Genomic DNA, 57,407 nt, shown 5'->3' on the forward strand with positions numbered 1-57,407 from the left:
AACGCATGAGAACAACCGATGGCTAATGATGCAACTAATGATGCAACTAATGAACTAAAGGTCCGGCTGGACAAATGGCTCTGGGCAGCGAGGTTAACCAAAACCCGTGCACTGGCAAGAGACCTGATTCAGGCCGGAAAAGTTCACTACAATGGGCAAAAAAGCAAACCCGGTAAAATTGTTGAGCCCGGCGCGGCTATTCGGGTGCCCGCCGGCTGGGATGTAAAAGAGCTCATAATTCAGGATGTTTCTGAAAAACGCCTGCCGGCGAAGGACGCTCAGCTATTATATGAAGAGACGCCAGAAAGTGTGGCCAAACGCGAAGAAAATCAGCAGGCGCGAAAAATGCAAAGCTTCCATAATCCGCGACCGGAAAGCCGGCCGGACAAAAAGCAGCGTCGCGAACTTATTAAATTTAAACATCAGTGATAACACTGGTGAAAGACAGGAAATACCATGAATCAGTTTGATCAGTTACATCGTTATTTATTCACTGACGCCAGCGTGCGCGGTGAATTGGTTAGATTGCAGGACACGTTAAAGCCAATCGTGCATAGCACCGACTATCCGTTGGCCATCCAGCAACTGCTGGCCGAGATGGCCGCAGCCACCAGTTTGTTAACCGCTACCCTCAAATTTGAAGGTGAAGTAGGGCTACAAATTCAAAGCCAGGGTAAAGTGCGTTATGCCGTAGTTAATGCGACCCACGAACAAACCCTTCGGGGCGTGGCCCGCTGGGATGAGGAAGCCGATTTATCGACTGCCAGCTTCGCCGAACTGGTGGCTAATGCTGTCCTGGTTATTACCATTACGCCTACCGAAGGAGAGCGTTATCAGGGCGTTGTGGCGCTCGATAAAGGCTCGCTGGCGGGCTGTATTGAAGATTACTTCGAGCGCTCAGAGCAATTGGCAACCCGCGTATTTATCCATACTGACTTAGCAGACAAGGACGCGCCTAAGGTAGCCGGGATGTTTTTACAGGTAGTACCAACCAGTAGTGAAGCCACTAATGTGACTGCCGACAGTGAATTTGAGCACCTGTGTACTTTAACTGAAACCATGACCGCTGAAGAGCTGTTTGCGTTACCTGCTCAGGATGTATTGTACCGCCTGTATCACGAGCAAACCGTGGAAGTGTATGCACCGGAAGCAGTGACCTTTGCCTGCACTTGTTCACGGGAACGCAGCGCCGAAGCATTGCGTAACATCGACAAAGCGGAACTGCTGGCGATTATTAAAGAAGAAGGCTCAATCAACATGAACTGTCAGTACTGCCACACAGAGTATCGCTTCGACGAAATTGACGTGGAGGCGTTAAAAAGTGGCTACAACAGCGCACCAGAAGCCTCTCAATAAGCGGTTTATTGATGGCTGATTTTCACATTAAAGCGCTTGAGCTGGCCAGAGCCGGTGACTGGGATGGCTCACACGATCTGGTTCAGGATTACAGTGATGAATTTTCCTGCCTGATCCATGGCTATCTGCACCGGGTTGAAGGTGATGAGTTTAATGCCCGCTACTGGTATACCCAGGCTGGCATTGCGATGCCGGTGAATTCACTGGAACAAGAGCTGGCGCGCCTGGAAAGTCTGGTGCGCGGCCACGGATAACCGAACGCAGTCAACCCTTTCCCCCGCTTACATCGACATGCAGCGGTGATTACCAGATTTGTTAAGTACATTAACGAAATCACGCGCTGCATACGAATTCTTATTGATGTCCCCACAGATTCGATGTTATTGCTAAGGTAGCCGGTTTGTATATGGGAGCCGGACCGACACGTCTGACGGAGAACCAATGAATCGAACCCTGGCCACCACCGTAATATTCAGCGGCTTTTTTCTGCTCGGCATCCTGTTGCTGATGTGGGGGATCCTGCTGCCTCGTATGGCGGCAGAGCTGACCATGAGCAGTTTTGTGAGCGGCGCGTTGTTTACGCTGTTTTCACTGGGCATGATGATGGGCGCGATTATTGGTGGCAAATATGCGTCTCGATTTGAGTTTTTGCCATTATTTGCCAGTTTGTCGCTGGTGAATGCCCTGTTCATCGTTATTGCCGGCTTAATGCCAAACTGGCCGGGATTGCTGGTTATCGTGTTCATTGTTGGGGTACTGAGCTCCTGTAAAATCACCATCGGCCATACGGTTATCGCCCAGCTCTACGTGGAAAAGCGCTTTGCCATGATGGGCATTATGGATTTTATGTTCAGCCTGGGCACGTTGGTGGCGTCTTTTTACGTGTCGCTGATCTTTTTGTGGCAGGCTAACTGGCGCTTGCCGCTGCACTTTCTGGCCGGTTTGTGGCTTATTCTGGCGCTCTTTACTTTCTTAAGTGTGCGCAATGCCAATGCAAAATTACCGGTTGAGAAACAGCAGGAATCAGCGCCTAAACAAACCCTGGCATTTGCCACTATCATGCGTCAACCGGTGTTTCTATTGCTGGCTGTCGCCAGTTTTGGTTATGGTGCGGTGGAATTTGGTACGGTTAACTGGTTTGTGAGTTATGCGCAGCAGGGACTGGGTTTCGATGGCGATGCCGCCCGTTTGTTATTGGCTGGCTTTACCGGCGGGATGGCGCTGAGTCGGTTAAGCTTTGCCTGGTTTTTACGCTGGTTCAGCGTACACCGGTTGATGATGGTGCTGGTCACCATGCTGCTGGCGGGTGCCATTATTGCCAAGCTGGGGGATACTTTTATGCTGATAATGCTCGGCAACTTCCTGCTTGGTCTGGGGCTCGGCGGGCTCTTCCCGCTAATCCTCTCTGCTGCTATGAATATCGACAGCGAAAAAGGTCCTTTGCTATCAGGAATAACCATTCTTGGTAATGCCATGGGGGTGCAGTTGGTGTCGCTTAGTACCGGCGCCTGGGCCGGGATAGCGTCTATTGGAGTGGCTTACTGGGCAGTACCAATGGCGGCGGTGCTACTCTGGAGTGCCACCTGGTTTTACAGTCGTATTATTAAGCAAGGCTAGGCCGCAGTTTTACAGCCCCTCGCTGGGCAGCCAGAACTCAGCAATCAGGCCTTCTTCGGGGTGATTACGCAGGTTAATCTGCCCGCCATGCATCTCGATAATACGCTTGGTGATGGCCAGTCCCAGCCCTGAACCGCCGGAGTTGCGGGCTGAGTCGCCCTGAGAGAAGGGACGGAAGACGTTTTCCAGACTATCCTCAGGAATGCCCTGACCAAAATCCCGTACTTTACAGACCACCCGGTTTTGCTTTTTGTCGAAATAGGTGGTGATTTCTATATGGTTACTACCGTAGCGGAAGGCGTTTTCAATCAGATTATCCAACACCCGTTTGAGGGCGACTTTACGCAATGGAATATTCGGCAGTGGGTTGAGCTCGAGGTGAATAGACTGACGGTCTTCCGCGGAAGGATTAAACTGCTGATTGGTATTACGGGCATCGGTTAATTCGGTAATTAACGGGTTCAGGTTGGCAATGGTCTGGCGTTCCTGTTGTTCCTGCCGGGCATACTCGATGAACTGATCGATAATTGCATTCATGTCTTCGATGTCGCTGACGATGCCTTCTTTCACCCAGTCCTGATCCTCGGGCAGCATTTCGGTGGCCAGGCGAATACGGGTAAGAGGGGTGCGCAGGTCGTGGGAAATCCCCGCCGTCATTACCATGCGATCATGCTCTAACTGCTTTATCCCCTGGTTCATGCGGTTAAACGCTTTGGTTACCTCAATCATTTCGCTGGTGCCATCTTCTTTCAGCGGTGGCGGAAACTGACCCCTGCCCACTTTGATTGCGGCGCGCTGCAGTGCGCTCAATGGCCGGTTAAGGCGAAATACAAACAGCCAGCCGCCACCCACACTTAAAATACCAATTAGCAACAGATACAGGGTTAATGGGAAGATATTGGCTTCACTTAAGCCGTACACCGGTACGCGGATCCAATTGTCTGGCAGGCTGGCGATTTTGATCCAGACATAATAAGGCGTGGATTGCTGATCAAGCTGGGGCGCACTAATGCGCACTTCGGCTTTTTCGTCCAACTGCTCGGTGACCTGGGCAGACATAAACTGATAAAAGGTAGCCTGCCCCAATCTGGCAGCCTTTGCTTCGGTATCAGTAAAAATGCGAATACCGGTTTGGGCTTTTAAGGTACGCAGGTATTCCGGGTCGTTGAGTTCGTCCACGTGAGTTTTGAGTGTGGCAGCCTGGGTGGCAATCAGGCTGTTGATTTGCTCGTAACTGGGCCGGATAAAATACATGGTGACCGACAGGTAAGAGACGACCTGGTTGATCAACAATAAAACGCCAATCAGCAGTACGGTTTGGCCAAAGGCGCTTTTAGGGAGTAATCGCACAGGTTATGTTACTGGGCAACCGCGCCATCCGGCACGAACACATAACCTAAACCCCATACCGTCTGGATGTAACGTGGATTGGCTGGATCTTCTTCCAGCATACGGCGCAGGCGGGATACCTGAACATCGATGCTGCGTTCCAGAGCGCTGTAGTCACGGCCTCTGGCCAGATTCATTAGTTTGTCACGGGACAACGGCTCACGTGGGTGAGTGACCAGTGATTTTAATACTGCAAATTCGCCGCTGGTAAGCGACAGGGATTTGCCGTCGTCGGTCATTTCGCGGGTGGCCAGGTTTAACCGGTAACTGCCAAACTCGACAATTTGCTCTTCCATGGATGGTGCGCCGGGGGCCTCGTGTGTCTGACGACGCAGTACTGCCTTAGCGCGGGCAAGCAGTTCCCGTGGATTAAAAGGCTTTGGCAGGTAGTCGTCGGCGCCCATTTCCAGGCCGATTATGCGATCGACCTCATCGCCCTTGGCGGTTAACATAATAATGGGCATCTTGCTTTCTGCCTGACGCATACGGCGGCAAATAGACAGGCCATCTTCACCGGGCAGCATCAGATCAAGGACCATCAAATGAAAGTTTTCACGTTCTAACAGGCGGTCCATCTGCTCGGCATTCGCCGCGCTTCTTACCTGAAAACCCTGCTCTACCAGGTAGCGCTCAAGCAAGCTACGTAACCGCATATCGTCATCGACGACTAATATTTTTGATGTTTCCTGACCCATTTCTGCCTCACTGACAACCGCGTTCCGGTATCACTATAACCCTAAGTGATACCGGACAAAAGTGCTCAGATGTTTCGAACCGGCACGGATTGTTACAAAGCGTGTCAGGCGTGTAATTCAGGCAACGCCGGGCATGATATACGTGGCTACTCCATAAACCAGTGCATAGCCAACGGAATAGGCAATAAGCAACAGCAGGAAGTACTTGCCATAACGGGCGAAGCTCAGGCCCTTTACTTTACTCATGGTCACAATCCCGGCTGCCGAGCCGATGATGAGCAGCGAGCCGCCTACGCCTACGGCATAGGTCAGTAACATCCATTCACTCACCGACATGCCGATATTGGCCTTAAGCAACGCCGCCGTTAGCGGTACGTTATCGATTAGTGCGGAGGTTGCACCCATCACATAATTGGCAATCAACGGCGGGAAGACCTGGTACAGGTAAAGCAGCGAGTGCAAGGCTTCGATATGCTCCAGCATACCCACTAACAGCAGCACTCCCAGGAAGAACAACAAGGTATCAAACTCTATGTAGCGGATGTAATCCATAATGGGGTCCTGATCGTCATCTTCGCCCATGTGGTTGGCTACCAGAAACATAATCGCCATACCCGCGAGAAAAGTCAGCATGGGCGGAATGGCATATAACACGTTAAGGATAAGCGTTGAGATAATGGTGGTTAAGAAAATACCGGCGATTACATAATCGATAGTATTGGTGGCATAGGTCGTTTTACGAATTTTTACCTTGCCGGTCATGCCGATGCTTAGTAATCCGGTGAGTACCATGACGGCCAGGAAGGAAGGCACCAACAGCCAGAACAGCTGGGTAATGGTGACTTTATTCTGCATAAAGATCATCAAAGTGGTGACATCACCGGTAATCAGCGACACGCCACCGGAATTAACCGCGAAGACCACCAGTACCGCAAAGCGCATGGTTTGATTAAACGGCAGTCCCAATGATAGCACCATGGCGATAGACACCAGCGTAGCGGTAATGTTATCTGCCAGCGAGGAAAAGCAAAAACTGAACAGTGCGGTTATCAACATCAGCTTTTTGAGTGAAATGTTGGTTGGCATCACCAGGTTCAGCATATTGGCAATCAGCCCCTTACGGTTGAGATAGGCCACAAAGGTCATGGCCGCCACCAGGAATAACCACAGGGTGGAGATTTCGGTAATGTTATGCAGTAAGCCTTCGTTAACCGCGTCGGTTGAGGCCGGGCTGTCGGCAGAGATAAAAAGAATCATCCAGGCCAGCGTGCCAAAAAACAGGGTGATCTTTGCCTTGTTGATATGCAGGACTTCTTCGAACATCACGCCAAGCAGGGCCAGGGCGGCCAGGGTAATAAGAATGGTATCTATCATGAGGGGGATTCCGCAATTTCAGTGGCCGTATTTTACGGCGAAGCCCTCGTCAGTAAAGGGCTAAGCGGTGAATAAGCGTTGTCAGGCGTTAATAGTTAGTATTCATTTTGGTTATTAAATACTTTGGTCTTACGACCTTAGCGCTAGACTTTTAAACCCGTTGAATTCGACGGGTTTAATAAAAGGGAGATTAAAAATTAAACAGGTTGAAAGGAGTGACTATACTAAATTTGTCTCCGAGCAGATATTCGCCGCGCTTGAGCTGTAGGGGTACAGCGATGCGGCGTCTTATTCGAAATTGGTTGTGAACCGCTAAATAATTATTATTTCAAAGTCATCGAATTCGATGACTTTGGTAAGCAACTGGTTTCAACATTTTTGTGCTACTGCACCCAATCCATTTGATAGCCCCGGCTTTTCTTGCGCTTCATCAAATCTTCAATCAGTGGCGTTAAGATTAACTCCATGGCCAGGCCCATCTTACCGCCCGGTACCACCAGTGTGTTGATGCGCGACATAAAGGAGCCGTCGATCATTTGCAGCAGGTAAGGGAAGTCGACGTTTTTCATTTCACGGCGGAAACGCACCACCACGAAGCTTTCATCCTGAGTGGGTATTTCTCGGGCGCTGAACGGGTTTGAGGTATCTACCGTGGGAACGCGTTGAAAGTTAATGTGGGTGCGGGAAAACTGTGGCGTAATATAATGGAAGTAATCGTCCAGACCACGCACAATGCTGCTCATCACCGCTTCCCGGGAATGGCCCCGATCGGTGGTATCGCGCACGATCTTTTGAATCCACTCCAGGTTAACAATAGGCACCATGCCGACCAGTAAATCTACATACTGAGACACGTCGATGTCTTCGGTTTTTACGCCGCCATGTAACCCTTCGTAAAACAATAAATCCGTATCGTTAGGTAATTCCTGCCAGGGTGTAAAGGTGCCTGGCATCTGATTAAATGGCACGGCATCATCGAAGGTATGCAAATACTGGCGAAACCGGCCAGTGCCATCTTCAGCGTATTGGCTGAATAAAGTTTCGAGCAACGAGAAATCATTGGCTTTTGGGCCAAAGTAGCTGATGTGACGCCCTTGTTCCTGCGCTTTACGTATTTCTACTTCCATTTCCGGACGGGTAAAACGGTGGAAGCTGTCGCCGCCAACATAAGCCGCATCAATTTTCAGGTTGCGAAATATATGCCGAATCGCATTGGTGGTGGTTGTGGTGCCGGAACCAGATGAACCGGTAATAGCAATAATGGGATGTTTTACCGACATGCGCGCTCTTTTTGGGCTGATGGTGATCCGAAATACCAGACTCTTAGTTGGCCTGTGTCAGATACTCAATAAGATAATCCCTATTTATAAGCCGGTGAGCGCCAATAATCAACCCTGATGCGAATCCGGTTCCTGCCGGACCGGTAGTGATTTGCCGCAGTGAGGGCAGTACGAATAAGGGGTTGAGCGCAGGTTTTGCTGACTATATTCCTGCGCAATATCAATTAATAAATTCGCCTGATCATCGTCCAATCCAAGGGTTTCCCGGAGCTGATTTAAGCGAGACAATTCATGCGGTGATAAGCTGCCATCGGCAATGACTTCCATCACATGCTTGCGAAAAGTATCACGACGCAAGCGTAACTGTTCTGATAAACGGGAGGCGAGAATACCTGCAGGTAGGGCGAATATGCCTACGCCTAAAATGGTGATCGCTCCGCTGAATATCTTACCCAGTGGCGTAATCGGCGTTACGTCGCCGTAGCCTACGGTGGTCAGCGTATTAATTGCCCACCAGAGTGCGGCCGGAATGCTGCCAAAGGCTTCTGGTTGGGCGCGTTGTTCTATGTAATACATGCCGGTGGCAGCGAGCACCATTACGATAACCAAAACCGATACCGCCGCCGCAAGCACGCGTAGCTCTTTACGAATAACGGTGTACAGCAGGTTGACTGAACGGGAGTAACGACCGAGTTTTATCAGCCTTGTAAGTCGCAATAACCGTAAAATACGCAAATCAAAGGCCATGAACATGCTCAGGTAAAAGGGCAGTATCGCAGCTAGATCCACCAGTGCCATGGGCGTAAACATGTAGCGTAAACGCTGTTGCCAGGATTTACTGTATGGCGCCTGGCGGTAGCTTGCGGTTTGCGGTGCACTGGTGGCGCTCCATACCCGGGCTAAATACTCCAGGGTAAACACCAAAACCGAAAAGATCTCAAATGCATAGAGTTGAGTGTGCCATTGCCGGTGCAGTGACTCTACCGTTGACGCCATAACCGCCACAGTATTGAGCAGGATAAGGACAATCAGGAACAGGTCGAATGCCCGGCTAAGGTGATCGCCTTTACGATGGGGCTCAAGAATATGATAAATACGGTTGCGAATTGGCTGGTCGCTCATTAAAACTCCTCAGTACTCCTGTTTTACTCTACCCGTTAGCACTCATGTTGAGCAAGTCTGGCCGGTGAGCAGGCTTGAGCTATCACAATTTTTTGGTATTTAGCGAAACAGTGTAATTTTTCTGCACCATGGAAGACTACCTGTATAACCCTCTTACTTACAGGATATAGGATAATGGAATTTTTAACGCAGCTTTTCGACAATACTTCACCGGCTCAGTTTGCCGTTGTGGGTGCATCGGTGCTATTTGTGTGGTTTTTACCGGCCATGGTGGCAATGATGTTTAACCGTAAACAGCTAAAGTTAATTGCCCTGGCGTGCATACCGGCCGGTTTTTCTTTGATCGCCTGGGGCGGCGTAATGGTATGGGCATTTACAGGTAACATGGTTAACCGCTTTAATAAGAAACCGGTGACCCAGAAATAAGGCCATGATTTCAGGCTTGCTGGTGACTCAGACAGAAAAAAGCCGCTCTGTGGAGCGGCTTGTTATTTTCTTACTTTATTTGGCTAATCCAGCCTGTTCCCGCGCCATTGCCCGGTAGGCAATATCATTGCGGAAGTAAACATCTTTCCAGTCAATGGCTTTGACTAGTTGATAGGCTTGTTGTTGAGCTTCGGTAACACTGTTACCCAGCGCCGTGGCACATAGCACGCGGCCACCGCTGGTGACGACTGCACCGTCTTTCAATGCAGTGCCTGCATGAAATACTTTGCCGTCCAGTTTCGCGGCTTCGTCTAAGCCTGAGATCACATCGCCTTTGGCATAATCGGCAGGATACCCACCGGCAGCCAGCACTACACCAACGGCAGCGCGGGAGTCGAAGTCGATCTCAATACCTTCCAGCTCACCGTCACAGGCTTTCAGGCAGAGCGCCACCAGATCTGACTGTAAACGTAGCATGATAGGCTGGGTTTCCGGGTCGCCGAAGCGGCAGTTATACTCAATCACTTTAGGCGTGCCGTCGGCCATAATCATCAGGCCGGCATACAAAAAGCCGGTGTACGGATACCCTTCTTCTGCCATGCCATTAACAGTGGGATAAATCACTTCGTCCATAATTCGCTGGTGGATGTCTGGCGTTACAACCGGTGCCGGTGAGTAAGCGCCCATACCGCCAGTGTTAGGGCCGGTATCACCGTCACCCATACGCTTGTGATCCTGGCTGGTGGCAAACGCCGAAACGTTTTTGCCATCGACCATGACAATGAAAGACGCTTCTTCACCGTCAAGGAATTCCTCGATAACCACACGGCTACCGGCTTCACCAAAGGCGTTGCCAGCCAGCATGTCTTTAATGGCGTCTTCGGCTTCTTGCAGGGTCATAGCAACAATCACCCCTTTACCCGCCGCCAGGCCGTCGGCCTTCACTACGATAGGCGCGCCTTTTTCACGCACATAAGCCAGCGCTGGCTCAATCTCGGTGAAGTTCTGGTAATCAGCGGTTGGGATTTTGTGGCGAGCCAGGAAATCCTTGGTAAAGGCTTTAGAGCCTTCCAGCTGCGCAGCGCCTTTGCTTGGCCCGAAGATCTTAAGACCTTCAGCCTCAAAAGCATCTACCACACCTATTACCAATGGCGCTTCCGGACCAACGATGGTGAGTCCGATAGCGTTTTCTTTGGCAAATGCCACCAATGCTTCTACGTTAGTCGCTGAAATATCAACATTAGTTAAGCCCGCTTCGGTGGCTGTGCCGGCATTACCCGGTGCAACAAAAACGTCGGTGACGCCAATCGATTGAGACGCTTTCCAGGCCAGCGCGTGTTCGCGGCCACCACCGCCAATTACAAGTACCTTCATTAAGAGTGTTCCGTAAAGTTATTCAGGTTTCATAAATTTTAGGGTCATTCGGTCACTTTCACCAATGGCCAGATAGTGAGCGCGTTTTTCGTCGCCAAGGCGCAGGCTTGGTGGCAGTGTCCAGACACCCCGTGGATGATCTGCAGTATCCATTGCGTTAGCGTTAATCTCGCTACTTGCGACCAGTTCAAAGCCCGCTTTTTCTGCCATCTCAATCACGTATGATTGTTTCATGTAGCCGGATGATTCCATTTTATCGTCGGCATCAGATTCCGGTAAACGGTGATCGACAACACCCAACATACCGCCTGGTTTCAGTGCTTTAAAAAAGGTTTTCATGGCGTTTGCCACGCCGTCCTTTTTATCGGCCATATACCAGTTGTGCACGTTACGGAATGTCAGTACGCGATCGGCACTGCCAGCTTTGGCAACATCGAGTTGCTCAAGCGGATCAAAAGCGGTTAGCTCGACTGCGTTAAACGGTCCATCACTGGCCATTTTTTCTTTAAAGCTGGCTAACAGGCGGTTGTAGTAACTGGGAGAGTCTGCTTTCACATTAAAGTGAGCGGCAACCAGTTTACCGTCTTCTTCCAATAATGGCGCGAGGATGTTTGAGTACCAGCCACCGCCTGGCAGAATTTCCACCACGGTCATGTCAGGCTGAACATCAAAAAAGCGCAGGGTTTGCTGAGGGTGACGGTATTCGTCACGCAGACGCTCCTGGCTCGAACGTGTATCGCTGGCTACTGCATCAGCAATGGCATCGGCATTGGCTGTAAAAGCCGGTGTCGCCAGTAAGCTGGCAAGTAATAGAACCGCAGATTTACGCATTGGTATTTCCCTTCTGTCATTAACAACGTGTGGTTTATACTGCATTGCTCATCAGATCGTTTAATGAGCAATCACTATTGCGGTAGCCTAACACAAAATTTTTACATTCGTGATGTCAGGCCAACGCAAAAACACGTTACACAGCGTATGCTGAATTAGTGACGGAAGTGACGCATGCCGGTAAACACCATGGTAATGCCGTGCTCGTCTGCCGCGGCGATAACTTCATCGTCACGCATAGAGCCACCCGGTTGGATAACGGCTTTAATGCCAGCCGCTGCGGCGGCATCAATGCCGTCGCGGAACGGGAAGAACGCGTCAGAAGCCATGACTGAGCCAGCCACTTCCAGATCTTCATCCGCCGCTTTAATGCCGGCAATCTTGGCTGAATACACGCGGCTCATCTGGCCAGCGCCCACACCAATGGTCATGCTGTCTTTACAGTAAACAATGGCGTTAGATTTAACGTACTTGGCCACTTTCCAGCAGAACATCAGGTCACGCAGTTGTGCTTCGGTGGGTTGTACCTTAGTCACTACTTTCAGGTCTTCCATATCAACCATGCCAAAGTCACGTTCCTGGATCAGCAGGCCGCCGTTAACCCGTTTAAAGTCGTACCCTTCAGTTAACTGGCCAGCCCAGTCACCGCAAACCAGCAGGCGTACGTTTTTCTTGGTGGCCACAATCTCAGTCGCAGCTTGCGATACCGATGGCGCGATGATCACTTCAACAAACTGACGGTCGATAATGGCCTGCGCGGTGGTAGCATCCAGCTCGCGGTTAAACGCGATAATGCCGCCAAACGCAGAGGTTGGGTCGGTTTTAAAAGCGCGGTCATAGGCTTCAAGAATATTTTCACCCAGTGCCACACCACACGGGTTAGCGTGTTTAACGATAACGCAGGCGGGTTCGTCGAACTCTTTCACACATTCTAAAGCGGCGTCGGTGTCGGCGATGTTGTTGAACGACAGCTCTTTACCATTTAATTGCGTAGCGGTAGCAACCGAGGCTTCCTGAATATCGTTTTCAACATAAAAGGCGGCAGACTGGTGGCTGTTTTCGCCGTAGCGCAGATCCTGCTTTTTGCTGACCTGAATATTGTAGGTCCGCGGGAATTCGCTGTGCTCGTGCTCGCAGTCATCAGCGCAGTCGGTAGAATCCAGACGTGCACCGAAGTAGTTAGCAATCATGCCGTCGTATTCGGCCGTGTGCTCGAATGCTTTGATAGCTAAATCGAAGCGGGTGTTATAGGTCAGCGACCCTTCGTTGCCCTGCATTTCGCTGAGTATGCGTGGGTAATCAGCCGCATTCACCACGATAGTGACATCTTTGTGGTTTTTCGCCGCAGCACGTACCATTGTTGGTCCGCCGATATCGATATTCTCGATAGCGTCTTCTAAGGTGCAGTCTTCTTTTGCCACAGTGGCCGCAAACGGATACAGGTTAACCGCCACTAAATCGATGGGGCCAATGTTATTTTCTGCCATCACCGCTTCGTCGGTACCGCGACGGGCTAAGATGCCACCATGAATTTTAGGGTGTAAGGTTTTCACCCGGCCGTCCATAATCTCTGGGTGTCCTGTGTAGTTTGACACTTCAATAACGGGCAGCCCCTTGTCAGCGAGTAGCTTGGCGGTGCCACCTGTCGACAGCAGCTCAACGCCTGCTTCGTGCAGTGCAGTCGCGAACTCAACAATGCCGGTTTTGTCTGAAACGCTTAACAGGGCTCGTTTGATAGGTTTTGGTGTTTCCATAGTGGTATTTTGCTTCGATGAGGTTAATAACAATGGTGTGGGTGTCCGGAGTGTCTCTATTTTATCCGCCGTTGCCTCCGGAACCAGACAGGGCGGTTAAAACAAAAAGAGCACCGAAAGGTGCTCTTATGTGGGCCAGGCCCGCAGGGCTTAGTTCATGCCATACTGCTTTAATTTCTTGCGCAGTGTGCCACGGTTGATGCCCATCATGATTGCTGCGCGGGTTTGGTTGCCGCGAGTGAAAGTCATAACTTCTTCCAGTAAAGGCGCTTCAACTTCGGCCAGTACCATTTCGTACAGGTTGTCGATGTTGGTGTTGTCCAGCTGCTTCAGGTACTTGTTGACTGCTTGTTTAACAGAGTCACGCAGTGGTTTTTGTGCCTGAGTTTGTGACGGAGTAGTTACAGTAGTTGTAAAAGGAGAAGTTACATTTTGATCGAACATAATACTTTCTTGCTCTTTTGTTAATCAGTCTTAAGCTGCCGGTGAGATCTGTCGGGCCTCACCATCAGGCAGCACGTTGTTAAAGTAGTGGTCAATGGCCTGCAGTTGCTCTTCGGCAGACTCCAGCGCATTAAACACTTTACGGAACTGACGATCCTTATCATGCTCCATCAAATACCAACCCACATGCTTGCGGGCAATACGAACACCGTTTTCCTCGCCATAAAAGGCGTGAACCGCTGTTACGTGTTCTTTAAGCACCGAATGTTGTTCCATTAATGATGGTGGGGCCAGCCGTTCGCCGGTATTCAGAAAGTGGGAGACTTCTCTGAATATCCACGGATTGCCCTGGGCACCGCGGCCAATCATTAATGCATCAGCTTCAGTATACTCAAGCACTTCCCTGGCTTTTTCTGGTGAAGTTATATCACCATTGGCAACTACCGGAATCGACACCGCCTGCTTAATACTGCGGATAGTGTCATACTCGGCAAAACCTTTGTACATACAGGCACGGGTTCGACCATGAACGGCCAGTGACTGTATGCCATTTTCCTGTGCAATGCGGGCAATCTCCACCCCATTGCGGTTGTCCGTGTCCCACCCTGTACGGATCTTCAGGGTAACGGGAACTGACACAGCGTCTACCACCGACCGAACAATGGATTCCACTAAATCCGGGTATTGCAGTAGTGCTGAACCTGCCAGCTTTTTATTTACTTTCTTGGCAGGGCAACCCATATTGATATCAATAATCTGGGCGCCGTTGGCAACATTAAATTTTGCTGCTTCTGCCATTAAGTCGGGATCGGCTCCGGCAATCTGCACAGAACGAATGCCTGACTCCCCGCTGTGATCCATGCGTTGCATGGATTTCGCTGTATTCCATACCCTTGGATTACTGCTCAGCATTTCCGATACAACCAAGCCTGCTCCCAGACGGCGACAGAGCTGTCTGAAGGGCCTGTCTGTTACACCTGCCATAGGTGCTAACATTAGGTTGTTATCAAGTGTGTAAGTTCCAATTCGCATAAAAAACAACCTAACTTTGCGTAGAAAATAACCACCTGTCTGAAACGGGGCGCTAAGTGTACGCGTTTTCTGCAATCTTGAAAAGGCTAAAAATTACACAAAATTTACGTGTTCACTATTGACAAAGAGATTTCGTTTTTATGTCAAAGTTGTGACATTGACATTTAGGACAGGTCAACCAGTATCGTCGATAATTAACCGTGCCGACGACCCGAAACTCGTGCCCACTCCTGATCAATAGCGCTGATATCGAGGGTGATATCACGGGCATAAGCCTGCTCAATTCGTTCTACTTGTTCGGCGAGAATACCGGAAAGCACCAGCAAGCCATCCGCTTTACAATAACCGGTAATCACATCCTGCAGTTCCAGTAACGGACCAGATAAAATATTAGCCATCACAATATCGGCTTGCAGTGAGGGTTGGTCTGCCGGTAAAAACACCTTTAAGCGGTCGGCCACCTGGTTGCGCTGGGCATTGTCCATGGATGCCTGCAAAGCCTGCGGATCGATATCGATTCCAATGACTTCTTTAGCGCCGAGTTTTAAGGCTGCAATAGCCAGGATCCCCGAACCGCAACCAAAGTCGACCACAGTTTTACCGGCTACCTCTATGCCGTCCAGCCAGCGTAAACACAGGGCGGTGGTAGGATGCGTGCCGGTACCAAATGCCAGACCCGGGTCGAGCATCACATTCACTGCGTCGGGCTCCGGCACATCGCGCCAGCTCGGGCATATCCACAAGCGCTCGCCAAACTTCATCGGGTGGAAGTTATCCATCCACTCCCGTTCCCAGTCTTTGTCTTCCAGCGGTTCCAGGCGATATTTAAAATCCTTCCCAAGCACTCTGGCTTTTTCGAGGCGTTTAATAATGGCTGGCATGTCGTCTGCGGCATCAAATAATCCAACTACCTGAGTATCCGGCCATAACATCACTTCACCTGGTTTGGGTTCGTACATCGGGGTGTCTTTAGCATCCACAAAGGTAACAGCCTGAGCGCCATTGGCACTCATCATGCCGCCTACTTGTTCAGCTAACTCGGCAGATGTATCGATTCGTAATTGTAACCAGGGCATGGGATCCTCAGCGGTAGTACAGAAAAACGCAATTTTAACAGGGATGCTAAGAATTGGTATCAGCGATTGCACAGCATAGCGATCGTGGCGCTTTTCATTTATGGTAAATAAAAACGTTTTAGTACTAATAACAAAGCGGAACAGTCCGCCCGGAGAGAAATATGAAACAAAGACTGCTTAGCATCCTGCTCGTCTGTTTCGTTGTATCCTGTGCCACGCAAACCCAGCCTGTAGTCGACAATAAATGGCTGGATGCACCGGTGGCTGAGCAGGTAGCGGCAATGAAGCGCGGTGAGTTAACTGCCGAAGCGCTGGTGACTGGCTATCTGGCTCGCATTGAGTCGATCGATAAAAGCGGTCCGACGATAAACAGTATTTTACTGGTAAACCCGAACGCGCTGGCCGAAGCCAAAGCAAAAGATGCAGCGCTCGCCAGCGGTGAGGCAACCGGCCCACTGCACGGCATCCCGGTATTACTTAAAGATAATATTGAAACCCGGGATATGCCTACCACGGCCGGCTCACTGGCATTACTTAATAATGATACCCGGCGTGACTCGCCGCTGGTAGCCAGTTTGCGTGATGCCGGGGCGATTATTCTGGGCAAAACCAATTTGTCGGAATGGGCCAACTTTCGTTCAGAGGATTCTATCAGTGGCTGGAGTGCGGTAGGCGGGCTGACTCGCAATCCTCACGTTCTTTCCCGCACGGCTTGTGGTTCTTCTTCAGGATCGGGCGCGGCCGTAGCGGCAGGACTGGCATCGCTTGCCGTCGGTACCGAAACTAACGGCTCAATTATTTGCCCGTCTTCAATGAACGGTATTGTAGGGTTTAAACCCACGGTGGGCCTGATCCCACGCACACATATTGTGCCGATTTCCGTGACCCAGGATACGGCCGGTCCTATGGCTCGCTCGGTTGCAGACGCCGCGCTGATGGCCTCTGTTATGGCCGGGCAGGACGATCAAGACGATGCCACAAAGGCCGAAGCTCGACCAGAAGCGAGTGCACTGGCGGCAGTAAACGGTGATATTCAGGGGCTGAAGATTGGCGTTATGCGTTATCGGCAGGGCAATAATCCAGCTATTATTGCGGCGGTCGATGCGGCCGTGGAAAAGCTAACTGATCTGGGCGCACAGGTAGTGGAAATCGAGAGCCTTGAACAGCCGGAGGATTTTTGAGCCAAATCTTATCTGGTATTGCTGGCTGAATTTAAAACCACAGTGAATGAGTATTTGTTGTCATCACCCGCTGATTTGCCGGTGGCCAATCTGGACGAACTGATTGGTTTTAATCGCACGTCAAAACGGGAAATGCAGTTATTTGATCAGTCAATCTTTGAGAAATCCGCGGCCACCGAAGGCATGGCCGGTGAAGACTACCAGCAGGCACTGGCACTTGTGCGCAGTGCAACCCGCGAGCAGGGGATCGACAAGTTATTAAACGAATACGATGTGGATGTGCTGGTTGGGCCGTCTAACAACCCGGCTTTCTTAATCGACGCCGTATACGGCGATAATGCGCCACAAGGTTATGTTGGGGTTGGCTATCTGGCAGCCATAGCCGGTTACCCGCATATTACTGTACCGCTAACTACAGTGAAGGAATTACCGGTGGGATTGAGTGTGATTGGCGGACAGTGGCAGGATGCACAGGTACTTAACACTGGTCTGGCATTTGAAAGAGCTAATCAGTTTATTGCGACGCCAGCGTTTTTACCTAACCGATTACAGGCTGAATCGGTTAACGGTATTCAGTCTCCTTACCAGAAGCCGGCTCAATAATGAAAAAAGGCGACGTCACCATGGGTAACGTCGCCTTGTTAAAACTTTTTTGTTCTGCGTTTAGCCAGGCTTTTTCACCCACGCACTACACCAGCCTTTGCTGTTAACCAGTTTGCCGGGGAAGATGGCGCAAGGACGCCATTCCTGACCCGCTTCGCCCTGAATGTACATACAATTTGAGCAACTTGAGCCTTCGGTTGTAGATTTGTGAACGTACTTAAGTGCTTTAGCGGTTGCGTCGTCTTCACTGAGCTGCTCCTGAGCATTCGCACGCAAGGCAACACCGCCTAAAGTCATGCCAATGAGCGTGGTTCCGGAAAGTTTCAGAAAGTCACGACGATTGACTGATTTCATAATATTACTCCAAAAAAGTTAACGAGAATGATTCTTTTTTACCTTGGTCCCAAAATGCAAAAACCTGCCGAAGCAGGTTTTTTGGAATCGCACATATTTATTAGTTTCTACTTATACAGGTTAAAAATGGATCTACCAACTGTAATTACCCATTCTATTGATCTGCATTAAAAAGCTGTAATGGTGTTGGCGGATTATCCGCTTTGGCATAAGCCATTTTGGCTATCGGGCTGGCCTGATGATAGGTATCCAGCCCGGTAATGGCAGCCAGGTCGAGCGAAGCTATCTCCACAGTGCCGTCCTCAGTAATAACAGCTGGGTCAACCTGCACCAGCTCGATTCGGCCAATGACCAACTCGGTATTGTTAGCCTGAATCGGCAGGATGTCTTCCAGTCTCAGGGCAATACGCAATGGACTCTCGGCCACAAACGGGGCTGCAAAGTCCTGTTCCCAGAGCGGCCTAAAACCTGCCTCATCGAATTCGCTGACATCAGGCGCGTACCGCGCTGAGGTCTGATGGCCATTAGCATAATGGCTAACCGGCAGCGCATTGATGGTAAATAAACCCGTTTGTTTAATGTTGCCCAGGGTATCACGGGTGACCGTGTGCGGACGCATAATCATGCCCATCAGGGGCGGGTTAGCACCAATATGAACCACTGAGCTGATGATTGCCAGATTGGTTTGCTGCTGCTCGTTACAGGTACCAACCAGATTGGCGCTTTTGTAACCTGACAGGCTGTTAATAAAATTAGCGCGATAACGCTGTGCCATGGCATCAATGCCGGCTGCATCAATGGTTTCCATACTTATTCGTTCTCCATTTCGGCGTGAATATCGAGTTCGCCATTGCTATCGTAAATGGATACCAGGATAGGCTGACAACAAATCTGGCAATCCACCACCTGGCTCTGGCCGATATCGTTAATTTCGTCGACTTCGATATCATTGATGGTCATGCAGTAGGGGCACTCAAAGGTGCTGGCCTTGGTTAAACTCATAGTGCTTTGCCTTGGTCGTTGTTCTTTCTTGTTAGGCTATACGTATAACCGGCAAAGCTGGATTGAACAGGAGAGCAGATAGTTGGCCAGGCGGAAAAACAAAGAGCGCTGTAGTTGTTGCCGGCGAATCCACTGGCTGACCTTTCATCATTTGATTCCGCGTAAAATGCACCGGCGTAACTACTTTAAAAAGCACTACAGCAAAACTGAGCTGGCCGAAGGTATTATGGTGTGCCGCCAGTGCCATAATGGTATTCATCGCTTTTATGATGAAATGACGCTGGCCAAAACTTTTTCAACGCTGGAGAGTCTTAAAGCCGATCCCCGGCTAAGCGAATATTTTGCCTGGGTGGCGCGGCAAAAAATTAAACCTGGCGGTTAGCTGTAACGGTAGTAATTCCCATTAAATGCTGTATATTTATACATGTTATGGGTTCAGGATCTGCAATGCGAAAAACTCTACCAGAACGGTACTACCTCGATCATTTTTATGAATTTTTGCAATTTTTCGAGGGCGCTAACCGACCTTTAGTTGATACTAAAACCGAGGCTTTTATTGAGGCTTTTCATGCACTGGATAAAGATGATCAGTGTTTGATAGTGCGTGCCGCCAACCGCAAATATCCGGTAGTGGTGACCAAAACGTTTGACTACGCAGAAATTAACGCGCCCTTAGAGCGACTAACCCGGTTGCGAGAGGCGGGCTGGTTTACCAGTATCTGCCAGGGCGACAGTTATTCGCTGGGCCAGGCAATGACTAAAGCCGATCTACTGATACTACTCAAAGACAATGGCTGTCAGGCAAGCTCAACCTTAGCCAAACAGAGGTTAATTGATGAACTCGCCGGCATCATGGCTCGTCAGCCACTGGCGGTAATGGATGAGCTTAATGAGCAGTATTTGCTGCGCGCTTATGATGCACCGCTCAGTTATTTATTGTTTTTGTACTTTGGTCATACCCGGGGCCGCCTCAATCAATTTTCCATGCGTGACCTTGGCGTTATGCGTACGCGGCAGGATGTCAGCCAACAGCTGGCACGATTTGAAGGGCAGGATGCTGCGCGTGGTGCATTTTATTACGCCCGCCAGTTAACCGCTTTTAAGCAACTGAACGAAGAAGAAAAAGCGCATTTTAGTCTGAATACTGACATAACCGTGCATTGCCCAATAGGCCAGGATTACCGCGACCGGGTGTTATTCCAGATGGGGAATTACTGGCTGGCTAAAGACGCGCCAAAAGCCCTGGCGCTTTTGCAGCAGGCCGGCAGCGATCAGGCGCAGGAAAAGTGGTTGCGCGAGAGTTATAAACTCGGCCATAAAGACGCGGTGCAACAAGCGCTCGAAGCCATTATTGATGACCCTGCATCGGATACGTTACTGGCCTTCGCGGAAGACTTTTATGCCCGTAAGTTTGATCGCAAAAGAACCTCTACCCTTACTGACATGCTACGCGATGCTACCCACGTAGTGCAACTGGATGACATCCATAACCAATCTGTAGAACAAGGGGTAATCAGTTACTACCGCCGTCAGGGACTAGCCGCCTACCGCGCCGAAAACCAACCGTGGCGGATGCTCTTCGGGTTATTGTTCTGGGATTGGTTATATGGTGAATGGGGGTTGGTGAGTGAGTTTGACCGGCGCCCGCAGGTCCTTCGCTACAATGATTTTTACGACCGTTTTGGCAGTGACATAGAGCAACATCTTAATAAGTATTGCGCTAGTGCCGATACGCTGCACCGTTATCTGCTTAAACAGGCCAGTGCTCACTATGGCAAAGTAAACAGCCTTTTTATGTGGCGGCAGGGCTTACCGGAGAGCCTCAAAATACTGCTTGAGTACACGTGCATGGACAACCTGTGCCAGTTTCTGTTGCTTATGTGTAAAGACTACGCCTGCCTGCGCGATGGCTTTCCGGATATTCTGGTAGTTGATAATAACACCCTGCGGTTTGAGGAAATAAAAGCGCCGGGCGATCAGTTGCGACGAAATCAGCTGATCACCATACAGCGTTTACGCCAGTGCGGGTTTGAAGTGGGGATCACCCAGGTAAACTGGTATCACGACCCTATGCAACCTTATGTTGTGGTGGATATCGAAACAACGGGCGGGCAATCTGCCTATCATCGGATAACCGAAGTGGGCATGGTCAAGCTGATTGGTGGTGAAGAAGTGGCCCGGTGGCAAAGTCTGATTAATCCGCAGCGCCATATTCCCTCCAGAATTACCCAGTTAACCGGTATCAGCGACGACATGGTGGCCGGGGCGCCAGTATTCGCCGAAGTAGCTGAAGACATCGAGGCTTTTACTAAAGACAGCGTGTTTGTTGCCCACAACGTCAATTTTGACTATGGCTTTATCAAACAAGAGTTTGCGCGTCTCGATCTGGACTTTAAACGGCCGAAATTTTGTACCTGTGCACGAATGCGAAAAGCCTTTCCGGGACTTAAGTCCTATGGGCTGGGAGCACTGTCTGCCCACTTCGATATCCACCTGGAAAACCACCACCGGGCGTTGGATGATGCGCAGGCTGCAGCTGAACTTTTACGTTTAATTCAAAGTAAAAACGATATGAACAATTAAGTCACGGAGAATAGGTTAAAATAAATATACTAAAGGCTTACATAAATTTTAGTAAAATTTTTGATCTGTTTTTAAACAAAGCCCATACTAGTAATTACACTTTCTAAGTGTGTATGCGTTCTTGCTGTTTAGCCCACTTTTTGTGGGCTTTTTTTTATGCTCGTACCACTAACTCACCTCTTTCAATTCACTCTTGTATTCACCATGCTAAATTTTGGTCAAATTAACCAAAATGTAGTTTTAGCTTTTTGTTTAAAAATGACCAAGCGCAGGGTTTTTGTTTAAGTTGTTGATAATAAATGAAATAAAAAGTTGGCATCGTCGTTGCTCTACCTTAAGCAACTCTCTCCCGTTAATGGTAAAAAGGAAATAACGATGAAAACTTTCACTAAAATAGTAATGGTTGCAGGCTTAACTTTCGGTGCAATGGCTACAGCTCAGGCAAATTCTCAATTTGTTGCTGCAGACGATGCGATTACCTCTGAAATCTGTGTAATAGCCGCAAAAGGTAACAAAATGAAGTTACACAAAGCGATTAAGGAAGCAGGCTTAACCCGCGGTTTCGTAGAAGACAATGTTACCTGTAACGAACTGCCAATTGTTGACTTTGTTGAGCAGTATGGTGATAACGTAGCGAAAATTAACCGTTACATCACCGCTGGTGATTACACTGGTACGCTGATCAGCCGCGCAAACTAATATGGTTTGTTGGCAAAAAAGCCCCTCGATAAATCGCGGGGCTTTTGTTTTTATCTCAGACAGGTTTATCTGACCTCACTGGCAGGCACGCCGCCAATCCCCCAGTTTGCCTTGGGAACTTCTGTGATGATCACTCTTACCCTTTCTTTTGGGGCATCGATAGAACGTGAGATCGCATCCGTCACTTCGCTTATCAGTTTTGCTCGCTGCTCTGCAGTGCGGCCTTCCAGGATTTCAAGATGGGCAATAGGCATAGTGCTCCCTTAAACAAACTTCGCTGAGACTGAACCCAGATCCTGATAACGAACCGTGATGTTATCGCCTTTTTTAACGGCCACGGCTGCGGTGATACCGCCGGTCATGATAAACGTACCTGCAGGGATCTCTTCGCCGCGCTCGCCCAGCATATTCGCCAGCATGGCAACGCTTGAGGCCGGATGGCCAAGCACGGCTGCACCGGCGCCGAGTTCAACCACCTCGCCGTTAATTTCCATTACCACGCCAAGGGTTTTAAGATCCACATCCTCTACCTTTGCCATGCGACCACCGGTAATAAACCGGGTGGATGAGGCGTTATCGGCTACCACGCTGATAAGATCAAACTTAAAATTCTCGTAGCGCGAGTCAATCACCTCTACTGCCGGAATAATAAAGTCCGTTGCAGCCAATACATCACCAATGTGACAACCGGGTCCTTTAAGCGGTGCTTTGGTTACAAAGGCCACTTCCGCCTCAATTTTTGGGTGAATAAGTTCTGAAGTATCAATGTCACCGCCATCTGGCACCGAGAAATAGTCGGCTAAAAAGCCATAAACCGGCGTTTCCACGCCCATCTGGGCCATCTTAGCCCAGGAAGTGAGGCCCATTTTCATGCCAACCACTTTATTGCCGCGGGCTTCTTTGCGACGGCGAATTTCCCACTGAATATCGTAGGCGTCGTCGAAAGTCATGTCGGGAAAGTCGTTGGTGACCTTGGTGATGTCATGAACGTTTAATTCGGCATTTTCAATGTGCTCTGCCAGAGAAAGCATCTGATCTTTTGTTAATGTGCGAGTGCTCACTTAGCACCTCCTTCCTGTTGTGCCAGCAAATCCAGGGCAACGTCTACAATCATATCTTCCTGGCCACCCACCATGCGGCGGCGACCAAGCTCAACTAAAATATCCACGGTTTTAAGGCCGTATTTTTGCGCTGCCACTTCTGAGTGACGTAAGAAACTTGAATACACACCGGCATAACCGAGTGCCAGGGTTTCCCTGTCTACTCGTACCGGGCGGTCCTGCAGGGGGCGAACGATATCGTCGGCCGCATCCATCAGCGCGTATAGGTCGGTTCCGTGTTCCCAGCCCAGCTTGTCGGCGTTAGCAATAAACACTTCAAGGGGTGCGTTGCCCGCGCCTGCTCCCATGCCTGCCAGGCTGGCATCGATGCGGTCGCAGCCTTCTTCCACGGCTACTATAGAGTTGGCAACGCCTAAACTGAGATTGTGATGGGCGTGAATGCCGGTTTCGGTAGCCGGGTCCAGCACATCCTTAACTGCGCGGAAACGGTCGCGAATATCCTGCATGCCCATGGCACCGCCTGAATCCACCACATAAATACAGGTTGCCCCGTAGGATTCCATCAGCTTCGCCTGCTCAGCCAATCCTCCGGGCGTTTGCATATGGCTCATCATCAAAAAGCCCACGGTATCCATACCCAGTTTGCGGGCATGTTCAATATGCTGTTTAGACACATCGGCTTCGGTGCAGTGGGTTGCCACCCGTACAATCCGTGCGCCAGCGGCATAAGCGTCGTCGAGATCCTCAATAGTGCCTATGCCGGGCAAGAGTAACGTGGCAATCTGAGTATGGGTAAGGACATCGGCAGCCGCTTCTATCCATGCCAGATCGGTATGAGCGCCAAAACCATAGTTAAAGCTGGAGCCTTGCAGCCCGTCGCCATGGGCGACTTCAATACTGTCAACCCTGGCCGCGTCCAGTGCACGAGCGATATCCTGCACGTTTTGAATGGAATACTGATGGCGAATGGCATGACTGCCGTCGCGTAAGGTCACATCAGAGATATACAGTTTTTTACCAGGATTAAAGCTCATATTATGCGCCTCCTGTGAGCATTGATTTGGCCATGCGTTCGGCCGTTGCCATGGCCGCTGAGGTCATAATGTCGAGATTACCGGCATAGGCCGGCAGATAATGCGCGGCGCCTTCCACTTCCAGAAATACAGACGTCTTCAGACCGCTGAAATTACCCAGCCCCGGTATATGCAGCGGCGCGTTGGCAGGAATATCGTCAAACTGTACTTTTTGCTTTAGCCGGTAACCTGGCACATAGCTTTGTACCGCTTTAGCCATTTCTTCTACCGACGCGGCGACTTTGGCTTTGTCGACCTGTTCAGAAAGCACATACACCGTATCGCGCATGATCATGGGCGGCTCGGCCGGATTAAGAATAATGATGGCTTTGCCCTTTTCTGCACCGCCCACTTGCTCAATAGCGCGGGCGGTGGTTTGGGTAAATTCATCAATATTCGCCCGGGTGCCAGGGCCGGCGGATTTGCTTGATACGCTGGCCACAATTTCGGCGTAATGTACTTTGGCAACCTGTTTCACCGCGGCCACCATAGGAATGGTTGCCTGGCCGCCACAGGTGACCATATTCACGTTAGGTTGCTCGATGTGATCTTCGAGGTTAACCACTGGCACGCAGTAGGGGCCAATGGCTGCCGGGGTTAAATCCACCAAACGAATCCCCGGTTTGGCGGTTTTTAGTTTCTTATCATTAACTATGTGCGCATTGGCTGAAGTGGCATCAAAAACAATGTCTATATCGCTAAATTCTACCATGGCAATCAGCCCGTCCACCCCCTCGTGGGTAGTTGCTACGCCCATGCGTTGTGCGCGAGCCAGACCGTCAGAAGCCGGGTCGATGCCTACCATCACACTCATGTTCAGAATTGAAGAGGTGCGCAGCACTTTGATCATCAGGTCGGTGCCAATATTGCCTGAGCCAATTATGGCAACATTAATTTTGTTACTCATACCGGTTGCTCCTGTCAGGTAAAATACACACTGGCTGAGCCAATGCCGCCAATTTCAACACGCATAAAGTCTCCGGCTTTGACCGGCTCAAGCGGCACCAGTGAGCCCGATAAAATGACTTCACCTGCTTTAAGCCCTATGCCGAATTCGCCAAGCGTATTGGCCAGCCAGGTTACGCAATTCACCGGTGAGCCCAGCGCTGCAGCACCGGCACCGGTGGAAAGGATTTTGCCGTTCTTTTCAACCACCATACCGCAGGTCACCAGATCGACTTTGTGCGGAGAAACCGCTTTATCGCCGAGTGCAAACAGGCCACACGAAGCGTTGTCGGCAATGGTGTCCTGAATAGCGATTTGCCAGTTCTCAATACGGGAGTCGACTACTTCAAAGCAGGGGATCACGCACTCGGTGGCGGCCAGTACATCGGCATTGGAGATGCCTGGCCCCATCAGGTCTTTTTTGAGAATAAAGGCAATTTCCCCTTCTGCTTTGGGCGCGATAAGCCGTTCGCTGATGGGCATCACTTCACCCTGGTTAAACACCATATCGTCGGTGAGATAACCAAAATCGGGCTGGTGAACATTGAGCATGCTTTGCACGGCTTTGCTGGTTACACCGATTTTTTTACCTATCACTTTGGCCCCGGCATCGATGCGCCTATTAAGCATTTGCAGAGAAATGTGATAAGCATCTTCAATACTGATATCACTTTCCCGGGCAGTCAGCGGTGCGACGGCCTGTTTGCTTTGCATGGCGTGGTAAAGTTCATCGCCATACTGTTTGATTAACTTTGCGTCCATAAATCAGGTTCCGGTTTGGGAGGCGATATTCGCCTCATTAAGAAAATTAGTAACCAGTTGCACAAAACGGTCGGCCTGTTCAATCTGGGTCCAGTGACCGCATTTGTTGAACACGTGCAACTGGGCGTCAGGCAGCAGTTCCAGCAGAGTTTGTGAGGCGGCCAGAGGGATCACCTGGTCATCGCGACCATGCACCAGAAGCGTTGGGTGAGGCAGGCTGCCCAGCGCCCCTAAGGGGCTTGCCAGCATTTCTATCCAGCGTTGGCGCGGGGCCGGAAACATGGCGGAAAAAGCCTCCTGAACGCCGGGCTGAATACTTGCGTCATAGCGTAATTGCGCTAGCTCATCAGTGACCCTTGAGCGATCAAAAGCAAAGATGTTGAGCAGCTTGCGCATATTTTCCAGCGACGGCTCGTATCCCCACACAGCATCAAGACCGGGTGTTAACGGGAAACTTGCGCCGGCACTGCCCATAAGTACGATGCGGCGCACCCGCTTTGGGTGCGCGATAGCCAGTGCTAAAGCCAGCCCGCCGCCAAACGAGTTACCAATGATGTCAGCCTGCTCGATGTCCAGCGCGTCTAGCACACCAATGGCATGTTCAACCCAGCGTAGTTTACTGTAGTGCTGGTCTTGCGGACGTTCGCTGTAGCCAAAGCCGAGCATGTCCGGGGCGATTACCCGGCGCTCTTTGGCAAGTTCAGGAATGGTAAGACGCCAGTTGGCCCAGGCGGTGACGCCGGGGCCGGAGCCATGAATCAGCATGACCGGAAAACCATCTCCCTTATCATGAAGATTAGTTTGCCAGCCAGCGGCCTGAATAGTCTGGCCTGTCTCCGCTCTGGTGTTACTGTCGGGTGCTTTCATCTTCGTTCCTACAACTTCAGACAGATGTTTTTGAGTTCGGTATAAAACTCAAGTGAGTGCTCACCACCTTCACGACCAATGCCAGACTGCTTACTGCCACCAAAGGCAGTACGCAGATCACGTAAGAACCAACTGTTAACCCAGACGATTCCCGCTTCCACCTGGCCAGCAACCCGCGCCGCGCGGCTCAGGTTTTCGGTCCAGATAGCGCTGGCCAGGCCATAGGGCAGGCGGTTGGCCTGTGCAATGGCTTCTTCTTCGCTATCGAAGGGCTGAATATGGCAGCAGGGGCCAAAAATCTCTTCGTTGATGACAGCGGAGTCGTCACTTAAACCGGTCCAGATGGTTGGCTGGATCCAGCTGCCGTTTTTCAGCGCGTCAGGCATATCCGGTATGCCGCCACCGGTAACCACCGTTGCACCATCGTTAACCGCTTGCTGGTAGTAAGAAAGCACTTTGTCGCGCTGCTTTTGGCTGATTAACGGGCCAAGGTTAGCCGCAGCGTCATCCGGCGGGCCGATGACCAGTTTTTCGGCCTCGACTTTTAAGCGACTAACAAACTCATCGAAGATTGAGCGCTCGACATATACTCGCTCTGTGCCCAGACAAACCTGGCCACAGTTAGCAAAGGCTGAGCGCATGGTGCCTTCAATGGCTTTATCCATGTCACAGTCGGCAAACACGATACCGGCGTTTTTGCCGCCTAACTCCAGTGAAATGTCGCGCACGCCTTTGGCGGCGTTCTGCATAATCAGTTCGCCGGTACGGGTCTCGCCGGTAAAGGTGTAGCCATCGACATCCGGATGAGCGGTCAGGAAAGCGCCGGCAGAATCGCCGCCGTATCCTTGCACCACGTTAAAAACACCATCGGGTACGCCTGCGTCTTTCATCACTTCGCCAAGCAATGCAGTGGTGGTAGGCGTTTCTTCGGAAGGCTTAACCACCACCGTGTTGCCGCAGGCCAGAGCCGGACCAACTTTCCAGGTCATCAGCAGTAGTGGCAGGTTCCACGGACTGATAACACCAATCACCCCTTTAGGGCGGCGCACCGCATAATTGAGCGCGCCGGTGCCGTCGGGCGTGGCCATTTCAAACGCTTCAGTAGCGACATTTTTTACCATGTCGGCAAACACTTTAAAGTTGGCTGCACCACGCGGGATATCGATGTGACTGGCCAACGATTTGGGTTTACCCGTATCGGCACATTCCGCTTCTAAAAATTCGTCGAAGCGGGCGTTAATACCGTCGGCCACGGCATGCAGAATTTTGCTGCGCTGGTCGATAGTCATTTTACTCCAGGGGCCTTTCAGAGCGGCGCGCGCGGCTTTCACCGCCGCATCCACTTCCGCTTCCCCGGCTTCATGCACCTGGCTTATCACCTCACCCGTTGCCGGGTTGATGTTATCGAACATCCTGCCACTGGCAGAGCCAACATACTGGCCGTTGATATAATGTTTAACTTCTTTCACAGCGAGTCCTGTATTGATGAGTTAAGTTAAAACCGTAAGAAAACGCTCGTTGAGCACACGGTCGTGATAGAAAATGGCTTTGCCTAAATCCTCAGCTTTCCAGGTAATGGGGTTATGGTCGGGGTACATATAATCGCCGCCGGCAAAAACTTCGTTGCGGTTGCCCGACGGATCGAAGAAATAGATGGTTTTACCGTGGGTGATACCGTGTCGCGTAGGGCCAATATCCAGTGAGGTATTGGTCATGCTGATAAGGTCAGCGGCGCGGAGTATGTCTTCCCAGGTTTCAAGATAGAATGACGCATGGTGAAACTTGGCCTTTTCTTCATGCTGAATAAAGGCTATGTCATGGGCCTTCATCGACAACGTAAGGAACTGCGCAATCCGGTTGCCGTCTGGGTCGAGCACCTGTTCGGCCAGATAAAAGCCCAGTACGTCCACAAACAGATCATAAGTTTTGGCCAGTTCATCGCCATACAGCAGGCAGTGATCAAAGCGCACGGCTTTCATACCGCGAAGTGCTCTGGGCCAGGCTTCCGGGTTGGTCTCCTCAACGCCCCATTTCCCGGTATAGGCTTTCTCTGCGTAGAGCTCAAATACATGGCCGGAAGGCGCGGTAAACTGAACCCGGCGGCCGCAATCCTTTAAATCGCCGGCTTCTTTGTGAGTGACTTCCAGACCAAAAGCTTCGATGTCTGCGGTCAGGCTTGCAAGGGTGCTTTCATCGACTACCTTAAACGCCATAAAATCCATGCCAGGCTCATCCGCTTCACGCAGTACCAGCGAGAACTTATCCACTTCACTCCAGGCTTTTAGATATACCCGGCCTTGTTCATCACGGTCAGTTTCGTGTAAGCCTAACAATTCAACGTAATGTTTGATTGATGCTTCAAGATCCAGTACGCGCAACTGTATGTGCCCTGGACGTAATACGCCTTTTCTCATTTTATTACCTCGGTGTGTTTTTGTTTTGCCTTGGTTACCCCGGTGATGCCGTTGATAGCCAGTGGTGAAGGGCTGCATTCAATGAGCAAATCGCTGGTGGGTTTAAGCCGACAGGCCAATGCGTACCCCTGTTGTTGTTGTTCTGTGGAGACCTGCGCTTTACTCATACGACCGCATTCATAGCTGCCAGATATGACTTTGACCCGGCATACGCCGCAGCCGCCGCCACGGCAGCCCACTGCAATACTGCGTAGTCCGTTACTCTCCATGGCTTTGAGCACAAACTCATCCTGATGACAGGTAAAGCTTTGTTGGCTGTGTTGCTCGGTGATCACATAGTCAGACATGCACTGTTGCTCCGCTTTAGATGCTTAAGTCTCCGGCACCAAAGAAAAAATTTTTTGATGCAGTGTGATGACCAGAGCAACGGTTGTGCCACAGGTTAATAAAATGTTTAAAATTATTGTTAACTTGTTGATAGAGGAGTAGTTTATATAAAGCATCTAAGGTGCAGAAAAGTCACATCGCCACTCCCCAATACTTATTCATTCCATGGAAATTTAATCAAATGATTAAATTGGTTCTTAGTTTTTAATTATTTGATTAAATCGGATTTTCGCTGCGCTTAAAATTATGATCATTTAGTTGATTTCTTGTCATTTAGGGTTTTACATATGTTTTACATCTGGCTGGCTTGTCGATGTAAAACAGCAATTAGCAGGGGAAAAACCATGACCATTGAATTCGAAGCAAAGCTCAATCATGTGGATATCCAGGATCTCACTTCACTGATTCAGTTTGAGAGCACCGAAGGCAAGATCTGGTTTGGTGAACAGCTGATTTTGTTTATGCAGCTCCCTGCCCTGGCCGCCTTCAGGCGCGAACTGGTCAATAGTATTGGTGTGGAAAGAGCCAAGGGTTTCTTTATGCGCCTGGGTTATCAGGGCGGTTTACGCGATGCGGAACTGGCCCGGCGGTTACGCCCCGATAGCGACGATATGGCGCTGTTCTGGACCGGCCCACAACTGCATTCACTGCGCGGAATGGTAAAAAACCGTCCGATTAAAATAGAAATCGATAAGGAAAGTGGTCATTTTTACGGCGAGCTGGAATGGGTGGATTCCTGGGAGGTAGAGATTGTGCAAACCGAGCTCGGCCAAATTGATGAACCGGCATGCTGGTCGTTACTCGGCTATGCCTGCGCTTATACTTCGGCCATTATGGGTCAGGAAATTATCTTCCGTGAGGTAAGCTGTCGTGGCTGTGGTGATGAACGCTGCCTGATAGTAGGTAAGCCGGCTAGAGAATGGGAAGATGCCGCCGAATTCTCCCGGTATTTTACCGCTGAGCCCATTATTGAAGAGCTTTACAGCCTGCAATCCCAGGTGAAGTCGCTGCGTAGCAGTCTGGCCCGTCATCAGGGGCAATATTATGGCATAGGCGATTCTCCGGACTATAAAAATGCCTGCAAAAAAATCGATAAAGCTGCGCAGAGCAAAGTGTCGGTGCTGCTATTGGGGGAAACCGGCGTTGGTAAGGAAGTGATCGCCCGTAGCGTGCATTTACGCAGCGACCGCGCCGAAAAAGCGTTTGTTGCCGTTAATTGTGCGGCCATTCCGCAGGAGCTTATTGAAGCGGAGCTATTTGGGGTAGAAAAGGGCGCTTTCACCGGCGCCAATCAGTCTCGTGCCGGGCGTTTTGAACGGGCTGACGGTGGGACGATTTTCCTTGATGAGGTAGTAGAGCTCACGCCGCGGGCGCAAGCTTCGCTGCTTCGGGTACTGCAGGAAAGTGAGGTTGAGCGGGTTGGCGGTGTTAATACCCGCAAGGTAGATGTAAGGGTGATTGCCGCTACTAATGAAAGCCTGGAGCAGGCGGTGAAAGACGGTAAATTCCGGGCCGATCTGTTTTACCGTTTAAACGTGTTTCCGGTGCAGATCCCGCCGCTGCGCGATCGATTGGATGACTTACCATTGCTGGTAGAACACTTCCTTGCCAAGTTTCATAACGATTACTCAAAACGCACGCTGGGCTTATCGGATAAGTCCTGGCGGTTCATTAAAAATTATTCGTGGCCAGGCAATATCCGTGAGCTTAAGAACGTTATTGAGCGCGGCGTTATCCTTACTGATAACCACGAAACCATTTCACTGGAATCGCTGTTTGCCAGTGTTGGCCCTGAAGCCGTTAATACCGACGATACTCATGTGTATTCAGAAGGCCAGGTGGTGAAGCCGAGCAATATAAAAACCACTGACGGTTGGGTGGATACGCTGATTAATCAGCAAATCGGCCTGGATTCTATTGAAGAGCAACTGATAAACCGGGCCATGGCTATGACCAACGATAATGTGTCGGCAGCGGCCCGGCTACTTAACCTTACCCGCCCGGCACTGGCCTATCGGCTCAAAAAGCTTAGCGAGAATGACTCGACAAACCTGAAGTGATCAAATGATCAAACCTGTCAATTCTGGCAGTTAACCTGCTTTCTGGCGGTTCACAGTTAGTGCCGAATTAACTTTTTAAGATTCTGAAAATATTAGGTAAACCATAATATTTAGTGCATTTCAGAGAGTCGGTATTATTTATGCTGCGCTGATACTACTACGAGTCGTTTTATGTCATCAGAGGTGCCTTATGAATACCCCATCCCAGCAGCCCGTTACCGTAATTGTGTCCAGACGGGTAAAACCTGAAGCCGTTACCGCGTTTGAATCCTTAAGTGATGAGATGTCGCGCCGGGCGAGTGAGTTCGACGGTTATATGGGCGCTACCCTGTTTCGTCCGGTGAGCCCTGAAGATCCGGAATACCGGATGATTTTTAAATTTGCCGATGAGGCCCGCCTGGCGGTATGGGAAAGCTCAGCCGAACGGACCGAGATGCTGGAAAAGCTCGAAGCACTGCTGATTTCGCCCACCGAACGGGAAAAGGTTTCCGGCTTGGTGACCTGGTTTAGTTTACCCTCGCAAAATCCGGTTACGCCACCGCCGCGTTATAAAATGACCATTGTCAGCTGGCTGGCGCTCTACCCGGCCGCTACCCTGATTTTCTGGCTGTTCGGGCCATGGCTTGCGGCAATACCGTTGCTGCTGCGCACCCTGCTGGTTACGGCGGTGCTAATGATATTGATGTCTTATGTACTGATGCCGTTTATGACTAAACGTTTTGCTTTCTGGCTATTTGGCAGGCAACACTCCTGAGGTCATCAGAAGGAACGTTTAATACCAAGCAGAATCCGCCGGGTGCTATCCACCATATCGATTCTGGAAAACCAGTCCAGGTCAAAAACGGCAAGGGCGCCTGATAGTTCTACCGAACCACCGTGACCAGTACCCAGATAGTCTTCGGTCAGCTCGGCGCGCTGGCCGAAGTCAGCACTGACATAAGCATAATAGGCATACATCTCAACAGGGTACTGACCGAAGGAAAATTCACTGTCAAGGCCGAGCACCAGTTTGTTCTCTGCGTCGTCAACGCGCCTGACAAATTCAGCAAACCACACTTGATCAGACTGGTGAAAACGTACTTCACTGCGCAGGTAATTACCTTCAATAATGCGCTCGACACCAAATTCCATACTGAATTTTTCATTGATGGTAGCGCTGTACTCAAACTCAAAGAGGTTAAAATCATCGGCAAGAGATAGCGCCTTATTCGGATCGGTACTGTTAATAGCGCCTGCTACTAATTCCAGCTTGTGGCCCGGCTTTGCCTCGTAGACATGACGAATCCCCTGAAACCAGCCGTCTTTGGACATCCCGGTGGCCGAGATACGGCCTTTGTAGGTAGGAATAACGCCAAACTCGGTTTTACCCAGTGCATGAGTGCGACGCAGATAAAGACGCCTGACCGCAATCTGGTCACTGTCTTCATCGCCAAAGGTGTTGTGACTGGAGCTAAAATCATCGCCTGTTACGACAAAACTGTGCAGGCTCCATTGATCACTGAGATTAAGCTGAGGATAAAAGCGCAGCCGAAACTGTGAGCGGTTACTGCGGTCTGAACGATTATCGTAGCGAACCTGCACATCGAGTTTTTGCTGGTAGAAGCCAGCCGGTTCACCAACCGGTTCACCGATTGGTTCACCAACCGGTTCACCGATTGGTTCACCACCCGGTTCGGTTGCCTTACCAGGCGGTGTAAAAAAGAGGATGAGACATCCGATAAAGCAGGTCAGCCCGGTGCTCAGATATGCCATTGGAAAGATAAAACTCACAGCCAAAAAACGCAGTGTAGCTTAAATATAGCTTTTACAACCAGTAGATATTATTGCCGTTGATTAGGGCGCCGTTGAGATGATAAAGAAAAAAGCCGGCAAGGGTGCCGGCTAACAAGTGGAGAAGTACCTTTAACAAAGGTCACCAACAACTACGATGGGTCAATACCGTATCAGTTGGCGTAAATTAAACTAAAGTCTAATCTAAAGTTGAATATAAATGGAGTCGGTGAATATTAGTAATCAAAAAAAACGATACAGTTAATCGACAAAATAGAATGACCAACAAAAAAGGCATTCCGAAGAATGCCTTTTGTCTGTTTTTGCTCTGATTAGCTCAGGCCTAACTTTTTCTCGAGGTAGTGGATGTTAGTACCGCCTGCATAGAAGTTCTCATCGGCCATAATGCGCTGTTGCAACGGAATATTGGTTTTAATGCCGTCTACAACCAGTTCATCCAGCGCGTGACGCATGCGGGCAATGGCTTCATCACGGCTTTCACCGTACGTGATGAGTTTGCCAATCATTGAGTCGTAGAAAGGCGGCACAGTATAACCGGCATAGATATGCGAGTCCCAACGGACGCCCAGGCCACCTGGTGGGTGGAACATCTCGATTTTACCCGGGCTTGGTATAAATGTGTTGGGATCTTCGGCATTAATCCGACATTCAATGGCATGGCCGCGGATTTGGATTTGCGACTGGTCGATAGACAGTGGTTGGCCGGCTGCAATACGCAGTTGTTCTTTAACCAAATCAACGCCAGTGATCATCTCTGATACCGGGTGTTCTACCTGAATACGGGTGTTCATTTCAATAAAGTAGAATTCGCCGTTTTCGTACAGAAACTCAAAGGTACCGGCACCGCGATAGCCAATTTCGATACAGGCTTTGCGGCAACGATCGCCGATTTTATTGCGCATTTGCTCAGAAATACCTGGTGCCGGCGCTTCTTCTACCACTTTCTGGTGACGACGCTGCATTGAGCAGTCACGTTCACCCAGATGGATCGCATTGCCCTGGCCATCAGCCAGTACCTGAATTTCTACGTGGCGTGGGTTTTCGAGGAATTTTTCCATATAAACAACGCTATTACCAAAAGCGGCGCCCGCTTCTGCCTGCGTAGTTTCGATGGATTTAATCAGTTCGGCTTCGCTGCGCACTACTCGCATACCACGACCACCACCGCCACCGGCAGCTTTAACAATAATTGGGTATCCAATACGCTTGGCAATGGCTTTATTGCGCTCTGCGTCGTCGGTTAACGGGCCGTCAGAACCTGGTACACAAGGTACACCGGCTTTTTTCATGGCATTAATCGCAGACACTTTGTCGCCCATCAGGTTGATGGTATCTGCTTTCGGACCGATGAAAATAAAGCCGCTTTTTTCTACCGCATCCGCAAAATCCGCGTTTTCGGCTAAGAAGCCATAACCCGGGTGAATGGCGATTGAGTTAGTGACTTCCGCCGCCGCAATAATGCGCGGAATGTTCAGATAACTTTCAGTAGCGGATGCATTACCGATACAAATTGATTCATCAGCAAGCAATACATGTTTAAGATTACGGTCGGCAGTGGAGTGCACCGCTACCGTTTTAATCCCAAGCTCTTTGCACGCTCGCAGGATCCGCAGGGCAATTTCACCGCGGTTAGCTATGAGTACTTTATCCATGAGATTACCGTTTATTCGATGATGAACAGAGGCTGGTCGAATTCTACTGCTTCCTGGTTTTCTACCAGAATAGCTTTAACAACACCGGCTTTATCAGACTCGATCTGGTTCATCATCTTCATAGCTTCTACGATACACAGGGTATCGCCAACATTAACGCTCTGACCTACTTCCACGAAATTTTTGGCCGTCGGTGAAGACGCGCGGTAGAAGGTGCCTACCATTGGAGATTTTACAGTATGGCCTGCCGGTGCCTCTGGCTCTGCCGGCGCGGCAGCTGGTGCTGGGGCAGCTGGTGCAGCCATTGGGGCAGGAGCGGCATAATGAACAGGTGCAGCAGCTTGTGAACTGCCACGGTGAATACGTACAGATTCTTCACCTTCGGTGATTTCTAACTCGGCAATGCCTGATTCTTCGACCAGCTCAATCAGTTTTTTTATCTTTCTAATATCCATAATCTGTCTCTGTTTGTCTTATCAATTAGTGGGTAAAAATATCTGCTGCTGCGTCCAGGGCGAGCGAGTAGCCTTTAGCGCCAAAGCCTACTATCACGCCAGCAGCGATATCGGAAAAATAGGAATGATGTCGAAATGCTTCACGGGCATGAACGTTCGACAAATGCACCTCAATAAACGGGATGGAGACACTCAACAGCGCATCCCGCAACGCCACGCTGGTATGCGTAAACGCGGCAGGGTTAATAATAATGCCATCAACGTTACCCATGGCAGCATGGATACGATCAATGAGCACTGCTTCCGAGTTGGACTGCAAGTGTTCTAACTCTATACGCATGCCCTCGGCCTGTTTTGACAGACCTTCGACGATGTCGTTGAGTGTGGCGTGGCCATATTTTTCTGGCTCACGTTTGCCTAACATATTCAGGTTAGGGCCGTTCAGTAGAAGTATTTTCATTAATCTTGTAGTTATCTTGCGGCTAAGTTCGGCATAAACACCAGTTATACATAAGTTCGTGATTATTTAACACAAAAACCACGTTGAATTAATATTAAAATAAGCTTAATCATCAATTATAGTTAATAATTAAGATATCGCAGCAAAATACTGGTCTTATCAGGGGATTTAGCCGCAACTTCTCGATATTGTGATAGGCTCGAATAAATATTGCGGCTGCAGGAGGGTAAGGTTACAGGCGGTTGCCCCTGGCTTTACTGCGAATGGCTTCCGTTAGCTGTTTGGCAATCTCCGGGATTCGTAAAGATTTGTCTACGCCACCGCGTTTAACGGCTTCTTTGGGCATACCATACACAACGCAGGTGGCTTCATCCTGCGCAAAGGTTGTCGCGCCTTTATCATGCATTGCGCGCATTCCCTGAGCGCCATCCCGGCCCATACCTGTGAGGATTACGCCAAAGGCATTGTGGCCAACGTGTTCTGCCAGGCTATCAAATAAGACATCTACAGAGGGTTTATGGCCGCTAACCCGGCCCTCGTCACTGAGTTGGGTGCGGTAATCCGCGCCGTATTTTATGACGCTTAAATGCTGATCGCCCGGCGCCAGGTAAACATGACCGGGTAGCAGGCGTTCATTGTGCTGTGCTTCTTTTACCGTCAGGGCACACAGCCCGTTAAGGCGCTTGGCGAATGACGTGGTAAAGCCTGGTGGCATATGTTGGGTCATCACCACGGCCGGAAAAGATGCCGGTAGCCTGACCAGCAAATCTTTAATAGCTTCGGTACCACCGGTGCTGGCTCCGATACCTACAATTAATTCGGTACCCGAGTAGGTCAACTGGGTTTTAGCCACCGTCTCATTGGCGGCCCGTTTTTTGACCCGGGCCCCGGCGGCCGCAATGATTTTGTCGGTAACCAGTTGCTGAAAAGCCAGGAATTTGGCCTGAACATCGATTTTCGGCTTGGGTATAAAATCGACTGCACCCAGTTCCAGTGCCAGCATAGTGGCATCTGCGCCTTTTTCAGTCAGGGTTGAAATCATTACTACCGGGGTCGGCTTGGCTTTCATCAGACGGTCTAAAAAGGTCAGTCCGTCGACCTTGGGCATTTCGATATCCAGCGTAATAACGTCGGGGCTGAAACGCTTTACCATGTCTTTTGCGACATAAGCATCCGGTGCCGTGCCCACCAGGTTGAGGTCGGGATGACTGGCAATAATTTGCGTCATCAATGAACGGATCAAGGCCGAATCATCGACAACCAATACTGAAATGGTCATAGCAAGCTACTCAAAAAAATCAATTTCTCCGCTAATCGGCGTATCTTTGATACGCATGCGGTACTCACTTTCGCGATCAAGAATAGTGGTGTTGTGTATAATTTTAATTTTCCGTACTTTCACTTCTCCGGTGCCGGGAAAAAAATAGACCTTGCGTGGATAAGGGCCCAGTAAATCCCGGGCCAGTACCGGAATATTTTCCAGTTTAAGGTAGTCAAGTACAAACTCGCTGTTGCGCTCACCAATGTTGTGGACGGTAAGGCCTTGCAAGACGTTACCGCCGCCAAATACTTTGGCTTCGAGACGGTTTCTGTCGGCTCCCATTTTTAGCAACTCATTGATAAGTAACTCCATGGCATAAGTGCCATAACGGGCAGAGGTGTTCATCTCACCGGTGGTGACAAACTCATCGTTGGGCAACAAAAAGTGATTCATACCGCCAATTTTAGTTATCGGGTCGCGCAAACATACCGATACGCAAGAGCCCAATACGGTGACGATGATTGTTGGGTCCTTGGTGGCATAGTATTCACCCGGCAGGATTTTTACTGCGTCACTGTCGAAGTGTCGGTCAAAATATCGGTTCGGTGTGATCTTCCCTGGCACTGGCGTCATAAGTTTCTCTGATTAACCTGATAAATGGTTTTGCCCATGGGTCGCATATACTGACTCAGGTGAGAGAAATTTTCAGAATGTCCTGCGATGTACCAACTGTCTGTTTTCATTAATCTCAAAATTCGCTTTAGAATGACTTCCTGGGTTGGCTTGTCGAAGTAAATCATTACGTTGCGACAAAACACGATGTCCAGTCCTGGTTCCATGGCATAGTTAGTATCAAGCAGATTCTGTTGAAAAAAATGGATACTCTTGCGTAATTCAGAGACCACCCTTGCCTTGCCTGCGTTGACACCTATACCGCGATGAAAAAACTGCTTGCGTCGCATAGGGCTGAGCTTCTCGACCTGGTCGATGGGATAAATACCGGCCTGTGCCCGCTCCAGCATTCGGCTATCAATGTCGGAGGCGTATATTTTGACGTTATTGGTCAGGGACCCCCTGGCTTCTGCACAGGTCATTGCAATCGAATATGGCTCTTCACCGCTGCTGCTCGCGGTACACCAGATCCGTAACGGCTCCGGACGAGTCAGTAAAAATCCTTTTAGCTGCTCAAAATGATGTGCCTCACGAAAAAAGGACGTCAGGTTCGTGGTTAGAGCATTAATAAAGTGTTCGGTTTCCGCCTGATGATCATCCAGATACCTTAAATAGGCCTGGAATGTATCAAGACTCAGAGCGCGCAGCCGCCGTGCAAGGCGGCTGTAAACCATATTATCTTTACTGTCTGCCAGATTGATGCCAGTGAGCGCGCGGATCTTCTGGCGAACCGCATTAAACTCCCTAAGGCTAAACGCAAAGGGTTTATCCATGTCAGTGCTCTTCAGGCTTTAAAAGCTCTCCCATTCATCATCATCTGGCTTTGCGGCGCTGAGTTGCTGAGAACGGGTTGCCATGGCTTTCGCCGATATTTTGGGTTTGCTTTGTGGTTGCGGCGCAGAACGAATAACCGGCGCACTTTCCAGTTTGGTTTCCTGACCCAACTCAAAGAAATTGACCCGTGAGATTAACTGTGAGGCCTGAGAGCTCATGCTCTCAGCCGCTGCGGCTGCTTCTTCAACCAGGGCAGCATTCTGCTGTGTCATCTCGTCCATCTGAACCACGGCTTTATTGATTTCGTCGATACCGCTGGCTTGTTCAGCGGAGGCCGAGGCAATCTCAGACATAATGTCGTTAACGCGCTGGATTGCGTTGACGATTTCACTCATGGTTGCACCAGACTGATTAACCAGCTCATTACCGCTTTCTACTTTCGTTACTGAGTCAGAAATCAGACCTTTAATGTCCTTCGCTGCATTAGCCGAGCGCTGCGCCAGCGTGCGCACTTCTGAGGCCACTACGGCAAAGCCTCGACCCTGTTCGCCAGCACGTGCTGCTTCTACTGCTGCGTTGAGTGCCAGTATGTTGGTCTGGAAGGCAATACCATCGATAACGCCGATGATATCCTCAATTTTCTTGGCTGACTGGTTAATGTCGGCCATGGTGCCAACTACCTGCTCTATGAGTTTGCCGCCGGAAATGGCCACCCGCGATGCCTCTGAAGCCAGACCATTAGCCTGTTTGGCGTTGTCGGCATTAAGCTGCACGGTACTGGTGATCTCTTCCATACTTGAAGCGGTTTCTTCCAGGCTGGATGCCTGTTGCTCGGTACGGGAAGACAGATCAGCATTGCCTTTGGCGATTTCGGCCGAGGCGTTGTTAATGGTTTCAGAGCCTGAGCGAATCTCATGAATAATGCTCGACAGATTGGCGACAAAATCGTTAACCGACTGCGCCAGCTGTTCAAATTCACCTTCATATTCCCGTTCAAGGCGGCTGGTGAGGCTACCTTTGGAGAGCGCGAGCATAACTTCACAGATATCATTAACAGCCATTTTTCGGCCGGTAATATCGGTGGCGTATTTGACTACTCTGAAGACTTTACCATTGTCATCAATGATGGGGCTGTAAGTAGCCTGGATCCAAACGTCCTTTCCGCCATTGCCAATGCGGTGGTATTCCCCGGATTGGAACTGACCATCTGCCAGCTGCTCCCAGAACAACCGGTACTCGCTGCTGGAACGTACCGATGGATCAACAAACATGCTGTGATGCTTGCCCTGGATTTCGCCAAGTGTGTAGCCCATTGCATTGAGGAAGTTGTCGTTGGCTTCGAGGATTTTACCGGTTGGATCAAATTCAATAACTGCCTGGGACTGATTAATGGCCTTAATCTGGCCAGAGAAATAGGCGCTTTTGCGTTTTTCTTCGGTAATATCAGTGGCGTACTTTACTACTCGTGTGACCTTACCACCACTGGTGACTACGGGATTGTATGATGCCTGAATCCAGACTTCTTCACCGCGGCTGTTGAAACGCAAGAATTCCCCAGCCTCATATTCGCCACGGTTTAATTTTGCCCACAGCTCTTTATATTCAGGGGAACTTGCATAGTCTTTATCTACGAATATCCGGTGGTGTTTACCTACGATTTCGCGCTCGTCATAACCCATCAGGTTCAGGAAATTCTCATTGGCCGTGAGAATTTCGCCGCTGGGACGAAACTCAATAACACCCTGACTTCTGTCCAGCGCGCCGAGCTTATTAGATGTGAGATTATATTCGGTTTTATCTACCCACTCCACCATAGCCCCATTGGGATTGCCCTGGGCGTCGAGTAGCGGCGTAAGCATAAGGTCAAAGTTGACATCGCCAACCACAATCGATGAGGACATCGGTGCCCTTAAGTCAGCCAGGATGCGGCGTTGGTGGCCGGGATCCTTATGAAACTGGTCAATGTTCTGACCTACCAGATTCTCAGCAGAGAAGTGCGGCAGTACGGTGCGGATATCGGCTTCGTACTTTTTGAGCAGGTTATAAACCGCCGGGTTCGCATAAATGATATTTCGATCTTTATCGGCCACCATGACACCTGATGAAATGGCATTGAGTGCAATTTCATAATATGCCGGCGTTTGTGGTTCTGGCTGGCCCCCAAAAAGGTTACGCAAGTTCATACTGAGCCCTCGTTTTGCTGATTCATGCTGTCAAAAATGCCGATTTCCCTGCTGGTAATCAGTCGTTCTATGTTGACCAGAATGACAAGTCCGTCATCCACGCTGGCCAGGCCGTCCAGGTAGCGGCTGTCGAAAGCGACGCCGAACTCCGGAGGCGGGTGAATTTCGTCTTCGCTGACATTGATAACGTCTGACACGCTGTCTACCACAATGCCTACAATGCGGTCCTGCACGTTAAGCATAATGACAATGGTAAATTCGTTATAAGTGGCTTCACTAACATTAAACTTCACGCGGAGATCGATAATCGGCACAATGTCACCGCGCAGGTTAATAACGCCTTTGATAAAGTCAGGGGCATTGGCAATTTTCGTCACCGGTTCGTAGCCACGAATTTCCTTAACCTGAATAATAGCCAGGCCGTATTGCTCTTCACCCAACATGAATGTCAGATATTCCTTGCTTGCACCACCAGTTGCTGCGATGGCAGCGTCCTGAGATGATACGGTATTCATCAGGCTAACCCCACTTGATTGATTTGTTCATTTTTCATCAGGTTGTCAACATCAATAATCATGGCCACTTTGCCGTCGCCCATGATGGTTGCACCGGATATGCCGTCTACTTTCTTGTAATGACGTTCCAGGCTCTTAATTACCACCTGTTGTTTGCCTAGCAGCTGATCGACAATAATGCCGTAGCGCTTCTTACCGATCTCAACCAGCACAATAATTGAGTGCTCAATTGGCTTGCCAGGCTCGTCTATTTGCATTTGCTCGCGCAACGATATAAGCGGCCAGTACTGGTCGCGGCTCCATAGCATAGTGTCGTTAGCCAGGGTTTTAATTTGCTCTGGCTTTGGTTGCAGCGACTCAATAATATTCAGTAACGGAATAATGTACGTCTCACTGCCCACCGAAACACACATGCCATCAATAATCGCCAGTGTAAGGGGAAGTTTAATAGTAAAGGTAGAGCCTTGTCCGGCGGTGGATACAATGTCGATACCGCCTTGAATAGCTTCAATATTTTTACGCACCACATCCATGCCAACGCCGCGACCTGACACGTCGGTTACCGCATCGGCGGTGGAAAAGCCCGGCGCAAAGATCAACTGCCAGACTTCTTCATCTGGCATTTTAGGATCGACATCGAGGCCATTAGACAGAGCTTTATCGAGAATTTTATCCCGGTTCAGGCCGCCCCCATCATCCTGAATGCTAATCAGAATATTACCACCTCGTTGTTCTGCTTTAAGCACAACAGTGCCGGTCTCTGGTTTGCCCGCTGCCAGGCGTTTCTCCAGCGGCTCTATGCCGTGATCGAGGCTATTGCGAACCAAATGGGTGAGCGGATCGGCGAGCTTTTCAATCATACTCTTATCGACCTCGGTTTCGCCGCCTTCAATAATCAGGTCAATTTTTTTATCCAGGGTTTTGGCTAAATCCCGAACCAGTCTCGGAAAACGGTTAAACACAAATGACACCGGGATCATTCGCATCGACATAACCGCTTCCTGAATTTCACGTATGTTACGCGACAATTCGTCAATGGCACCGCTCAGCTTTTCGCCGGTATTGCCTTCTACATCCTCGCCAATCATCGATAATATTGACTGGGTGATGACCATTTCGCCGACCAGATTGACCACCGTATCTATTTTTGTGGTCTCGACCCTTATGGAGCCGGCATCGTTCTTTGTAGCAGCTTTGGCTGGCGGTTTTGCCGGTGATTTAGCTGCTTTCGCCGGCGGTTTAGTCGCTGACGTTACGGAGGATTTCTCCTGCTCGAAGAAGCCGTAGGCGTCTTCGTCTTTAATTGGCTGAGCGGGTTTGGGCTCGGTGAAAAATCCAAAACTGCCGTCGTTGTCGTCATGCTCGGTTTCTGCTGCTGTGGCTTCTGCATTCGGTTGGCCAGGCGCATCGTCAAAAAAGCCGAAGCCATCGTCTTCCTCACCTTCACCCCCTTCAGTGTCTGAGGCTTGCTGAGGCTGACCGGGTGCGTCGCCAAAGAAGCCAAAGCCATCATCGTCTTCCGCTGCGACTTCCACTTCTGGCTGACCCGGGGCGTCATCAAAGAAACCGAAGCTGTCATCGTCTTCTGTAGTGTCCGCTGCAGGGGGCAATTCTGCGTTTGTGCTTTCATCGCCTTCTGCAGACAAAACGCTTTCGAGCGCTGCTTTTCCTTCTTCTATCTGCTGCCAGTTGATTTCACTTTCGTCCTGGTATGCCTGCAGAATATCGCCGAGGGTATCAGTAGTAGCCAGCAACACATCAACAATGTCGGTGGTTAAATCCAGCTCATGGTTACGGGCCTTATCCAGGATGGTTTCCATCACATGGGTGAGGCCGGTTAAGGCGTCGAAGCCAAATATACCGCTGCCACCTTTAATAGAGTGCGCTGCGCGAAATATGCTGTTGAGCTCTTCCGCGTCGGGGTCGTCTGTAGAAATGTTTAACAGCAATTCCTCCATGGTCTGAAGATGCTCCTGGCTCTCTTCAAAAAACACGGTGTGGAATTGGTTCATATCGACAGACATGTGCGACTACCCAAGCAGTTTTTTAGCAATGTCCAGTAATTTGGACGGGTCAAAGGGTTTAACCATCCATCCTGTGGCGCCGGCCGCTTTGCCCTGGCTTTTCAGTGTATCGCCGGCTTCAGTAGTCAGCACCACGATAGGCACGGTGCGATAGCTCATCATGCCTCGCAGGGACTTAATCAGTGTAATACCATCCATTCGTGGCATATTCTGATCGGTAAGCACGAAGTCGTAACGGGTGGTTTGACACTTATCCAGCGCGGCCTGCCCGTCTTCGGCTGAATCCACATTGTAGCCGGCCCCTCGGAGGGTAACCTCTACCATTTGACGAATTGACATAGAGTCGTCAACAATTAGTATTTTCTTGCTCATATCTGTATTAATTCCTTGCTATGGAAATGGTAGTTCGATTGCCTTTGGCATTCCGCTCGACTGTCTGACAGATTGCTTCAACAAGTCCGAGGCCTCGCCCGCTAAGACCTTGCTGATCGGCAGAGTTGTCAGACAGCGCAAAACCCGAACCGGAGTCTTCCACTGATATCTTTATAAACGTAGTCGAATTTGTGTAAATTTGTATGGTTAACTGGTCATTATTTGTCAGGCTGCTCAAACGCTCTTCACGCAATGCCAGGTAGGTAGCAAATCCTTCAAAGTCATTTTTGAGCTTAGAGTCTAAATGGAGGATGCCATGATCAAGGGCGTTATTGATAAGTTCGGCCAGCACGGTAAACGCTTTTTGGCACAGATCTCTGGGCAACCCTGAATTTTGCATGATACTCATGGCCTGATTAAGCACATCAAGACTGGCGATGACTTTGCCACGAATGCAAAACTGATAATCTATCTCACCAAAACTCACTGGCTCTTCTTGGGTGCGGGTTTGTAGCTGACTGCGCAGTGCTTCGCCATTAATCACACAAAGCGTAATGTCATCCTCAATGGCATTGCCCTCAGCAAACTGCAGACAATCATCCATAATGTGGATCAGGCTTTCGGCATTCCCTGCCAGTTGCTCGGCTTGTGAGATTAATCTGGCTGATGAATAGGCTTCACCGGCCGGGTTGGTTTGTTCTATTACGCCGTCGGTGTAAAGTGCCAGTTGCTGAATTTCTTCCAGCGGAATTTGCTCAGGTTGAATACTGAACTCATTGGGCTCCATGATACCCAGAGGCATGGCCTTCGAACGGAATCGTTTTACCTCACCTTGCTTACAACAGCACAAGACGTCCGGCAACCCCGCATTTACAATGGTGACCGTAGAGGAGTAAGGGCAAATTTCGATGCCTAATAGTGCGACAAAGCGGTCGTCCGGGATCTCGGTATACAGCTTGCGGTTGATCTCGTGAAAAATCTCTTCGATAGCTTTACCTTTTATCGCCATGGCTTTGGCTGTCGTGACGATGGGGATAATACAAATCGCTGCAGCCAGGCCATGACCCATGGCATCTGCCAGAATAAGCTGAATCTTGCCAGAGGGATTCGGTGGTGAAAAAATAGTGTCGCCACTGAAATTTGTCATGGGCCGGCTACGCACAGCGGCAAAATCCGGCAAGTCACACTGACTGTTGGCCATGTTCTGATAAACGTGCTGGGCCAGGCTTTCTTCCTGCGCTTTTTCACTGAGTAACTGCTGTAACAGTTGATATTTATTAGCCAGGTCCAGGCTGGTTCGTTTGAACGTCAACAGGTTACGGATCTTTTCCCATAATAATTCAATGCTAACTGGCTTAATAATGTAATCATGCACGCCCTGATTAAAGCTATTACTGATACTATTAAGCTGGTCGTCAATGGATACCATGATTACATAGGGCGGCGGTTCCATTTGCTGCAAATCGGGTAGCAAGTCTGTGCCCTGCCCATCCGGCAGGTGATTATCCAGAATCACCACGTCAAAGTGGTGCTTCTTAAGCACTTCCCGGGCATCCTCAAGTGCAAAGGCTGAAATGACCTTTACGCCCCTGAGCATTAAATCGGAAACTAACAACTCACAAAATATCGGATCGTCGTCGACAACCAGTACCGATTCTGTTGGTTTGGGGGTTTCTTGTGAGTTCATAACGGTATTTACCCTTTGCGGATCGTAACCATTTTATCAAAGTTGGCAATTTCGAGGACTTCCAGAGCGGTGCCTTTAGCGCTGGCAATTTCGACATCGCAGCCATTGGCTTTAGCGCGCTTTTTCAGCAATACCACCATGCCAAGTGCCGCACTATCGAGATAAAGTACTTTTGAAAAGTCCAGGGTAATCAGACCGCCTTTATTGTTTTCCAGAATCTGGTTGTATTGCTCGGTAAAAGACTTATGAAAACTAAAGTCAAAGCGTTCCGGGACTGAAATTGTTGAATTCATTGATGCTCCGTTAAAACAACTCAATCTCACCTGCTTCCACAGAAGAAGATGATACGGGGTTATGCAGTGCCGCCCACTCTGATTTTACTTTTTGCTTAAACTGTTCCGGGTCGTTTAAAAACGCCTGGCGGTGAGTATCGTCCATCAGATCGGCAAGGTTCATGTTCAGCAAAGTAACGGTGCCAATGGTGTATTCAATATACTGACGGTTAATGTCGCCGAATTGCAGACTGCGAGTGGCATTATCCAGTGCCGAGTTTAACTGAATCGACAGGTCATGGAGGCCCGACGTGATATTTTGATCATGTTCGGCCTTAACAATTATACCCTCCAGCGCCTGATTAATATCTTTTTTGGCTTCAATAACATAACTCACATCATAGGCAGCCAGTACGCCGATTCGGTCGCTCAGCGAGGAAATTTTGTCATTGATACTGTTAATCTGGGTCTGAATCGATTCGCTGAACTGAGCTGAGCGATTGGATAAGCTACGGACTTCATCTGCCACTACGGCAAAACCACGGCCATGTTCTCCTGCCCGGGCAGCCTCAATGGCAGCGTTCAGCGCCAGCAAGTTAGTTTGCGCTGCAATACTGTCGATATCTTTCAGCGCCTGAATAACCGACGGTACGGTGTCGTTAATGGCGGTAATTTGCTCGAGGATTTCCATGATCCCGGCCGACATATCCACGGTACTCTGGATAAAGCGGTCCAGGGTTACGCCGGTTCGCTCAGCAAAACTGCGCATTCGATCGCTGTACAATTCATCGCTTTCGTCGTCGGCTTTGATCAACTGCAAAATGGTATTGCTTTGCTGATCCACCAGGCCTCGCAGGCCAATAAAGCTGGTGCTAAGCGTATCCACTGCGTCATTGTGGGTGGAGATGATATTGGCCAGGCTCGACTCGCAGTCGGCCAGCACTTCTGTTGATGTTTGTGCAACACTGTTTAGCGCAGGCTCTGCCGCAAGCGGACTTGCAGTGGTGGCTGGCGCAGATGACGCGTTTTGTGGCACATCAACACTGCTTACTGTTGACGATGGCGCCAGATACTCGTAGGCGAATACTGCCGCAGCGAGAACGAGCACTCCAACTACGCCGGAAACAAAATGAGCGAGAATCAGAGCAACGACTGTTGCTATCCCTACAACAAAATATTTATTCATGACTTTCTCTAATCCACAGGCTAACGCTATGAATTGTAGTACATATATGCTGCTACTGTAGGGAAGTATTGAAAGTGTTGCAACTACCTTTGTGAGTAGTTGCAACTAATTGATGATTAATAGGTTTTTCTAATATAGATTAAAGTAAATAAGGTTTAATCTAAATTGCTTAAACATAAATTTAAATGTTAAGTTATTGATTTTTACTTAATGCCTTTGTTACATGTTGAGCAAAGGGTTCAGCTTTCATAAAACCCGTTACCCGGGCTTTGATTAGCTCATTGCCAGCTTCGTCGAACAGTAAAATAGTGGGTAATCCCAACACGTCAAAGGCATCCTGAAAAGCCAGGTTGGTTGGCGTGTTGTCGGTTAAATCTATCTGCATCCACACGGTGTTACTCAGTGCGTCAATAACGGCCGGATCAACAAAGGTGTATTTTTCAAACTCTTTACAGGCCACACACCAGTCCGCGTAGAGATCAACCATAACTGACTTACCCTCTGCGTTGGCGGCGGCAAGCTTTTGTTCAAAATCCTCAAGGTCTTTCACTACCATAAAGGTTGGATGAGAAGCTGGCTTGGAGGTTGCTCCGGCGGATGTTCCGGCGGTTTCGTAGTGCCCACTGCTCTGGCCAAACAAAGCGTTATAGCCCAGCATCGCGGATATAAACAGACCCAGAAAAATCACCAGCGACCGTACGCCTTTGGCAAAGGTGGCAGCACTTGGCTGATTAACAACCTGATAGTAGCTGAAAGCCCCCAGACCGAGCGCCGACCAGAGCAGCATGCTGTAGTCTGAATTCCACAGTCGTTCAACAAACACAATCGCTACGGCCAGCAACATAAAGCCGAAGGTGGTTTTAATAATGTTCATCCAGTTACCGGCTTTCGGCAGTAACTTACCCCCGGTCATGGCAAAGATAATCAGCGGAATTCCCATCCCCAGACTCAGCGCGTACAGGGCAAGGAAGCCCAGTGTCATGTCGCCGCTCTGGGCGATAAATATCAGTACACCGGTGAGTGGCGCTGTTGTGCAGGGGGAGGCAATTAAGCCAGACAGAATACCCATCACAAACACGCCCACCAGGCTGCCACGCTGCTGAGCGTTGCTCATGCCACTGACTTTTTCCTGCCACTTACTGGGTAACTGAATCTCGTAAGCACCAAACATTGCGGCGGCCAACGCTACAAATACAACTATAAAGGTGCCGAGGATATACGGACTCTGGAGCGATGCCTGAAACTGCACGCCGGCAGAGGCAACCACCAGGCCCAGCAATGAGTACATGATGGCCATGCCCTGCACATACACAAAAGCGAGCGTGAACGCGCGGGACATTTTAATGTCTTTGCCCTGACCGATAACGATACCCGATACAATGGGATACATGGGGAACACACAGGGCGTAAACGCCAGTCCTATCCCCAGCGCTAAAAACAGCAACAGAGTAAGAGGCAGGTTTTCATCGGATTGCAGCAGGTTAGCCAGATCGTATTGCTCGCTGACTGTTTGCTCAGAGGTCTGAGAGGCTTGCGTTTCGCCACCGCTTAACTCACCGGTGACGTTGGCACCCTGAATTTCGTTAAGATAAATCACTTTGGTGGTGGGTGGATAGCATAGCCCGGCGCTGGCACAGCCCTGATAGCGCAGTTTAACCACGCCATCCTGCACGGTTTCGGTAATGGGGTAACTGAACGACACCGTGTTATAAAACACGTCAGATATACCAAAGAACTCATCTTCAATCTGCTCAGCCGGAGGGAATACCGGTTCACCTAGCGTGGCATTTTTGGTCGACACCTTAAATTGCTTTTTGTAAAGGTAATAGCCGTCTGCAATGTCAAAACGAATCACCAGGGTGTCGTCTTTTTGTGAAAAGTCAAAAACAAAGGCTTCTTCTACCGGGAGAAATGACGGTTCGTCACTGAATAGGTCATCCATGTTATTGTCACTTAACTGGGCCGAAGCCAGTGTCGTGAATAACATAGCAAAAAATGTCAGGGTGATTACTGCTAGCCGGGACTGATTCACCGAATTACTTCCTCTTTTCAATGTTTAATTCCTGTTCTATCCAGGAGCTATAAGCTTCGCTCGCTGCACAAGCCGGTACGGCAATCCACTGTGGCACGTCGTAGTTGTGAAGTGCTGTTACCAGTTGCTCTGCTTGTGCAAGCCTGTGCTGGTGGGTTTTAATGAGGATCAGGAATTCCTGAGCCTGCATCACCTGATTATCCCAGCGATAAACCGAGGTCATCCCCGGCATTATCTGCACACAGGCAGCAAGATTTTGCTCCAGCAACTGATTAGCAATGGTTTCTGCGTTTTGCCGCGAATCCGTAGTGCAATATACGATGCAAAGATCTGTCATAATTTTCATAGGACCGGGTTTATCCCAATTATAATTCAACTTATCCGGCTGGTCGGCACTTTACCGAGAAAATCGGGTCTATGACAAGTCGATCATCGTTAGTACGGGATAAATATACGATACGATGACTTGGGTTTACATAATTGTGCCCCATCTTGATTAACTGAAACTTAAGACTGCAACAGGAAACGTACTTTGCGCTTTTTATTATTACTTTTTATTGTCATGCCAATCGCTGAAATTTCGCTGTTGCTGCAGGTGGGTGACTTAATCGGTGGCTGGAATACGGTTGGGCTAATCGTAGTCACCGCTTTTGTGGGAGCTTATCTGGTTCGTCAGGAAGGCATCTCAACACTCCAGACCGCACAAGCGAAACTGGCGCAGAATCAGGTGCCGGGCAAAGAAATGATGGAAGGTATGCTGCTGGTAATTGCCGGCGTGCTGTTAGTTACTCCGGGTTTTATTACCGATATCGTCGGTTTTGCCTTTGCGCTGCCCTTTTCCCGCAAAGTTATTGCCAGCAGAGCGGCCAGTCATCTTACGGTGCGTACGTTTAATGCTACGCAGCAGTCAACTTATCAGTATACCAGCCGCCCCTCAGCTCACGATGATGGCGATACTATCGAGGGTGAGTATACCGATAAGTCTGAAAACGATCCGGATAAGCGCCTGAAATAACCGCAGACGCTGAGCTTTCCGGTCAACGCTTCTGCCTACAGTGATGCTTCAAGAGCCGCCAGTTTCGCTTCCATAAAGGCCTCAAACTGGTGTTGATTCTGGGCCTGGTCGGGATGGCCTGGCCAGCTGGCAAAGAAACCATACTGATAGGATGTAGCAGGCTTAAACTTAAACAGATAATCGTGAGGCCCGACAAATTGTTCGGCTACATCGCTTTTACGCACAAACAACGCCATACCTAAATCCAAATCATCTCCCAGCAGATTCTGCTTGCCGTAGGTGGCGATCATTTTCCAGTTCGGGCTCTCTTTCTCGATATATTCCACGTCCTCGTGCTTCACCAGTCCGGTAACCAGGTTGTCCATGGCAACCGATGACTCAACCTCAACCAGAGTGCTTGGATCGCCGGCTTTAATGGAGTACACCGTACTGACATCTGCGCTGATTCCGTCAACCGTCCAGCCGTCATACCTCACTTCAAACTGACTTTGCTCCGGGCCATTTTCCAGCAAGCGCCAGTGTGTTGCGTCGACCTCTTTAAAGTGCTGTACACCTTCGTCAACCCAGCGTCCCAGCGCGCCCAGGCCAACCGACTTGCCTACCTTCAGAGCATCTCCGCCCCAGTCGCTAAGTTCGTGATAACTGTCGTAGCCATCCTGGCCGACCTGGGGCAACACCATGTCGGTAGTGGTTTTCACAAATACGTCGATACCGTTGCGCCAGTCCAGATACAGGCGGTAGCCAACCAGGTCATTCTCCCAGCCCGGGCCTTCATAACGCAGGTAGTAAGAATGATCGGTGAGTTGCTCCGGCGAGGTAAAGGACTCTACTGAAGTAAACTGAAAATCGTCGGCAACATATTCGGTATCCTGCCATTGTCCGCCCTGACGGACCGACAGCTCGGCATGGGTTTTTACGACGGGTTGTTCTGCTGTAACGGATGGTGTTTCCGATGACTGAGTCGTCGACTGGGCCTCCGGCTGGGTATTATCAGAACAGGCCGAGAGCAGTATGGATGCGGCGATTAGCGATATTACGAGGTGCCGTTTCATGGTTTTCTCCGTGGTTAGCATTAGATAATCAATCGTAAAAATTTAGTTAATCATATTGACAATTGCCACCGGTGGCAATTATTTTAAATATTGTTAACAATGTTTGTTCCATGGGGGAACCTGCTAACATCTTCTGAAATGGAAAAACGCAAAATTATGCAAGAGGTAACATGCCAGATTTTAGTTTAACCCAGTGTCGTGCTCTGGTTACCGGTGCCAGCAGAGGCATAGGGCAAGGCCTGGCAGTGGCTTTAGCCGAGGCAGGTGCCGATGTGATTTGTGTCAGCTCCCGGCCCGGTGGGTGCGACGAAACTGTGGCCAGAATTGCCAGCATGGGCACGGTAAAAGTTGACCAGTTACATGCCGACCTCAGCGATATGCAAGCCGTACAGGCGCTTGCCGATGATGCCCTGAGGTTGTGGGGAGGCATTGACATTCTGGTTAACAATGGCGGCACTATATTTCGTAGTCCAGCTACTGAGTATCCGTTAGCCCAATGGCAGAATGTGCTCAGTGTAAATCTCGATGCCAGCTTTCTGCTTTGCCAGCAGTTGGGCAAAAAAATGGTTGAACAGGGCAGTGGCAAGATCATAAATATCGCTTCCATGCTCAGCTACAGCGGCGGAATTACCGTGCCTGCCTATACGGCCAGTAAGCATGCAGTGGCGGGTATAACCAAGGCGTTGGCCAATGAGTGGGGGGCGTCAGGCGTGCAGGTGAATGCCATAGCGCCAGGCTACATCCGCACCGATAACACCCAGGCTTTGCAGGACGACACCTCGCGCAGTAATGAAATCTGTGCGCGTATCCCGGCGGGTCGTTGGGGTGAAACGGATGATTTAAAAGGGGCCGTGGTGTTTTTAGCCAGTTCGGCCAGCCAGTATATCAACGGCCACATACTGGCCGTTGATGGGGGCTTTTTAGCCCGCTAAATAACAGGACACAGAATCATGACGACTGAATACGAAACCCGTTATGCCATTGGCCAGCAGGAAGCCAAAGGATACGATACCCAGGCATTGCGGGATGCTTTTCTGGCCGAAAAATTAATGCAGCCAGGCAAGATTTATTGGGTTTACAGCCACTATGAAAGGTTTATGGTGGGTGGTGCGGTGCCACTAGATAAGGGATTGACGCTGGACACGCTGGATGCATTAAAATCGGCGTTTTTTACCGCGCGCAGAGAAGTAGGAGTGATCAACGTTGGCGGCGCTGGCACGGTGCAGGTTGACGAAACTACCTATGCATTGGAAAAAGGTGAAGCCCTGTATATTGGCGCCGGTGAACATAAGGTGACATTTTACTCTGATAACAGCGATACGCCGGCGTGTTTCTACCTGAATTCGGCGCCTGCCCACGCCAGCTATCCGTGTAAAAAGGTGGGTAAGGACGAAGCCAATGTACTGCATTTAGGCTCACCAGAAACGGCTAATCAGCGCGACATACACCAGTTAATTATCAATGGGGTGGTGGAAACCTGCCAGTTGCAAATGGGCCTGACCAGGCTTTATCCGGGCAGTGTGTGGAATACCATGCCAGCCCATCAGCATGACCGACGTAACGAAGTGTATTTTTACCTGGATGTGCCTGAAGGTCAGGCGGTCAGTCATTTTATGGGCGAGCCCCATGAAACCCGCCATATCTTTGTGCAAAATCATCAGGCCATATTATCGCCGCCGTGGTCAATTCACTGTGGTTGCGGTACCGCCAACTATGCCTTCATCTGGGGAATGGCGGGTGAAAACCTGGATTATGATGATATGGATAAATTCCCTGCCAGCGAGCTGCGCTAGGAGCGTTTTGATGTTTAATAAGATAGTCAGATTAACCAGTGTCATGGTTATCAGTCTTGGGTTAATCAGCTGTGGGTCTGACACCGACAGTGAGGTAACTACCCTGCGACTCGGTCATACCCTGGATACTCAGCATTCTGTACACAAAGCCATGGTGCATTTCGGTGAACGCCTCAGCGAGTTATCGAATGGTGCGATGGACGTAAAAATTTACCCGAGCAGTCAGCTGGGCACCGAGCGCGAAATGATCGAGTTGCTGCAAATTGGCTCATTATCCATGACCAAAGTCTCGGCCAGTCCGCTGGAAGGCTTTGTGCCAGCCATGAAGATTTTTAGTATTCCTTACATTTTTCGCGACAACGACCATTTCTGGAAAGTGCTTAACAGCGATGTGGGGCAAGGACTACTGGCTGGAGTTGAGCCTTTCAGACTCAAAGGTCTTGCCTATTATGATGCGGGCAGTCGCAGCTTTTACACCAATAACAGGCCGGTCAGAACGCCGGCCGATTTAGCCGGTATGAAAATTCGGGTACTTAACAGCCCTACTGCAGTACGTACTGTTCGTGAGCTGGGCGGTGCTGCTACGCCGGTAGCCTGGGGTGAGCTCTACACGGCGTTGCAACAAGGCGTGGTGGATGGTGCAGAAAACAATCCACCCAGTTACTACCTGTCGCGTCACTACGAAATTGCCCGTTATTACTCGCTGGATGAGCACACGTCAGTGCCCGACGTGATGCTGATGTCGTTGCGCGTGTGGGAAAACCTGACCGACCAGCAGCAGGAATGGGTGGATAAGGCTATGCAGGATTCGGTGATTTTTCAGCGCAAAGCCTGGCAGGAGTCAACGCTAGACTCACTGGCAAGGGTCAAAGCTGATGGTGTGGAAGTCATTTATCCAGATAAAAAACCGTTTGTTGAAGCTGTACAACCTTTCCACGAAAGTCTGCGCGGCACCGCCGTTGGCGAACTCATTTCTCAAATTAAGGCCATGTAGTATGCGTAAGGTTATACGACTCATTGATCAACTCGTGGCCGGCACCCTGATGCTGGCCATGGCGCTCATTTTGCTGACCGTAGTTTGGCAGGTGATCTCCCGTTACATCCTGCAGGATCCGGCATCAGTAACCGAAGAACTGTCCCGGTTTTTATTGATTTGGATTGGCTTGCTCGGCGCGGCTTTTGCCTACCGACAAAAAGTCCATCTGGGCTTTAATCTGATTGTAGAGAAGCAGTCTGAGCATGTTCGTAAGTACATACTCACTCTGGTTGAACTGTTAGTTATTATTTTTAGTGCCGCCATCCTGTTATTTGGCGGGAGCCAGCTGGTATCTCTGACGCTGGAACTGGAGCAAATTTCCGCCGCTCTGGGGATTCGGATGGGCTGTGTGTATGTGGTGTTGCCGCTGTCTGGCATCCTGCTTATTTGCTACGGGCTAATTAATATCCATAACCTGTGGCTGGTTGACGAAGAAGGAGCGCTATAATGGATTACACCGCACTGGTGCTAGTAGTCACTTTCTTTTTACTGCTGGTCCTTAACGTACCCATTTCATTCAGCATCGGCATTGCCACCATGGCTGCCATGTTGATGAGCATCGATTTCACCCCTGCAGTTACTACCATTGCTCAACGCATGGCCGGTGGACTGGACAGCTTTGCCTTGCTGGCCATTCCGTTCTTTGTGTTATCCGGGATGATTATGGGGCGTGGTGGTATAGCCAAACGTCTTATAAATTGCGCGCTGGCGCTGATAGGATCGCTGCCTGGTGGACTGGCCCTGGTTAACGTTGTGTCCTGCATGCTGTTTGGGGCTATTTCAGGCTCCGCTGTGGCCACTACGTCTGCTATTGGTAGCTTTATGCTGCCAGAAATGAAAAAGCAGGGCTACGACGAGAACTTCAGCGCAGCGGTTACCGCCGCTGCCTCTACTACCGGTATGTTAATTCCGCCAAGTAACATTCTGATTGTTTATGCCATTGCCAGCGGTGGTGTGTCTATCGCTGCGCTGTTTATGGCGGGTTACTTACCTGGAATTATGGTGGGGCTGGCGCTGATGATGGTTTGCTTTGTTCATGCCAAACGTAAAGGTTATGCCACGGCTGATCGCTTGCCAATGAAACTGGTAGTGCAGCAGGTAGCCGCTGCAATACCCAGTTTGTTTTTAATCTTTCTGGTTATCGGCGGGATTGTTGGTGGTATCTTTACCGCCACTGAAGCCGGCGCCATCGCAGTGGTGTATTCACTGATCCTGGCGGTGGGCGTTTACCGCGAAGTGATGCCCAGGCAACTGCCGGATATTTTGCTCAAATCCGCCGAAACCACCGCTATTGTTATGCTGCTCATTGGTGCCTCAACAGCTATGTCGTGGATGCTTTCTTATGCCAATATCCCACAAGATATCAGTGCCTTTCTGCTGAACGTCAGTGATAATCCTATTGTTATCCTGCTGTTGATAAATCTGCTGTTAATTGTTGTGGGAGCATTTCTGGATATGACCCCTGCAGTGCTGATCTTTACGCCGATTTTCCTGCCGGTGGCGGCGGAACTGGGCATGTCACCGCTGCAGTTTGGTATTATGATTGTATTAAACCTGTCGATTGGTTTGTGCTCACCGCCGGTTGGGGCTGTGCTATTTATTACCTGTGCTATTGCCAAAACCCGCCTGGATAAGATAATCCGGCCGTTGCTGCCACTCTATGTTGCAATGTTTGTGGTGCTGATGCTGGTAACCTACGTGGCCTGGTTTAGTGAAGCATTACCGGCGCTGTTCGGGGTGTAAAACCCCGGCCAGTTTGGGCTATCGACAAACAAGCTGATAATCTGAGAGTAGCGTAACAAGGCGGTTAACGGTAAACTCAGGGCGATTAATAAAAAACAAAAATAAAGAGTACTCTGCATGGATAAGAAGCCAACTATTAATGATGTGGCACGCATAGCCGGGGTGTCCAAACGCACCGTCTCCCGGGTTATCAATGGTGCCTCAAATGTTGGCGCCGCTACCCGGGAAAAAATTCAGCGGGTGGTAGATGAGCTGGGCTTTTCCCCGGATAAACAGGCCCGTGGGCTGGCTGCCAGCCGTTCTTATCTGATCGGTCTGATTTACGATAACCCGGATGCACTCTATATCGACCAGGTGCAACGTGGTGTGCTCGATGTCTGCTCTAAAAAAGGCTACGAGCTGGTTGTTCACCCATGCAGCTATCGCAGTGATGATTTTATCAGTAATTGCGTGGGCTTTGTGCGGCGCTCAAACATTGACGGCGTGATAGTGCTGCCGCCAGTGTCTGAGTCAAACGAGCTGGCCACAGCGCTGAAAAATCATGGCATTAACTATGTCAGGCTGACCTCGGTGGATATCGATGATAAAGCCAATATAGTGGTGTCAGATGACCGTGCGGCATTAAGTGATATGGCTCGTTACCTGGTTTCGTTAGGACACAAAGACATCGCGATTATTAGTGGTCCAAACCACTATTACTCTACCGTAGAGCGTTTGGAAGGGATTACTAACACACTTCAGGAACTGGGCTTAACCATTCCTGCAGAGCGGATTATTGAAGGCAAAAACAGCTACGAGAGCGGCATTGAGTGTGCCCGGTCATTACTGATCCAAACGCCGCGGCCACAGGTGATTGTGGCCAATAACGATGAGATGGCCGCCGGTGTACTCAAAGTAGCGCATGAGATGGGCATCGAAGTGCCCGGCAAGTTATCGGTTGCCGGCTTTGATGATAACTTGCTGGCATCACGGGTGATCCCGTCACTCACCACCGTGCAGCGCCCGGTGGTTGCCATGGCTGGCATTGCCGCGAAAAAGATTGTTGCCCAGATAGAAAATAAGTCTGCTGAAGGGGTGGAAGAATATACGATTAAGCCACATCTTATTATTCGTGAGTCAACGCGCAAAGCAACCAAAGCATAGCAGATAAAAAATAAATAAAAATTGCTTTAACATAATTTGCCACCGGTGGCACCAATGTTAAAAGTGTGGTAACTTAATCAACAACTGGAATCAATGTTTAGAGATTTTATGGCCGATCAAACCAAGCTTATACAGGTGCATCCCAACGATAACGTTGCTGTGTCGACCATGGCCCTGTCTGCCGGCACGATCGTAGACGCTTTATCGGTCACGCTTGCCAGTGATACGCCTGCGGGTCATAAAGTGGCCCTGAGTGACATTGCCGCCGGCGAAAAAGTGGTGAAATATGGGTTTGCCATCGGCATCGCGCAGGCTGAAATTAAACGCGGTGATCATGTGCACAGCCATAATTTAAAAACGGCATTAAGCGGCCAGGAAAACTATCAGTATCAACCGGTTGCTGTTAGCAAGCCGGTTACCAAACCCTCCCAGGCCAGCTTTATGGGCTATCGGCGGGCGAATGGTAAGGTCGGGATCCGCAATGAGGTCTGGATCATCAATACGGTTGGTTGTGTCAACCGCACTGCT

At 49.9% G+C, this 57,407-nt stretch carries 58 protein-coding genes and 1 pseudogene (1 of these 59 running past the window's edge); 19 read left to right on the forward strand and 40 right to left on the reverse strand.

The genetic code is table 11. The annotated features are described in order from the left end of the window. Positions 1–18: 18 nt before the first annotated feature. The 4 genes from hslR to AC566Q_RS00020 all read left to right on the forward strand — a co-directional run bounded on the left by hslR (position 19) and on the right by AC566Q_RS00020 (position 2,973). Entirely contained in the window at positions 19–429 is a 411-nt protein-coding gene (gene hslR / locus AC566Q_RS00005) for a ribosome-associated heat shock protein Hsp15 (protein WP_499612531.1), read from the forward strand. Positions 430–456: 27 nt separating this feature from the next. Then, the gene (gene hslO, locus AC566Q_RS00010; RefSeq protein ID WP_499612533.1) at positions 457–1,356 is read left to right on the forward strand and encodes an Hsp33 family molecular chaperone HslO; all 900 of its coding nucleotides are present in this window, start codon (positions 457–459) and stop codon (positions 1,354–1,356) included. Positions 1,357–1,367: 11 nt separating this feature from the next. After that, positions 1,368–1,610, forward strand: coding sequence for a hypothetical protein (locus tag AC566Q_RS00015; protein ID WP_499612535.1), 243 nt, complete (start codon positions 1,368–1,370; stop codon positions 1,608–1,610). Positions 1,611–1,797: 187 nt separating this feature from the next. After that, positions 1,798–2,973 (forward strand): MFS transporter, encoded by a 1,176-nt coding sequence (locus tag AC566Q_RS00020; protein ID WP_499612537.1) that lies wholly within the window; start codon positions 1,798–1,800, stop codon positions 2,971–2,973. 9 nt (positions 2,974–2,982) lie between these two features. Here the strand turns inward: AC566Q_RS00020 and envZ are convergent, their stop codons facing one another. From envZ to AC566Q_RS00045, 5 genes are all read right to left on the reverse strand, one after another. Further along, positions 2,983–4,323, reverse strand: a complete 1,341-nt coding sequence (gene envZ, locus AC566Q_RS00025; RefSeq protein ID WP_105933067.1) for a two-component system sensor histidine kinase EnvZ — start codon at positions 4,321–4,323, stop codon at positions 2,983–2,985. 8 nt (positions 4,324–4,331) lie between these two features. Further along, positions 4,332–5,057 (reverse strand): osmolarity response regulator transcription factor OmpR, encoded by a 726-nt coding sequence (gene ompR / locus AC566Q_RS00030; protein ID WP_105933068.1) that lies wholly within the window; start codon positions 5,055–5,057, stop codon positions 4,332–4,334. Between the two features lie 117 nt (positions 5,058–5,174). Continuing rightward, positions 5,175–6,431: a sodium:proton antiporter NhaD gene (gene nhaD, locus AC566Q_RS00035; protein ID WP_105933069.1), complete on the reverse strand. Its 1,257-nt coding sequence runs from the start codon at positions 6,429–6,431 to the stop codon at positions 5,175–5,177. A 383-nt stretch (positions 6,432–6,814) separates the two neighbouring features. After that, positions 6,815–7,711: a phosphoribulokinase gene (locus tag AC566Q_RS00040; RefSeq protein ID WP_105933070.1), complete on the reverse strand. Its 897-nt coding sequence runs from the start codon at positions 7,709–7,711 to the stop codon at positions 6,815–6,817. A gap of 108 nt (positions 7,712–7,819) precedes the next feature. Further along, a complete protein-coding gene (locus AC566Q_RS00045; protein WP_499612540.1) occupies positions 7,820–8,833 on the reverse strand; it encodes an ion transporter in 1,014 nt (337 codons plus the stop codon). Between the two features lie 174 nt (positions 8,834–9,007). On the opposite strand from AC566Q_RS00045, the gene AC566Q_RS00050 reads away from it, so the two are divergent. Further along, positions 9,008–9,259 (forward strand): superinfection immunity protein, encoded by a 252-nt coding sequence (locus tag AC566Q_RS00050; RefSeq protein ID WP_499612542.1) that lies wholly within the window; start codon positions 9,008–9,010, stop codon positions 9,257–9,259. Positions 9,260–9,334: 75 nt separating this feature from the next. Here AC566Q_RS00050 and purD read toward each other — a convergent pair whose 3' ends face one another. The 6 genes from purD to prmA all read right to left on the reverse strand — a co-directional run bounded on the left by purD (position 9,335) and on the right by prmA (position 15,770). Continuing rightward, positions 9,335–10,633 carry a phosphoribosylamine--glycine ligase gene (purD, locus tag AC566Q_RS00055; protein ID WP_499612543.1) on the reverse strand — a complete coding sequence of 433 codons (1,299 nt, stop codon included), beginning with the start codon at positions 10,631–10,633 and terminating at the stop codon, positions 9,335–9,337. Between the two features lie 18 nt (positions 10,634–10,651). Further along, a complete protein-coding gene (locus tag AC566Q_RS00060; RefSeq protein WP_499612545.1) occupies positions 10,652–11,464 on the reverse strand; it encodes a class I SAM-dependent methyltransferase in 813 nt (270 codons plus the stop codon). A 155-nt stretch (positions 11,465–11,619) separates the two neighbouring features. After that, on the reverse strand, positions 11,620–13,218 hold the full coding sequence (gene purH, locus AC566Q_RS00065; protein ID WP_499612547.1) for a bifunctional phosphoribosylaminoimidazolecarboxamide formyltransferase/IMP cyclohydrolase: 1,599 nt from the start codon (positions 13,216–13,218) through the stop codon (positions 11,620–11,622). A gap of 150 nt (positions 13,219–13,368) precedes the next feature. Next, the gene (gene fis / locus AC566Q_RS00070) at positions 13,369–13,662 is read right to left on the reverse strand and encodes a DNA-binding transcriptional regulator Fis (protein WP_070175272.1); all 294 of its coding nucleotides are present in this window, start codon (positions 13,660–13,662) and stop codon (positions 13,369–13,371) included. Between the two features lie 30 nt (positions 13,663–13,692). After that, entirely contained in the window at positions 13,693–14,694 is a 1,002-nt protein-coding gene (gene dusB, locus AC566Q_RS00075) for a tRNA dihydrouridine synthase DusB (protein ID WP_499612548.1), read from the reverse strand. Between the two features lie 194 nt (positions 14,695–14,888). After that, a complete protein-coding gene (prmA, locus tag AC566Q_RS00080; RefSeq protein WP_499612550.1) occupies positions 14,889–15,770 on the reverse strand; it encodes a 50S ribosomal protein L11 methyltransferase in 882 nt (293 codons plus the stop codon). Between the two features lie 281 nt (positions 15,771–16,051). Here prmA and AC566Q_RS00085 point away from each other — a divergent pair. Then, positions 16,052–17,554: pseudogene (locus AC566Q_RS00085) on the forward strand (amidase). Positions 17,555–17,614: 60 nt separating this feature from the next. Here the strand turns inward: AC566Q_RS00085 and AC566Q_RS00090 are convergent. The 3 genes from AC566Q_RS00090 to AC566Q_RS00100 form a co-directional block, all read right to left on the reverse strand. Further along, positions 17,615–17,908, reverse strand: coding sequence for a high-potential iron-sulfur protein (locus AC566Q_RS00090; protein ID WP_105933079.1), 294 nt, complete (start codon positions 17,906–17,908; stop codon positions 17,615–17,617). Between the two features lie 154 nt (positions 17,909–18,062). Next, entirely contained in the window at positions 18,063–18,716 is a 654-nt protein-coding gene (locus AC566Q_RS00095) for a flavin reductase family protein (RefSeq protein WP_499612552.1), read from the reverse strand. A 2-nt stretch (positions 18,717–18,718) separates the two neighbouring features. Further along, entirely contained in the window at positions 18,719–18,910 is a 192-nt protein-coding gene (locus AC566Q_RS00100; RefSeq protein WP_499612554.1) for a zinc ribbon domain-containing protein, read from the reverse strand. A gap of 82 nt (positions 18,911–18,992) precedes the next feature. On the opposite strand from AC566Q_RS00100, the gene AC566Q_RS00105 reads away from it, so the two are divergent. The 3 genes from AC566Q_RS00105 to AC566Q_RS00115 all read left to right on the forward strand — a co-directional run bounded on the left by AC566Q_RS00105 (position 18,993) and on the right by AC566Q_RS00115 (position 22,192). Further along, the gene (locus AC566Q_RS00105; protein WP_499612556.1) at positions 18,993–19,292 is read left to right on the forward strand and encodes a hypothetical protein; all 300 of its coding nucleotides are present in this window, start codon (positions 18,993–18,995) and stop codon (positions 19,290–19,292) included. 65 nt (positions 19,293–19,357) lie between these two features. Further along, on the forward strand, positions 19,358–21,493 hold the full coding sequence (locus AC566Q_RS00110) for a 3'-5' exonuclease (protein WP_499612558.1): 2,136 nt from the start codon (positions 19,358–19,360) through the stop codon (positions 21,491–21,493). A 375-nt stretch (positions 21,494–21,868) separates the two neighbouring features. Further along, positions 21,869–22,192, forward strand: coding sequence for a DUF3718 domain-containing protein (locus AC566Q_RS00115; protein WP_123324067.1), 324 nt, complete (start codon positions 21,869–21,871; stop codon positions 22,190–22,192). A gap of 65 nt (positions 22,193–22,257) precedes the next feature. On the opposite strand, the gene AC566Q_RS00120 is transcribed toward AC566Q_RS00115, so the two are convergent. From AC566Q_RS00120 to AC566Q_RS00160, 9 genes are read right to left on the reverse strand one after another with little or no spacing between them, the layout of a single operon-like run. Further along, entirely contained in the window at positions 22,258–22,446 is a 189-nt protein-coding gene (locus tag AC566Q_RS00120; RefSeq protein WP_123324068.1) for a 4-oxalocrotonate tautomerase, read from the reverse strand. 9 nt (positions 22,447–22,455) lie between these two features. Further along, positions 22,456–23,253 (reverse strand): 2-oxo-3-hexenedioate decarboxylase, encoded by a 798-nt coding sequence (gene dmpH / locus AC566Q_RS00125; protein WP_240621819.1) that lies wholly within the window; start codon positions 23,251–23,253, stop codon positions 22,456–22,458. Continuing rightward, on the reverse strand, positions 23,250–24,287 hold the full coding sequence (gene dmpG / locus AC566Q_RS00130; protein ID WP_279319691.1) for a 4-hydroxy-2-oxovalerate aldolase: 1,038 nt from the start codon (positions 24,285–24,287) through the stop codon (positions 23,250–23,252). The genes dmpH and dmpG overlap by 4 nt, the downstream gene beginning before the upstream one ends. Before the next feature lies 1 nt (position 24,288). After that, complete coding sequence (locus AC566Q_RS00135; protein ID WP_499612560.1) at positions 24,289–25,233, reverse strand: acetaldehyde dehydrogenase (acetylating); 945 nt, start codon at positions 25,231–25,233, stop codon at positions 24,289–24,291. Positions 25,234–25,247: 14 nt separating this feature from the next. After that, the gene (gene dmpE / locus AC566Q_RS00140; protein WP_105933088.1) at positions 25,248–26,033 is read right to left on the reverse strand and encodes a 2-oxopent-4-enoate hydratase; all 786 of its coding nucleotides are present in this window, start codon (positions 26,031–26,033) and stop codon (positions 25,248–25,250) included. Positions 26,034–26,036: 3 nt separating this feature from the next. After that, entirely contained in the window at positions 26,037–26,900 is an 864-nt protein-coding gene (locus AC566Q_RS00145; protein ID WP_105933089.1) for an alpha/beta fold hydrolase, read from the reverse strand. An 8-nt stretch (positions 26,901–26,908) separates the two neighbouring features. Continuing rightward, positions 26,909–28,369, reverse strand: coding sequence for a 2-hydroxymuconic semialdehyde dehydrogenase (locus AC566Q_RS00150; RefSeq protein ID WP_105933090.1), 1,461 nt, complete (start codon positions 28,367–28,369; stop codon positions 26,909–26,911). A gap of 21 nt (positions 28,370–28,390) precedes the next feature. Next, positions 28,391–29,314 (reverse strand): catechol 2,3-dioxygenase, encoded by a 924-nt coding sequence (locus tag AC566Q_RS00155; RefSeq protein ID WP_105933091.1) that lies wholly within the window; start codon positions 29,312–29,314, stop codon positions 28,391–28,393. Beyond that, positions 29,311–29,661, reverse strand: a complete 351-nt coding sequence (locus AC566Q_RS00160) for a 2Fe-2S iron-sulfur cluster-binding protein (RefSeq protein WP_105933092.1) — start codon at positions 29,659–29,661, stop codon at positions 29,311–29,313. The genes AC566Q_RS00155 and AC566Q_RS00160 overlap by 4 nt, the downstream gene beginning before the upstream one ends. A gap of 384 nt (positions 29,662–30,045) precedes the next feature. On the opposite strand from AC566Q_RS00160, the gene AC566Q_RS00165 reads away from it, so the two are divergent. Beyond that, entirely contained in the window at positions 30,046–31,761 is a 1,716-nt protein-coding gene (locus AC566Q_RS00165) for a sigma-54-dependent Fis family transcriptional regulator (RefSeq protein WP_105933093.1), read from the forward strand. A gap of 190 nt (positions 31,762–31,951) precedes the next feature. Next, positions 31,952–32,515: an antibiotic biosynthesis monooxygenase gene (locus tag AC566Q_RS00170; protein WP_105933094.1), complete on the forward strand. Its 564-nt coding sequence runs from the start codon at positions 31,952–31,954 to the stop codon at positions 32,513–32,515. A 5-nt stretch (positions 32,516–32,520) separates the two neighbouring features. Here the strand turns inward: AC566Q_RS00170 and AC566Q_RS00175 are convergent, their stop codons facing one another. The 16 genes from AC566Q_RS00175 to cutA all read right to left on the reverse strand — a co-directional run bounded on the left by AC566Q_RS00175 (position 32,521) and on the right by cutA (position 49,443). Further along, a complete protein-coding gene (locus AC566Q_RS00175; RefSeq protein WP_499612564.1) occupies positions 32,521–33,513 on the reverse strand; it encodes a hypothetical protein in 993 nt (330 codons plus the stop codon). 350 nt (positions 33,514–33,863) lie between these two features. Beyond that, positions 33,864–35,204 carry an acetyl-CoA carboxylase biotin carboxylase subunit gene (gene accC / locus AC566Q_RS00180; protein WP_499612566.1) on the reverse strand — a complete coding sequence of 447 codons (1,341 nt, stop codon included), beginning with the start codon at positions 35,202–35,204 and terminating at the stop codon, positions 33,864–33,866. 11 nt (positions 35,205–35,215) lie between these two features. Further along, positions 35,216–35,659, reverse strand: a complete 444-nt coding sequence (gene accB / locus AC566Q_RS00185) for an acetyl-CoA carboxylase biotin carboxyl carrier protein (RefSeq protein WP_105933097.1) — start codon at positions 35,657–35,659, stop codon at positions 35,216–35,218. Between the two features lie 25 nt (positions 35,660–35,684). Beyond that, a complete protein-coding gene (gene aroQ, locus AC566Q_RS00190) occupies positions 35,685–36,119 on the reverse strand; it encodes a type II 3-dehydroquinate dehydratase (protein WP_499612568.1) in 435 nt (144 codons plus the stop codon). 232 nt (positions 36,120–36,351) lie between these two features. Further along, positions 36,352–37,398 carry a protein-glutamate methylesterase/protein-glutamine glutaminase gene (locus AC566Q_RS00195; RefSeq protein WP_499612570.1) on the reverse strand — a complete coding sequence of 349 codons (1,047 nt, stop codon included), beginning with the start codon at positions 37,396–37,398 and terminating at the stop codon, positions 36,352–36,354. A 6-nt stretch (positions 37,399–37,404) separates the two neighbouring features. Then, positions 37,405–38,013: a chemoreceptor glutamine deamidase CheD gene (gene cheD / locus AC566Q_RS00200; protein WP_499612572.1), complete on the reverse strand. Its 609-nt coding sequence runs from the start codon at positions 38,011–38,013 to the stop codon at positions 37,405–37,407. Next, entirely contained in the window at positions 38,010–38,825 is an 816-nt protein-coding gene (locus AC566Q_RS00205) for a CheR family methyltransferase (protein ID WP_499612573.1), read from the reverse strand. The genes cheD and AC566Q_RS00205 overlap by 4 nt, the downstream gene beginning before the upstream one ends. 18 nt (positions 38,826–38,843) lie before the next feature. After that, positions 38,844–41,009, reverse strand: coding sequence for a methyl-accepting chemotaxis protein (locus AC566Q_RS00210; protein WP_499612575.1), 2,166 nt, complete (start codon positions 41,007–41,009; stop codon positions 38,844–38,846). Continuing rightward, positions 41,006–41,524 carry a chemotaxis protein CheW gene (locus AC566Q_RS00215; RefSeq protein WP_499612577.1) on the reverse strand — a complete coding sequence of 173 codons (519 nt, stop codon included), beginning with the start codon at positions 41,522–41,524 and terminating at the stop codon, positions 41,006–41,008. The genes AC566Q_RS00210 and AC566Q_RS00215 overlap by 4 nt, the downstream gene beginning before the upstream one ends. Continuing rightward, positions 41,524–43,548, reverse strand: a complete 2,025-nt coding sequence (locus tag AC566Q_RS00220) for a chemotaxis protein CheA (protein WP_499612578.1) — start codon at positions 43,546–43,548, stop codon at positions 41,524–41,526. The genes AC566Q_RS00215 and AC566Q_RS00220 overlap by 1 nt, the downstream gene beginning before the upstream one ends. A gap of 6 nt (positions 43,549–43,554) precedes the next feature. Beyond that, positions 43,555–43,920 carry a response regulator gene (locus tag AC566Q_RS00225; protein WP_499612580.1) on the reverse strand — a complete coding sequence of 122 codons (366 nt, stop codon included), beginning with the start codon at positions 43,918–43,920 and terminating at the stop codon, positions 43,555–43,557. A 7-nt stretch (positions 43,921–43,927) separates the two neighbouring features. Further along, positions 43,928–45,607 (reverse strand): ATP-binding SpoIIE family protein phosphatase, encoded by a 1,680-nt coding sequence (locus AC566Q_RS00230; RefSeq protein WP_499612581.1) that lies wholly within the window; start codon positions 45,605–45,607, stop codon positions 43,928–43,930. Positions 45,608–45,615: 8 nt separating this feature from the next. Further along, the gene (locus tag AC566Q_RS00235) at positions 45,616–45,900 is read right to left on the reverse strand and encodes an STAS domain-containing protein (RefSeq protein WP_123324088.1); all 285 of its coding nucleotides are present in this window, start codon (positions 45,898–45,900) and stop codon (positions 45,616–45,618) included. Between the two features lie 10 nt (positions 45,901–45,910). Then, positions 45,911–47,065, reverse strand: coding sequence for a methyl-accepting chemotaxis protein (locus AC566Q_RS00240; RefSeq protein WP_499612583.1), 1,155 nt, complete (start codon positions 47,063–47,065; stop codon positions 45,911–45,913). A 193-nt stretch (positions 47,066–47,258) separates the two neighbouring features. Continuing rightward, positions 47,259–49,097 (reverse strand): protein-disulfide reductase DsbD, encoded by a 1,839-nt coding sequence (locus tag AC566Q_RS00245; protein WP_499612585.1) that lies wholly within the window; start codon positions 49,095–49,097, stop codon positions 47,259–47,261. 4 nt (positions 49,098–49,101) lie between these two features. Then, a complete protein-coding gene (gene cutA / locus AC566Q_RS00250) occupies positions 49,102–49,443 on the reverse strand; it encodes a divalent-cation tolerance protein CutA (RefSeq protein ID WP_499612587.1) in 342 nt (113 codons plus the stop codon). A 186-nt stretch (positions 49,444–49,629) separates the two neighbouring features. On the opposite strand from cutA, the gene AC566Q_RS00255 reads away from it, so the two are divergent. Beyond that, positions 49,630–50,112: an FxsA family protein gene (locus tag AC566Q_RS00255; RefSeq protein WP_499612588.1), complete on the forward strand. Its 483-nt coding sequence runs from the start codon at positions 49,630–49,632 to the stop codon at positions 50,110–50,112. 35 nt (positions 50,113–50,147) lie between these two features. On the opposite strand, the gene AC566Q_RS00260 is transcribed toward AC566Q_RS00255, so the two are convergent. Then, complete coding sequence (locus tag AC566Q_RS00260) at positions 50,148–51,164, reverse strand: DUF4861 family protein (RefSeq protein WP_499612590.1); 1,017 nt, start codon at positions 51,162–51,164, stop codon at positions 50,148–50,150. Positions 51,165–51,334: 170 nt separating this feature from the next. Here AC566Q_RS00260 and kduD point away from each other — a divergent pair, with 170 nt between their 5' ends. The 7 genes from kduD to AC566Q_RS00295 form a co-directional block, all read left to right on the forward strand. Beyond that, positions 51,335–52,096, forward strand: coding sequence for a 2-dehydro-3-deoxy-D-gluconate 5-dehydrogenase KduD (gene kduD / locus AC566Q_RS00265; RefSeq protein WP_499612592.1), 762 nt, complete (start codon positions 51,335–51,337; stop codon positions 52,094–52,096). A gap of 18 nt (positions 52,097–52,114) precedes the next feature. Further along, entirely contained in the window at positions 52,115–52,957 is an 843-nt protein-coding gene (gene kduI, locus AC566Q_RS00270; protein ID WP_499612593.1) for a 5-dehydro-4-deoxy-D-glucuronate isomerase, read from the forward strand. 43 nt (positions 52,958–53,000) lie between these two features. Then, positions 53,001–53,951: a TRAP transporter substrate-binding protein gene (locus AC566Q_RS00275; RefSeq protein ID WP_499617627.1), complete on the forward strand. Its 951-nt coding sequence runs from the start codon at positions 53,001–53,003 to the stop codon at positions 53,949–53,951. Between the two features lies 1 nt (position 53,952). Beyond that, on the forward strand, positions 53,953–54,441 hold the full coding sequence (locus AC566Q_RS00280) for a TRAP transporter small permease (RefSeq protein ID WP_499612595.1): 489 nt from the start codon (positions 53,953–53,955) through the stop codon (positions 54,439–54,441). Beyond that, entirely contained in the window at positions 54,441–55,736 is a 1,296-nt protein-coding gene (locus tag AC566Q_RS00285) for a TRAP transporter large permease (RefSeq protein ID WP_499612597.1), read from the forward strand. The genes AC566Q_RS00280 and AC566Q_RS00285 overlap by 1 nt, the downstream gene beginning before the upstream one ends. Positions 55,737–55,853: 117 nt before the next feature. Continuing rightward, a complete protein-coding gene (locus tag AC566Q_RS00290) occupies positions 55,854–56,879 on the forward strand; it encodes a LacI family DNA-binding transcriptional regulator (RefSeq protein WP_499612599.1) in 1,026 nt (341 codons plus the stop codon). 93 nt (positions 56,880–56,972) lie between these two features. Beyond that, on the forward strand, positions 56,973–57,407 hold the beginning of the coding sequence (locus AC566Q_RS00295; RefSeq protein WP_499612601.1) for a UxaA family hydrolase. It continues 1,068 nt past the right edge of the window; the window shows 435 of its 1,503 coding nt (coding positions 1–435); its start codon is at positions 56,973–56,975; its stop codon lies beyond the right edge, outside the window.

It is taken from the genome of Alteromonas sp. H02, assembly GCF_059682525.1.

Excerpts from the sequence above, each read along its gene's own strand:
- hslR (WP_499612531.1), top strand. The coding sequence starts at position 19 with ATGGCTAATGATGCAACTAATGATGCAACTAATGAACTAAAGGTCCGG.
- hslO (WP_499612533.1), top strand. The coding sequence starts at position 457 with ATGAATCAGTTTGATCAGTTACATCGTTATTTATTCACTGACGCCAGC.
- AC566Q_RS00015 (WP_499612535.1), top strand. The coding sequence starts at position 1,368 with ATGGCTGATTTTCACATTAAAGCGCTTGAGCTGGCCAGAGCCGGTGAC.
- AC566Q_RS00020 (WP_499612537.1), top strand. The coding sequence starts at position 1,798 with ATGAATCGAACCCTGGCCACCACCGTAATATTCAGCGGCTTTTTTCTG.
- ompR (WP_105933068.1), bottom strand. The coding sequence starts at position 5,057 with ATGGGTCAGGAAACATCAAAAATATTAGTCGTCGATGACGATATGCGG.
- nhaD (WP_105933069.1), bottom strand. The coding sequence starts at position 6,431 with ATGATAGATACCATTCTTATTACCCTGGCCGCCCTGGCCCTGCTTGGC.
- AC566Q_RS00040 (WP_105933070.1), bottom strand. The coding sequence starts at position 7,711 with ATGTCGGTAAAACATCCCATTATTGCTATTACCGGTTCATCTGGTTCC.
- AC566Q_RS00045 (WP_499612540.1), bottom strand. The coding sequence starts at position 8,833 with ATGAGCGACCAGCCAATTCGCAACCGTATTTATCATATTCTTGAGCCC.
- AC566Q_RS00050 (WP_499612542.1), top strand. The coding sequence starts at position 9,008 with ATGGAATTTTTAACGCAGCTTTTCGACAATACTTCACCGGCTCAGTTT.
- purD (WP_499612543.1), bottom strand. The coding sequence starts at position 10,633 with ATGAAGGTACTTGTAATTGGCGGTGGTGGCCGCGAACACGCGCTGGCC.
- AC566Q_RS00060 (WP_499612545.1), bottom strand. The coding sequence starts at position 11,464 with ATGCGTAAATCTGCGGTTCTATTACTTGCCAGCTTACTGGCGACACCG.
- purH (WP_499612547.1), bottom strand. The coding sequence starts at position 13,218 with ATGGAAACACCAAAACCTATCAAACGAGCCCTGTTAAGCGTTTCAGAC.
- fis (WP_070175272.1), bottom strand. The coding sequence starts at position 13,662 with ATGTTCGATCAAAATGTAACTTCTCCTTTTACAACTACTGTAACTACT.
- dusB (WP_499612548.1), bottom strand. The coding sequence starts at position 14,694 with ATGCGAATTGGAACTTACACACTTGATAACAACCTAATGTTAGCACCT.
- prmA (WP_499612550.1), bottom strand. The coding sequence starts at position 15,770 with ATGCCCTGGTTACAATTACGAATCGATACATCTGCCGAGTTAGCTGAA.
- AC566Q_RS00090 (WP_105933079.1), bottom strand. The coding sequence starts at position 17,908 with ATGAAATCAGTCAATCGTCGTGACTTTCTGAAACTTTCCGGAACCACG.
- AC566Q_RS00095 (WP_499612552.1), bottom strand. The coding sequence starts at position 18,716 with ATGGAAACCATTGATGCAGCCGGCATTGATGCCATGGCACAGCGTTAT.
- AC566Q_RS00100 (WP_499612554.1), bottom strand. The coding sequence starts at position 18,910 with ATGAGTTTAACCAAGGCCAGCACCTTTGAGTGCCCCTACTGCATGACC.
- AC566Q_RS00110 (WP_499612558.1), top strand. The coding sequence starts at position 19,358 with ATGCGAAAAACTCTACCAGAACGGTACTACCTCGATCATTTTTATGAA.
- AC566Q_RS00115 (WP_123324067.1), top strand. The coding sequence starts at position 21,869 with ATGAAAACTTTCACTAAAATAGTAATGGTTGCAGGCTTAACTTTCGGT.
- AC566Q_RS00120 (WP_123324068.1), bottom strand. The coding sequence starts at position 22,446 with ATGCCTATTGCCCATCTTGAAATCCTGGAAGGCCGCACTGCAGAGCAG.
- dmpG (WP_279319691.1), bottom strand. The coding sequence starts at position 24,287 with ATGAGCTTTAATCCTGGTAAAAAACTGTATATCTCTGATGTGACCTTA.
- AC566Q_RS00135 (WP_499612560.1), bottom strand. The coding sequence starts at position 25,233 with ATGAGTAACAAAATTAATGTTGCCATAATTGGCTCAGGCAATATTGGC.
- dmpE (WP_105933088.1), bottom strand. The coding sequence starts at position 26,033 with ATGGACGCAAAGTTAATCAAACAGTATGGCGATGAACTTTACCACGCC.
- AC566Q_RS00145 (WP_105933089.1), bottom strand. The coding sequence starts at position 26,900 with ATGAAAGCACCCGACAGTAACACCAGAGCGGAGACAGGCCAGACTATT.
- AC566Q_RS00155 (WP_105933091.1), bottom strand. The coding sequence starts at position 29,314 with ATGAGAAAAGGCGTATTACGTCCAGGGCACATACAGTTGCGCGTACTG.
- AC566Q_RS00160 (WP_105933092.1), bottom strand. The coding sequence starts at position 29,661 with ATGTCTGACTATGTGATCACCGAGCAACACAGCCAACAAAGCTTTACC.
- AC566Q_RS00165 (WP_105933093.1), top strand. The coding sequence starts at position 30,046 with ATGACCATTGAATTCGAAGCAAAGCTCAATCATGTGGATATCCAGGAT.
- AC566Q_RS00170 (WP_105933094.1), top strand. The coding sequence starts at position 31,952 with ATGAATACCCCATCCCAGCAGCCCGTTACCGTAATTGTGTCCAGACGG.
- AC566Q_RS00175 (WP_499612564.1), bottom strand. The coding sequence starts at position 33,513 with ATGGCATATCTGAGCACCGGGCTGACCTGCTTTATCGGATGTCTCATC.
- accC (WP_499612566.1), bottom strand. The coding sequence starts at position 35,204 with ATGGATAAAGTACTCATAGCTAACCGCGGTGAAATTGCCCTGCGGATC.
- accB (WP_105933097.1), bottom strand. The coding sequence starts at position 35,659 with ATGGATATTAGAAAGATAAAAAAACTGATTGAGCTGGTCGAAGAATCA.
- aroQ (WP_499612568.1), bottom strand. The coding sequence starts at position 36,119 with ATGAAAATACTTCTACTGAACGGCCCTAACCTGAATATGTTAGGCAAA.
- AC566Q_RS00195 (WP_499612570.1), bottom strand. The coding sequence starts at position 37,398 with ATGACCATTTCAGTATTGGTTGTCGATGATTCGGCCTTGATCCGTTCA.
- cheD (WP_499612572.1), bottom strand. The coding sequence starts at position 38,013 with ATGACGCCAGTGCCAGGGAAGATCACACCGAACCGATATTTTGACCGA.
- AC566Q_RS00205 (WP_499612573.1), bottom strand. The coding sequence starts at position 38,825 with ATGGATAAACCCTTTGCGTTTAGCCTTAGGGAGTTTAATGCGGTTCGC.
- AC566Q_RS00210 (WP_499612575.1), bottom strand. The coding sequence starts at position 41,009 with ATGAACTTGCGTAACCTTTTTGGGGGCCAGCCAGAACCACAAACGCCG.
- AC566Q_RS00215 (WP_499612577.1), bottom strand. The coding sequence starts at position 41,524 with ATGAATACCGTATCATCTCAGGACGCTGCCATCGCAGCAACTGGTGGT.
- AC566Q_RS00220 (WP_499612578.1), bottom strand. The coding sequence starts at position 43,548 with ATGTCTGTCGATATGAACCAATTCCACACCGTGTTTTTTGAAGAGAGC.
- AC566Q_RS00225 (WP_499612580.1), bottom strand. The coding sequence starts at position 43,920 with ATGAGCAAGAAAATACTAATTGTTGACGACTCTATGTCAATTCGTCAA.
- AC566Q_RS00230 (WP_499612581.1), bottom strand. The coding sequence starts at position 45,607 with ATGAACTCACAAGAAACCCCCAAACCAACAGAATCGGTACTGGTTGTC.
- AC566Q_RS00235 (WP_123324088.1), bottom strand. The coding sequence starts at position 45,900 with ATGAATTCAACAATTTCAGTCCCGGAACGCTTTGACTTTAGTTTTCAT.
- AC566Q_RS00240 (WP_499612583.1), bottom strand. The coding sequence starts at position 47,065 with ATGAATAAATATTTTGTTGTAGGGATAGCAACAGTCGTTGCTCTGATT.
- cutA (WP_499612587.1), bottom strand. The coding sequence starts at position 49,443 with ATGAAAATTATGACAGATCTTTGCATCGTATATTGCACTACGGATTCG.
- AC566Q_RS00260 (WP_499612590.1), bottom strand. The coding sequence starts at position 51,164 with ATGAAACGGCACCTCGTAATATCGCTAATCGCCGCATCCATACTGCTC.
- kduD (WP_499612592.1), top strand. The coding sequence starts at position 51,335 with ATGCCAGATTTTAGTTTAACCCAGTGTCGTGCTCTGGTTACCGGTGCC.
- kduI (WP_499612593.1), top strand. The coding sequence starts at position 52,115 with ATGACGACTGAATACGAAACCCGTTATGCCATTGGCCAGCAGGAAGCC.
- AC566Q_RS00275 (WP_499617627.1), top strand. The coding sequence starts at position 53,001 with ATGGTTATCAGTCTTGGGTTAATCAGCTGTGGGTCTGACACCGACAGT.
- AC566Q_RS00280 (WP_499612595.1), top strand. The coding sequence starts at position 53,953 with ATGCGTAAGGTTATACGACTCATTGATCAACTCGTGGCCGGCACCCTG.
- AC566Q_RS00285 (WP_499612597.1), top strand. The coding sequence starts at position 54,441 with ATGGATTACACCGCACTGGTGCTAGTAGTCACTTTCTTTTTACTGCTG.
- AC566Q_RS00290 (WP_499612599.1), top strand. The coding sequence starts at position 55,854 with ATGGATAAGAAGCCAACTATTAATGATGTGGCACGCATAGCCGGGGTG.